The organism is Pseudomonas sp. HMSC076A11 (assembly GCF_001810205.1).
Classification (GTDB): Bacteria; Pseudomonadota; Gammaproteobacteria; order Pseudomonadales; family Pseudomonadaceae; genus Pseudomonas; species Pseudomonas aeruginosa.
Window position 1 is genome coordinate 321019 of record NZ_KV800314.1, and the last position, 43221, is coordinate 364239.

At 66.9% G+C, this 43221-nt stretch carries 43 protein-coding genes, 4 tRNA genes and 1 pseudogene; 21 read left to right on the plus strand and 27 right to left on the minus strand.

Translation table 11 applies throughout. From position 1 onward, the window contains the following. Window positions 1-155: 155 nt before the first annotated feature. The 3 genes from HMPREF2716_RS19855 to thpR all read right to left on the minus strand — a co-directional run bounded on the left by HMPREF2716_RS19855 (window position 156) and on the right by thpR (window position 2940). Window positions 156-1178, minus strand: a complete 1023-nt coding sequence (locus tag HMPREF2716_RS19855) for a lipase secretion chaperone (RefSeq protein ID WP_003160579.1) — start codon at window positions 1176-1178, stop codon at window positions 156-158. A 49-nt stretch (window positions 1179-1227) separates the two neighbouring features. After that, window positions 1228-2163, minus strand: a complete 936-nt coding sequence (gene lipA, locus HMPREF2716_RS19860; RefSeq protein ID WP_003090955.1) for a triacylglycerol lipase — start codon at window positions 2161-2163, stop codon at window positions 1228-1230. Between the two features lie 195 nt (window positions 2164-2358). Next, entirely contained in the window at window positions 2359-2940 is a 582-nt protein-coding gene (thpR, locus tag HMPREF2716_RS19865) for an RNA 2',3'-cyclic phosphodiesterase (RefSeq protein ID WP_225037444.1), read from the minus strand. A 143-nt stretch (window positions 2941-3083) separates the two neighbouring features. Here thpR and HMPREF2716_RS19870 point away from each other — a divergent pair, with 143 nt between their 5' ends. Then, on the plus strand, window positions 3084-3401 hold the full coding sequence (locus HMPREF2716_RS19870) for a hypothetical protein (protein ID WP_003104187.1): 318 nt from the start codon (window positions 3084-3086) through the stop codon (window positions 3399-3401). A 12-nt stretch (window positions 3402-3413) separates the two neighbouring features. Here HMPREF2716_RS19870 and greB read toward each other — a convergent pair whose 3' ends face one another. Genes greB through HMPREF2716_RS19885 form a run of 3 tightly spaced genes read right to left on the minus strand, consistent with a single transcriptional unit; the run spans window position 3414 to window position 7156 of the window. After that, the gene (gene greB, locus HMPREF2716_RS19875) at window positions 3414-3920 is read right to left on the minus strand and encodes a transcription elongation factor GreB (RefSeq protein ID WP_003090951.1); all 507 of its coding nucleotides are present in this window, start codon (window positions 3918-3920) and stop codon (window positions 3414-3416) included. 51 nt (window positions 3921-3971) lie between these two features. After that, a complete protein-coding gene (locus tag HMPREF2716_RS19880) occupies window positions 3972-6464 on the minus strand; it encodes an ABC transporter permease (protein WP_003122524.1) in 2493 nt (830 codons plus the stop codon). A gap of 8 nt (window positions 6465-6472) precedes the next feature. Beyond that, complete coding sequence (locus tag HMPREF2716_RS19885) at window positions 6473-7156, minus strand: ABC transporter ATP-binding protein (RefSeq protein ID WP_003119866.1); 684 nt, start codon at window positions 7154-7156, stop codon at window positions 6473-6475. Between the two features lie 10 nt (window positions 7157-7166). On the opposite strand from HMPREF2716_RS19885, the gene tesA reads away from it, so the two are divergent. From tesA to HMPREF2716_RS19900, 3 genes are all read left to right on the plus strand, one after another. After that, on the plus strand, window positions 7167-7772 hold the full coding sequence (tesA, locus tag HMPREF2716_RS19890; protein WP_003114753.1) for an esterase TesA: 606 nt from the start codon (window positions 7167-7169) through the stop codon (window positions 7770-7772). 55 nt (window positions 7773-7827) lie between these two features. Beyond that, a complete protein-coding gene (locus HMPREF2716_RS19895; protein WP_003090947.1) occupies window positions 7828-8106 on the plus strand; it encodes a hypothetical protein in 279 nt (92 codons plus the stop codon). Between the two features lie 77 nt (window positions 8107-8183). Next, the gene (locus HMPREF2716_RS19900; RefSeq protein WP_003090946.1) at window positions 8184-9155 is read left to right on the plus strand and encodes a L,D-transpeptidase family protein; all 972 of its coding nucleotides are present in this window, start codon (window positions 8184-8186) and stop codon (window positions 9153-9155) included. Between the two features lie 123 nt (window positions 9156-9278). On the opposite strand, the gene oprI is transcribed toward HMPREF2716_RS19900, so the two are convergent. After that, window positions 9279-9530, minus strand: coding sequence for an outer membrane lipoprotei OprI (gene oprI, locus HMPREF2716_RS19905; protein ID WP_003090944.1), 252 nt, complete (start codon window positions 9528-9530; stop codon window positions 9279-9281). 416 nt (window positions 9531-9946) lie between these two features. Further along, window positions 9947-10036: transfer RNA gene (locus tag HMPREF2716_RS19910), tRNA-Ser, on the minus strand. Window positions 10037-10191: 155 nt separating this feature from the next. Here HMPREF2716_RS19910 and earP point away from each other — a divergent pair. Then, window positions 10192-11322 carry an elongation factor P maturation arginine rhamnosyltransferase EarP gene (earP, locus tag HMPREF2716_RS19915; RefSeq protein ID WP_003143720.1) on the plus strand — a complete coding sequence of 377 codons (1131 nt, stop codon included), beginning with the start codon at window positions 10192-10194 and terminating at the stop codon, window positions 11320-11322. Between the two features lie 42 nt (window positions 11323-11364). After that, window positions 11365-11931: an elongation factor P gene (efp, locus tag HMPREF2716_RS19920; RefSeq protein WP_003090942.1), complete on the plus strand. Its 567-nt coding sequence runs from the start codon at window positions 11365-11367 to the stop codon at window positions 11929-11931. An 87-nt stretch (window positions 11932-12018) separates the two neighbouring features. Here the strand turns inward: efp and ohrR (HMPREF2716_RS19925) are convergent, their stop codons facing one another. The 3 genes from ohrR (HMPREF2716_RS19925) to HMPREF2716_RS19935 all read right to left on the minus strand — a co-directional run bounded on the left by ohrR (HMPREF2716_RS19925) (window position 12019) and on the right by HMPREF2716_RS19935 (window position 14089). Continuing rightward, on the minus strand, window positions 12019-12447 hold the full coding sequence (gene ohrR / locus HMPREF2716_RS19925; RefSeq protein WP_003104171.1) for an organic hydroperoxide resistance protein OhrR: 429 nt from the start codon (window positions 12445-12447) through the stop codon (window positions 12019-12021). Between the two features lie 144 nt (window positions 12448-12591). Beyond that, window positions 12592-13047, minus strand: a complete 456-nt coding sequence (ohrR, locus tag HMPREF2716_RS19930) for a hydroperoxide stress response transcriptional regulator OhrR (RefSeq protein ID WP_003090940.1) — start codon at window positions 13045-13047, stop codon at window positions 12592-12594. A gap of 85 nt (window positions 13048-13132) precedes the next feature. Next, window positions 13133-14089, minus strand: a complete 957-nt coding sequence (locus tag HMPREF2716_RS19935) for a LysR family transcriptional regulator (RefSeq protein ID WP_003104167.1) — start codon at window positions 14087-14089, stop codon at window positions 13133-13135. A gap of 100 nt (window positions 14090-14189) precedes the next feature. On the opposite strand from HMPREF2716_RS19935, the gene HMPREF2716_RS19940 reads away from it, so the two are divergent. Next, complete coding sequence (locus HMPREF2716_RS19940) at window positions 14190-14939, plus strand: sulfite exporter TauE/SafE family protein (protein ID WP_003114755.1); 750 nt, start codon at window positions 14190-14192, stop codon at window positions 14937-14939. Between the two features lies 1 nt (window position 14940). Here HMPREF2716_RS19940 and HMPREF2716_RS19945 read toward each other — a convergent pair whose 3' ends face one another. Continuing rightward, on the minus strand, window positions 14941-15795 hold the full coding sequence (locus tag HMPREF2716_RS19945) for a LysR substrate-binding domain-containing protein (RefSeq protein ID WP_003090936.1): 855 nt from the start codon (window positions 15793-15795) through the stop codon (window positions 14941-14943). Between the two features lie 96 nt (window positions 15796-15891). Between HMPREF2716_RS19945 and HMPREF2716_RS19950 the strand changes: the two genes are divergently transcribed. After that, the gene (locus HMPREF2716_RS19950; protein WP_003104163.1) at window positions 15892-16125 is read left to right on the plus strand and encodes a DUF1127 domain-containing protein; all 234 of its coding nucleotides are present in this window, start codon (window positions 15892-15894) and stop codon (window positions 16123-16125) included. Window positions 16126-16207: 82 nt separating this feature from the next. After that, a complete protein-coding gene (locus HMPREF2716_RS19955; RefSeq protein ID WP_003110986.1) occupies window positions 16208-17416 on the plus strand; it encodes a winged helix-turn-helix domain-containing protein in 1209 nt (402 codons plus the stop codon). A 40-nt stretch (window positions 17417-17456) separates the two neighbouring features. Here HMPREF2716_RS19955 and HMPREF2716_RS19960 read toward each other — a convergent pair whose 3' ends face one another. Continuing rightward, window positions 17457-18803: a class II 3-deoxy-7-phosphoheptulonate synthase gene (locus tag HMPREF2716_RS19960; protein WP_003117352.1), complete on the minus strand. Its 1347-nt coding sequence runs from the start codon at window positions 18801-18803 to the stop codon at window positions 17457-17459. Window positions 18804-18978: 175 nt separating this feature from the next. Between HMPREF2716_RS19960 and HMPREF2716_RS19965 the strand changes: the two genes are divergently transcribed. Further along, window positions 18979-19728 (plus strand): spermidine synthase, encoded by a 750-nt coding sequence (locus HMPREF2716_RS19965; protein ID WP_031753328.1) that lies wholly within the window; start codon window positions 18979-18981, stop codon window positions 19726-19728. Window positions 19729-19753: 25 nt separating this feature from the next. On the opposite strand, the pseudogene HMPREF2716_RS19970 reads toward HMPREF2716_RS19965, so the two are convergent. Next, window positions 19754-20544 (minus strand): annotated as a pseudogene (locus HMPREF2716_RS19970) (crotonase/enoyl-CoA hydratase family protein). Between the two features lie 310 nt (window positions 20545-20854). Here HMPREF2716_RS19970 and HMPREF2716_RS19975 point away from each other — a divergent pair. Next, on the plus strand, window positions 20855-22558 hold the full coding sequence (locus HMPREF2716_RS19975) for a DEAD/DEAH box helicase (protein ID WP_003119873.1): 1704 nt from the start codon (window positions 20855-20857) through the stop codon (window positions 22556-22558). 367 nt (window positions 22559-22925) lie between these two features. Here the strand turns inward: HMPREF2716_RS19975 and HMPREF2716_RS19980 are convergent, their stop codons facing one another. The 6 genes from HMPREF2716_RS19980 to HMPREF2716_RS20005 form a co-directional block, all read right to left on the minus strand. Next, window positions 22926-23696, minus strand: a complete 771-nt coding sequence (locus HMPREF2716_RS19980) for a DODA-type extradiol aromatic ring-opening family dioxygenase (protein ID WP_070621991.1) — start codon at window positions 23694-23696, stop codon at window positions 22926-22928. Window positions 23697-23786: 90 nt separating this feature from the next. Continuing rightward, a complete protein-coding gene (locus HMPREF2716_RS19985; protein ID WP_031801019.1) occupies window positions 23787-24758 on the minus strand; it encodes a LysR family transcriptional regulator in 972 nt (323 codons plus the stop codon). A gap of 36 nt (window positions 24759-24794) precedes the next feature. Further along, entirely contained in the window at window positions 24795-26234 is a 1440-nt protein-coding gene (locus HMPREF2716_RS19990; RefSeq protein ID WP_012613927.1) for an efflux transporter outer membrane subunit, read from the minus strand. Then, entirely contained in the window at window positions 26231-27295 is a 1065-nt protein-coding gene (locus HMPREF2716_RS19995; RefSeq protein ID WP_009876715.1) for an HlyD family secretion protein, read from the minus strand. Before HMPREF2716_RS19995 ends, HMPREF2716_RS19990 begins: the two co-directional genes overlap by 4 nt. A gap of 11 nt (window positions 27296-27306) precedes the next feature. Continuing rightward, window positions 27307-28899, minus strand: coding sequence for an MFS transporter (locus HMPREF2716_RS20000; protein ID WP_012613928.1), 1593 nt, complete (start codon window positions 28897-28899; stop codon window positions 27307-27309). A gap of 137 nt (window positions 28900-29036) precedes the next feature. Then, window positions 29037-29996 (minus strand): LysR family transcriptional regulator, encoded by a 960-nt coding sequence (locus HMPREF2716_RS20005; RefSeq protein ID WP_003143729.1) that lies wholly within the window; start codon window positions 29994-29996, stop codon window positions 29037-29039. Between the two features lie 129 nt (window positions 29997-30125). Here HMPREF2716_RS20005 and HMPREF2716_RS20010 point away from each other — a divergent pair, with 129 nt between their 5' ends. Both HMPREF2716_RS20010 and HMPREF2716_RS20015 read left to right on the plus strand, forming a co-directional pair. Next, the gene (locus HMPREF2716_RS20010) at window positions 30126-30572 is read left to right on the plus strand and encodes a universal stress protein (RefSeq protein ID WP_003106084.1); all 447 of its coding nucleotides are present in this window, start codon (window positions 30126-30128) and stop codon (window positions 30570-30572) included. A 55-nt stretch (window positions 30573-30627) separates the two neighbouring features. Then, window positions 30628-31284 carry a thiopurine S-methyltransferase gene (locus HMPREF2716_RS20015; protein WP_003106082.1) on the plus strand — a complete coding sequence of 219 codons (657 nt, stop codon included), beginning with the start codon at window positions 30628-30630 and terminating at the stop codon, window positions 31282-31284. Window positions 31285-31315: 31 nt separating this feature from the next. On the opposite strand, the gene HMPREF2716_RS20020 is transcribed toward HMPREF2716_RS20015, so the two are convergent. The 4 genes from HMPREF2716_RS20020 to HMPREF2716_RS20035 all read right to left on the minus strand — a co-directional run bounded on the left by HMPREF2716_RS20020 (window position 31316) and on the right by HMPREF2716_RS20035 (window position 35308). Next, complete coding sequence (locus tag HMPREF2716_RS20020; RefSeq protein ID WP_003162391.1) at window positions 31316-32443, minus strand: M14 family metallopeptidase; 1128 nt, start codon at window positions 32441-32443, stop codon at window positions 31316-31318. A gap of 140 nt (window positions 32444-32583) precedes the next feature. Continuing rightward, entirely contained in the window at window positions 32584-33459 is an 876-nt protein-coding gene (gene htpX, locus HMPREF2716_RS20025) for a protease HtpX (protein WP_003090915.1), read from the minus strand. A gap of 133 nt (window positions 33460-33592) precedes the next feature. Then, the gene (locus tag HMPREF2716_RS20030; protein ID WP_003115276.1) at window positions 33593-34045 is read right to left on the minus strand and encodes a hypothetical protein; all 453 of its coding nucleotides are present in this window, start codon (window positions 34043-34045) and stop codon (window positions 33593-33595) included. A 51-nt stretch (window positions 34046-34096) separates the two neighbouring features. Next, the gene (locus HMPREF2716_RS20035; RefSeq protein WP_003090913.1) at window positions 34097-35308 is read right to left on the minus strand and encodes a pyridoxal phosphate-dependent aminotransferase; all 1212 of its coding nucleotides are present in this window, start codon (window positions 35306-35308) and stop codon (window positions 34097-34099) included. Window positions 35309-35492: 184 nt separating this feature from the next. Between HMPREF2716_RS20035 and msrB the strand changes: the two genes are divergently transcribed. The 3 genes from msrB (at window position 35493) to ospR (ending at window position 36976) form a co-directional block, all read left to right on the plus strand. After that, complete coding sequence (gene msrB / locus HMPREF2716_RS20040; protein WP_003090911.1) at window positions 35493-35891, plus strand: peptide-methionine (R)-S-oxide reductase MsrB; 399 nt, start codon at window positions 35493-35495, stop codon at window positions 35889-35891. A gap of 111 nt (window positions 35892-36002) precedes the next feature. After that, the gene (locus tag HMPREF2716_RS20045) at window positions 36003-36488 is read left to right on the plus strand and encodes a glutathione peroxidase (RefSeq protein ID WP_003090910.1); all 486 of its coding nucleotides are present in this window, start codon (window positions 36003-36005) and stop codon (window positions 36486-36488) included. Continuing rightward, window positions 36485-36976: a hydroperoxide stress response transcriptional regulator OspR gene (gene ospR / locus HMPREF2716_RS20050; protein ID WP_003114767.1), complete on the plus strand. Its 492-nt coding sequence runs from the start codon at window positions 36485-36487 to the stop codon at window positions 36974-36976. Before HMPREF2716_RS20045 ends, ospR begins: the two co-directional genes overlap by 4 nt. Before the next feature lie 18 nt (window positions 36977-36994). Here ospR and sagS read toward each other — a convergent pair whose 3' ends face one another. After that, the gene (gene sagS / locus HMPREF2716_RS20055) at window positions 36995-39355 is read right to left on the minus strand and encodes a two-component system sensor histidine kinase/response regulator SagS (protein WP_003116565.1); all 2361 of its coding nucleotides are present in this window, start codon (window positions 39353-39355) and stop codon (window positions 36995-36997) included. Window positions 39356-39437: 82 nt separating this feature from the next. Here sagS and HMPREF2716_RS20060 point away from each other — a divergent pair, with 82 nt between their 5' ends. Both HMPREF2716_RS20060 and HMPREF2716_RS20065 read left to right on the plus strand, forming a co-directional pair. Then, window positions 39438-40328 (plus strand): ATP-binding protein, encoded by an 891-nt coding sequence (locus HMPREF2716_RS20060; RefSeq protein WP_003143737.1) that lies wholly within the window; start codon window positions 39438-39440, stop codon window positions 40326-40328. Next, on the plus strand, window positions 40325-40807 hold the full coding sequence (locus tag HMPREF2716_RS20065) for a GAF domain-containing protein (RefSeq protein ID WP_023517761.1): 483 nt from the start codon (window positions 40325-40327) through the stop codon (window positions 40805-40807). Before HMPREF2716_RS20060 ends, HMPREF2716_RS20065 begins: the two co-directional genes overlap by 4 nt. Window positions 40808-40816: 9 nt before the next feature. Here HMPREF2716_RS20065 and HMPREF2716_RS20070 read toward each other — a convergent pair whose 3' ends face one another. Both HMPREF2716_RS20070 and HMPREF2716_RS20075 read right to left on the minus strand, forming a co-directional pair. Continuing rightward, entirely contained in the window at window positions 40817-41479 is a 663-nt protein-coding gene (locus tag HMPREF2716_RS20070; RefSeq protein ID WP_003098798.1) for a glutathione S-transferase family protein, read from the minus strand. A 61-nt stretch (window positions 41480-41540) separates the two neighbouring features. Continuing rightward, window positions 41541-42314, minus strand: coding sequence for a hypothetical protein (locus tag HMPREF2716_RS20075; RefSeq protein ID WP_003090903.1), 774 nt, complete (start codon window positions 42312-42314; stop codon window positions 41541-41543). Window positions 42315-42531: 217 nt separating this feature from the next. On the opposite strand from HMPREF2716_RS20075, the gene HMPREF2716_RS20080 reads away from it, so the two are divergent. From HMPREF2716_RS20080 to HMPREF2716_RS20090, 3 genes are all read left to right on the plus strand, one after another. Continuing rightward, a tRNA-Glu gene (locus HMPREF2716_RS20080) sits at window positions 42532-42607 on the plus strand. Window positions 42608-42609: 2 nt separating this feature from the next. Then, a tRNA-Gly gene (locus tag HMPREF2716_RS20085) sits at window positions 42610-42685 on the plus strand. 84 nt (window positions 42686-42769) lie between these two features. Then, window positions 42770-42845, plus strand: a tRNA-Gly gene (locus HMPREF2716_RS20090). The last annotated feature ends 376 nt before the right edge of the window (window positions 42846-43221 follow it).

Below are 43221 nucleotides of genomic sequence, written 5' to 3' on the forward strand. Positions count from 1 at the left end.
ACGAAAAAGGGCGGACACCTTCGGGTGGCCGCCCTTTTTCGTTGCGGCGCGCAGCACAAGGTTTCCGCCTCGCCGGCCACGCCAGGGCTGCACCCCTGAGGGTAGCGTTATCCGCCGAAGCGCCCTTCGCCGCGTTCTTGGCGTTTCCGTGTCGGTCAGCGCTGCTCGGCCTGGCGCATCTGTTCCAGCGCGCCCAGGCGCAAGCGTTCCTGTTCGCTGAAGCGCTCCTCGGCCAGGCGTTCGACCGCCGCGCGGCGGTCGGCTTCGCTCAGCCCGGTATTGCCTTCGATCCGGCTCTTCTCGGCGAAATAGTCGTCCAGCCGGCCCTTCCAGGCCGAGCGTTGCCGATCGAGTTGCTCCAGGCGGGTGGTGGCTTCGGCGCCCACCAGTTGCTGACGCATCTGGCGGATGGCTTCCGGGCCGGCGCCAGCGGCCTGGAGGGCGGCGGTCTGCTGCTGCAGTTCGCTTTGCAGTTGCGGCAGCACGCTTTCCTGCTGGTCTTCCGGCAGGCTGGCGCGCAGGCGGTCGATGGCGGCGGCCTTTTCCTCGGCGCTGAGCTTGCCGTCCTGGCGGATCGCCAGGCGCTCCAGGGTGAACTGGTTGTAGGTTTCCTCGTCGGCGAAGAACGCCACGTGCGCTTCGTTGCTGAAGATCCGCGCGCGCAGGGCTTTCACCGCGGCTTCCCGCTGGCGCAGGGCGTCGAGGTCGGCCAGGCGCGGCAGGTCGCGTTCGAGCAGCACCAGTTCCTTCTTGTAGTCGATGTATTGCTGCATCAGCGCCAACGCCTGGCCGCGCGCCGGCTCCTGGAGTTCGGCGGCGATGTAGGCGCGCAGGCGGTCCAGGCTTTGCTGCAGGGGCTCTTCGCCGACGGCGCTGAGGAAGTAGTCGAACAGGTTGCGGATGTCGCGGGTGATCAGCAGGTTGCCGCTGGCGTCGACACTGAAACTGCCATCGACGCTGGTGCCCCTGAAGGAGGTTGGCAGCGGCGCGACCTTGGCCGGCATGACCTGGGGGGCCGGCACCGCTTCTCCCGCGGAGGCTGCTGGCGGGGCGTGGACTGCGCCCGCCTGCGCGCTGGCCGGGGGCGCCGTCTCGGGTGCGGGGGAAGGTTCCAGCCAGACGAACCAGGCCAGGCTGGCGGCGAACGCCAGTGGAATCAGCAGGAGGATTTTCTTCACGCGAGGGGGCTTCCGGGAAAGGGCCGGGGCCGAGGCCCCGGCCGGGGTCCTACAGGCTGGCGTTCTTCAGGCGGTTGGCGTGCTGGCGGTAGACGCTGACCGGGCTGGTCTCGAACAGGCTGGTGAGGCCGAAGACCTGGTTCACCTCGTCCAGGTGGTTCATCCGGTAGTTGTCGCGGATCACCATGCCCAGGTGCGAACTGCAGGTGCCGACCAGGCCGTCGTTGGCGGTGCCGTTCTTGAAGGTCAGCGACGAGGCGCCGAGGAAGGCGTCGCTCGGATCGAGGAAGTTGGTCAGCGGCGAGGAACCGCTCCAGGAGTAATAGCTCACGCCGTTGACCTTGTAGGCGCCTTCGCCGCAGGCCGAGGTGGGGATGCCCTGCGGGTACTTGGCGTTGAAGCGCGCGGCACCCTCGCTGTTCAGCGACTCCAGCGAGCCCAGTGAATTCTGCGTACCGGTGCTGCCGCTGGAAAGGAAGCTGATCAGCGCGCCGAGGCTGTTGACCAGCCCGGAGAGGACTGCCTCGCCGGCCGAACCCGGTGGGATCTGGCGCAGGAAGTCGGCGGTGTCCGAACCCTTGTGCGGGGCGCCGACGCTGGTGGCGGAAGCGATCAGGTCGGGACGTACGGCGGCGACGTAGCGGATGGTCGGCCCGCCGTGGCTGTGGCCGATCAGGTTGACCTTGGGCTGGCCGCTGAGGGCGACGATTTCCTCCACCTGTTGCAGCAACTGCTCGCCGCGGACTTCCGAGGTGTCCAACTGGCTGACTTCGGTGACGTAGACCTGGGCACCGTCACGGCGCAAGGCGCTGGGAATGCCGAACCAGTAGTCGACGCCGAGGATATTGTCGAAGCCGAGCATGCCGTGGGCCAGCACGATGGGGTATTTGGTCTGGGTGTAGGTGCTGGCCTGGATCAGAGGGCTGGCAGCGAGAGAGGCGAGGCCGATGGCCAGGCCGAGGGGGAGCAGAGACTTCTTCTTCATGTTGTTCTCATCTCAGGTTGATGGGGCCGAGGGGCGCGTCCTGCCAGCCATCGCCCGAATCCTTCCGGGAGAACCGCTTCGCTGTCCCTTGCGCAGGAACCGTGCCAGCTTCGGCTTTTTTCCTCCAGGCCAGGAAATCCGCGGCTTCCTGGCGGCCGGTCATAACCTGCGTGGCAGAGCGGAAGAGGCGGGTTGTTACGGCGCGAAACGCTCGTTTGAATCTTCCCCGCACAACGCCCAGCGACCGAGTGTGCGGTAGCGCACGCCCGCTGCGTCGTTTTGCGAGCAAAACAGGCTGAAATGGTCGACCTGCCATACGAAGGTTGGGGGTGGCGGGGCGTCCTCCAGCGGCGCGGCATCGCGAGCCAGGGTCAGATGGGCGCTGAATGAGCGGGTTTCCACGGGCAGCTCCAGTTCGGCAAGGCCGGAGCGCAGGGCGCGGCGCAGGCGCAGGAGGGCGCCGGGCGGTTGGCTGGGGGCCAGCAGCAGGATGCCGTTTCTCCAGCGCAGCAGGCGGTCGAGATACAGGTCGAAGGGCGCGGCCTCGATGGCCGCGGCCATGTCCAGCAGGGCCTCGAGCCGAGCGGACGGGACCTGCCCGAGGAAGGCCAGGGTCAGGTGCAGGTTCGCCGTCGCCACCTGGCGTCCGGGCAGTGGCCGGTCATCGCGCCACCGGCCGATCCGCTCGGCGAGGGGAGGTGGGCAGGGCAGGGCGAAGAACAGGCGAAGAGAGCGATCGGGCATGGGCGCCTCCGCGTGTTTCTTGACAGTCTCCATGCGGCTTTTCTAGGATGCGCGTGCGCCGATTTAAACAGCAACTTGCGGGGCGCCCGGCAGCAGCCGAAATACCGCTAAAGCGCTGGCTCGGTGTTGCCTCTCACCGCTGTCCAGCGGGACCGAAGAGGCGGAGACATGACGTCATGACCTGTCCCAGCACGCAATTGCGCCTGGCACCCATCACCACCGGCCTGGTCCGGCGGAACCCGAGGATTCTCCTCAGCGGCCCGCACCAGCCGACCCTCGTCCGTTACCTCGAAGGCTGGCCGAAGCGCTGGAACGGTTCGCGTACCTTCCTTATCCAGTTCGCCCAGGACGGCAAGGACCTGGCGCGCTTCCCCAGCGACGCGTTCGACTTCGCCGTGGTCCAGGCCCCCGAGGCGGAAGACCTGGACCTGGTGGTCCGGCAACTGATCCGGGTCGCCCGCCAGGGCCTGATCACCCGCCGCATCCTGCGCTGAGCGCGTGGCCTCTCAGGGCGCCGGCGGATACTCGATCTCAACGACGAACCAGAGCTTTTCCCCGGCCGGGGTGCGCACCAGCACCTCGGCGTCCAGCTCCTTGCCGACCAGTGCGCGGGCGAGCGGCGAGTCGATGCTGATCTGGTTGTTGCGCAGGTCCAGTTCGTCGGGGCCGACGATGCGATAGCGGGCCTGCTCGCCGTCTTCGTCTTCCAGGGTCACCCAGGCGCCGAAGTACACCCGGTTCGGATCCGCCGGCCGCTCGCCGACCACTTTTAGGTTCTCCAGGCGCTTGCGCAGGAAGCGCACGCGACTGTCGATCTCGCGCAGCATCTTCTTGCCGTAGATGTATTCGGCGTTTTCCGAGCGATCGCCGAGGGCGGCGGCTTCGCTGACCGCCTGGGTCACCTGGGGACGGCGCACGTGCCAGAGTTCATGCAGCTCTGCGCGTAACCGCGCGGCGCCCTCCGGAGTGATCAGCGGGGTGCCGGCGGTGCGCGGTGGACGATAGCGACTCATGGTTCGGGTGGTTCCACAAATGAACGGATGAAAGCCTGCCAGTGTATCCGATCAGCCCTCGCGCAGGACCCGCAGCGGGCTGCTGTTGAGGGCGCGACGGGTACCCAGCAGGCCGGCGCCGCCTACCAGCACGGCGCCTACCAGAGGCAGCGCGAGCAACCAGGGGTGCGCTTGCCACGGCAGGTCGAAGACCAGTCGGTAGAGCAGCAGGCTGACCGCCTCGCAGCCGAGCGCCGCGAGCAGGCCGCTGACTGCGCCGAGCAGGGCGAACTCGACCCGCCGGGTACGTTGCAGCAACTCGCGCTCGGCACCCAGCGCGCGCAGCAGGGCACCCTGGCGCACGCGCTCGTCGAGGGTCGCCTGGAGACCGGCGAAGAGCACCACGAAGCCCGCCGCGAGAACGAACACCAGCACGTACTCCACGGCCAGGGTGACCTGGTCGAGGATGCTCCGCAGCTGGCTCAGCAGGGCGTCTACCGGCAGCAGGGTGACGGTGGGGAAGGCGCGGGCCAGTTCGATCAGGTCGCGTTCCTGGCTGGCCGGCAGGTAGAAGCTGGTCAGGTAGGTCACCGGCAGGTCGGTCAGGGTGCCGGGCTGGAAGACCATGAAGAAGTTCGGCTGGAAATTGTCCCACTTCACCTTGCGCAGGCTCTGGACCTGGACCTCGCGATTCTGCCCGGCGACGCTGAAGGTGAGCCGGTCGCCGACCTGGATACGCAGGTTGGCGGCCAGCTTCTCTTCCACCGACACGCCCGGCAGGGCCCCCGGCTGCGGCGCGCTCCACCAGCGTCCGGCGGTGAGCTGGTTGCCGGAGGGCAGTCGCTCCGACCAGGTCAGGCCGAGGTCGCGCTGCAGGGCACGCTCGCTGCGCACGTCTTCGTCGAGCGCCTGGACCGGCTTGCCGTTCACCGCTACCAGGCGCCCGGGAACCATGGGGAACAGCGGCTCGGCGCCGGGGGAGAGCTTTTGCACGCGACGTTCGAAGGCGTCCTTTTCCGTCGGCAGGATGTTCAGGGCGAAATGGTTGGGGGCGTCCGGCGGCAACTGGGCCTGCCAGGTATCCAGTAGTTCGCCGCGAAGCAGGGCGATCAGGGCCATGGCCAGCAGGATCAGGCCGAAGGCCAGGCTCTGTCCGGCGGCGGCCAGCGGGTGCCGCAACAACTGGCCGAGTCCCAGCCGCCATGGCAGGCTGGCACGCGCCAGTGCCCGGCGCAGGCCGTTCAGGCCGAGCAGCAGGAGGGCGCCGAGCACCAGCGTGGCGACCAGGCCGCCGCCGAGCAGGGCGAGGGTCAGCTTCAGGTCGAGACTCAACCGCCACATGATCAGGCCCAGGGCGAGCAGGGCGCAGGCGTAGGCCATCCAGGTGCGCATCGGCACCGGCAGCAGGTCGCTGCGCAGGACCCGCAACGGCGGTACCCGGCCCAGGGCTGCCAGCGGCGGCAGGGCGAAGCCGGCCAGCGCTACCAGGCCGGTGGCGATCCCGGCGAAGGCGGGGAACAGGCCGCCGGCTGGTACGTCCGGCGGCAGCAGCGTGGCGAGCAGGCGGAACAGGCCGAGCTGCGCCAACCAGCCGAGCAGGGCGCCGATGGCGCTGGCGAGCAGGCCCAGCAGCAACAGTTGCAGCGCGTAGAGGAGCAGGGTTTCGCTGCGCGACAGACCGAGGCAGCGCAGCAGCGCGCTGGCGTCGTAGCGCCGTGCAGCGAAACGGGCGGCGGACAGCGCCACGGCGACGCCGGCGAGCAGCACCGCGGCCAGGCTGGCCAGGTTCAGGTAGCGCTCGGCGCGGCCGAGGGCATCGCCCACCTGGCGGTTGCCGTCGCGGGCATCCTGCAGGCGCTGGTTGGCGGCGAGGCTGCCCTTGACCTGCTGGCGATAGGCCTGGAGGGCTTCCGGCGGGCCTTCCCACAGATCGCGGTAGCGCACCCGGCTGCCCGGCTGGACCACCCCGGTGGCATCGAGGTCGGCCAGGCTCATCATGGCGCGGGGCGTCAGGCTGTAGAAGTCGCCGGCGCGGTCCGGCTCGTAGGTAAGGATGCGCGCGATGCGCAGCGGCTTGCGGCCGATCTCGATGCTGTCGCCGACCTTCAGGTCGAGGCTGACCAGCAGGCGCGATTCGACCCATACCTCGCCCGCCTGCGGACGACCGCCGGCCTGCTCGGCGGCGAACGGCGCGGCAGCGCTCTTGAGCTGGCCGCGCAGGGGGTAGCGGTCGCCGACCGCCTTGATGCTGCTGAGCTGGATGCCCTGGTCGGTGGCGATCACGCTGGAAAACTCGACGCTGTCGGCGTGGCGCAGGCCCAGACGGGTGCCGCGTTCGATCTGTTCGGCGCTTGCCGGCTGGGTACCGTTGAGCACCAGGTCGGCGCCGAGGAACTCGGCGGCGCGGGCGAGCATGGCGCCGTTCAGGCGGGCGCTGAAATAGCCGATGGCGGTGCTCGAGGCGACCGCGATCAGCAGGGCGAAGAACAGCACGCGCAGCTCGCCGCTGCGCGACTCGCGGAACAATTGGCGACCGGCGAGGCTCAGCAGGCGGGAGAGGGGCACCGGCTTCATCAGGGTTCGACCCGGTCGATCAGGCGTCCGCTTTCCAGACGGATCAGGCGCCGGCAGCGATGCGCCAGACGCTCGTCGTGGGTAACCAGGACCAGGGTGGTACCGCGTTCGCGGTTGAGTTCGAAGAGCAGATCGCTGATCCGCTCGCCGGTGGCGCTGTCGAGGTTGCCGGTGGGTTCGTCGGCGAACAGCACGTCCGGCTGCGCCGCGAAGGCACGGGCAATGGCGACCCGCTGCTGCTCGCCGCCGGAGAGCTGGCGCGGATAGTGGCCCAGGCGTTGGCCGAGGCCGACTCGCTCAAGCAGTTCTCTGGCGCGCTGGCGAGCGTCGGCGCGGCCTTCCAGTTCCAGGGGCAGCATCACGTTCTCCAGCGCATCGAGGCTGTCGAGCAACTGGAACGACTGGAACACGAAGCCTACATGGGCCGCGCGGACGCGCGCCCGCTGGTCCTCGTCGAGGTCGCCGAGGGCGTGCCCGGCTAGACGGACCTCGCCGCCGCTGGGCTGGTCGAGCCCGGCGAGCAGGCCGAGCAGGGTCGACTTGCCGGAGCCGGAGCTGCCGACGATCGCCAGGCTGTCGCCGCGGGCGAGGTCGAGGGAGAGGTCGTGAAGGATGGTCAACTTGCCTTCCGCGCTACCGACAACCTTGCTAAGGTTCTGCGCGTTGAGAATGCTGGCGCTCATGGAGGTTCCGATGCGTGCATTGCTGTTGAGCGGCTGCCTGGCCCTGGTCCTGCTGACCCAGCAGGCCGCGGCGCAGACGCTGTTGGTCGTGGGCGATAGTATCAGCGCCGCTTTGGGACTGGATACCAGCCAGGGCTGGGTCGCCCTGTTGCAGAAGCGCCTCGCCGACGAAGGTTACGACTACCGGGTGGTGAACGCCTCGATCAGCGGCGACACCTCCGCGGGCGGCCTGGCGCGCCTGCCGGCGCTGCTTGCCGAGGAGAAGCCGGCGCTGGTGGTGATCGAGCTGGGAGGCAACGACGGGCTGCGCGGAATGGCACCGGCGCAATTGCAACAGAATCTTGCCAGCATGGCGCAAAAGGCCCGGGCGGAAGGAGCGAAGGTGCTGCTGCTGGGTATCCAGTTGCCACCGAACTACGGCCCGCGCTACATCGAGGCCTTTTCCAGGGTCTACGGCGCGGTCGCGGCGCAGGAAAAGACCGCCCTGGTGCCGTTTTTCCTCGAAGGGGTCGGCGGGGTCCAGGGGATGATGCAGGCGGATGGCATCCATCCGGCGCTCGCCGCCCAGCCGAGGCTCCTGGAAAATGTCTGGCCGACGCTGAAACCGCTGCTTTGAGACTTCCCCGGGAAACCGCTTTCGGCTAAGGTTGCGCACCCCTCAGGAGCCCCCCATGCCGCGTCCCGCCTGGACCCTCTACGCCTATCAACTGATCGAGCCCGACGATCAGCTGGACCTGTTCGCCTGTCGCGAGGTCCGGGTGCATGTGGTGGCGCGTCAGCTGGAGCTGGATACCCCGGCGGACCGCACGCTTTGCGGCAAGCTGCTGCCGGCCCAGCCGCGCTGGCAGCCGCTGGAACGGGCGCGTCTGCGCGACCGGCTGCTGTGTCCCGATTGCCGGAAACAACTGGAGGCGGAAAAGCGCGGGGAGCGCCTGTCCTGGTTGGTCTGAGCCCTCCCGGTGAAACCTGGCGGGGTGTTACACTGTCTTTCCTACTCCTTCATCGCACTCGCCAAGGATTCTCCGGAATGTTGTCGCGCGTACCCGTTGTCTCACTGTCTTTCGCCGCGCTGCTTTCGGCCGGCTCCGCATCGGCCCTGGAACTGCAGCTCCCGCCTCCGGGCGAGGACGTCGTCGGCCAGGTCCAGGTGATCAAGGCCAAGTACGAGGACACTTTCGCCGACCTCGGCGAGCAGTACAACCTGGGCTACAGCGAAATGGTCGCCGCCAACCCCGGTGTCGATCCCTGGCTGCCGGGCGTCGGCACCGAGGTGATCATCCCTACCCGCTTCGTGCTGCCGCCTGGCCCGCGCGAAGGCGTGGTGATCAACCTGGCCGAATACCGCCTGTACTACTACCCGAAAGGGCAGAACGTGGTGCACACCTATCCGCTGGGCATCGGCCGCGAGGGCTGGGGTTCGCCGATCGCGAACACCCGCATCACCGCCAAGACCAAGGACCCGGCCTGGTATCCGCCGGCCTCGATCCGCGCCGAGCACGCCGCCGATGGCGATCCGCTGCCGACCGTGGTGCCGCCGGGCCCGGACAATCCGCTGGGGCCGTACAAGCTGACCCTGGGCGTGCCGGGCTACCTGATCCATGGTTCGAACAAGAAGTTCGGCATCGGCACCCGCACCAGCCATGGCTGCTTCCGCATGTACAACGCCGACGTGACCCACCTGTTCTCGATGATCAGCGTCGGCACCAGCGTGCGTATCATCAACGAGCCCTACAAGTTCGGCGTGAGCAACGGCAAGGTCTACCTGGAGGCGCATACGCCGCTGAACGACCATGGCGACCCGTCGGTGGTGGACAAGCACACCGCGGTGATCAACACCCTGCTCAAGCGCGACGACCTGGCCAAGCGTATCCAGTTGAACTGGGACGTGGTCCGCGAAGTGGTGGCCTCGGAGGATGGCGTGCCGGTGGAAATCGCCCAGGAATCGGCGCCGGCGATGACCGCGACGGTGGATAGCGATCCTACCCAGCTTACGCCCTGACGGAGAGCGTCGAGGCAGAGGCCCGCGTACCCGCAAGGGACGCGGGTTTTTTCATGCCCGGCGAAACGCAGGCATAAAAAAACCGGCCCCGAGGGACCGGTTTTCAACAGGTCGTGAGACCTATTACTTGCGGCTGGCTTTTTCCAGCATGCGCAGGGCACGCTCGTTAGCCTCGTCAGCGGTCTGCTGAGCTTTCTGAGCAGCGCCCAGAGCTTCGTCAGCCTTGCGATAGGCTTCGTCAGCGCGAGCCTGAGCACGAGCAGCTGCGTCTTCGGTAGCGGTCAGACGAGCTTCGGTTTCTTTGGAGTGGCTGCTGCAACCGGTGGCCAGAACAGCAGCCAGAGCCAGAGCAGAGAATTTCAGAACGTTGTTCATCGTGTTCCCCTTAAGGTGGACATTTCCATAACAGCAATCTCCCCAGCCGGGGAAATTAGCCGGCTACATACTACCCATTACTTGTAGTAAGTAAACTGACCAAGCGCAAGCCGAGCAACTTTTTTTTTAGTCCCCCCGACTTTAGCAGTAGTTGGAGTGTCGTTTGTTCAAAAAATATCCAGCGTGCGGCGCAAGTAAGCAATTTCCCGGACCTTGGGTAGAGTTGCTGCAAGAGGCGGGGGATGAGGGCTGCCGGGTTGTCGAGAATGTTCCGCCGGAGTGGCTGGCGCTTATCGACTTGGCGGGGAGTGGCAAGTAACAACTAAGTTGCCAGCATGTTGCCGGAAATGCCGTAAGTATTGGTGCGGAAATGAAAAAGGCCCGGCTAACTTGATTAGCCGGGCCTTCTTGCGATCTGGCGGTGAGGGAGGGATTCGAACCCTCGATACGGTTTCCCGTATACACACTTTCCAGGCGTGCTCCTTCAACCACTCGGACACCTCACCAGGTTCTCGACAGCGCCGTGTCTGTCGAGGCGCGCAATTTACTCGAACATTTCCCGCTTGGCAAATATTTTTTTAACTTTTTCATCGGCTTAGGTCGTCGGAGGAAAGTCCGCGGGGTGCCTTGGTAGACTGCCGGGCACGAAGAGGAGAGGCGGATGGCGAGCTGGGACATTTTCTGTAGCGTGGTCGACAACTATGGCGACATCGGCGTCACCTGGCGCCTGGCTCGCCAACTGGCCGCCGAGCACGGTCAGGCCGTGCGCCTGTGGGTGGACGAGCCGCAGGCCTTCGCCCGGATCTGTCCGCGGGCGGACCCGGCGGCGCACGTGCAGTGCCTGGATGGGGTCGAAGTGCGTGCCTGGGGCCGACCGTGGGCACCGGTGGCGGCCGCCGATGTGGTGATAGAGGCCTTCGCCTGCGAACTGCCGGAGGCGCACCGGCAGGCCATGCGCGAGCGCAAGCGGCCGTCCCTGTGGCTGAACCTGGAGTACCTGAGTGCCGAGGAATGGATCGGCAGTTGCCACGCATTGCCGTCGCTGCAGGCGTGCGGGCTTTCCAAGTACTTCTTCTTTCCCGGGTTCCGCGAGCCCAGTGGCGGCCTGTTGCGCGAGGCCGGCCTGCTGGAACGTCGGCGCCGTTTCCAGGCCTCCGTCTCGGCGCAGGATGAGTTTCTCGCCTCCCTCGGCGTGCGGCGGAAGGTTGGCGAGCGACTGATTTCGCTGTTTGCCTACGAAAACCCGGCGCTGCCTGGTTGGCTGGAACAACTGCGCGACGCCCGCCAGCCGAGCCTGCTGCTGGTGCCGGAGGGGCGGGTGCTGGCGGATGTCGCCGATTGGCTGCGGGTGGCTACCCTGGCCGTCGGGGACGTCCACGTGCGCGACGCGTTGCGGGTCCAGGTGCTGCCGTTCATGGCGCAGGACGACTACGATCGCCTGTTGTGGTGCTGCGACCTGAACGCGGTGCGCGGCGAGGATTCCTTCGTTCGCGCGCAGTGGGCGGGACGGCCGCTGCTCTGGCACATCTATAGACAGGAAGAGGAGGCGCACCTGGCGAAGCTCGAGGCATTCCTCGAACTCTATTGCGCCGGCCTGCCCGCCGACCTGGCGGAAAACCTGCGCACCTTCTGGCTGGCGTGGAACGCCGGCGGTGGACTTGCCGGGGCCTGGGAGGGGCTGGAGAGGCAACTGCCCGAGTGGCGTCGGGAAGCGCAGCGCTGGGCCGACGAACAGGGCATGCGTCCGGATCTTGCGGCAAGGCTGGTGCAATTTTACGCAGATTGGCTATGATACGCGGCCTGATTTTTTGTCTTTCATCCATCGGATATTCGTATGAAAACCGCTCAAGAGTTCCGCGCCGGCCAGGTTGCCAACATCAATGGCGCTCCCTGGGTCATCCAGAAGGCCGAGTTCAACAAGTCCGGCCGTAACGCTGCCGTCGTCAAGATGAAGCTGAAGAACCTGCTGACCGGCGCCGGTACCGAGACCGTGTTCAAGGCCGACGACAAGCTGGAGCCGATCATCCTCGATCGCAAGGAAGTGACCTACTCCTACTTCGCCGACCCGCTGTACGTCTTCATGGACAGCGAGTTCAACCAGTACGAGATCGAGAAAGACGATCTGGAAGGCGTGCTGACCTTCATCGAAGACGGCATGACCGACATCTGCGAAGCCGTGTTCTACAACGACAAGGTGATCTCGGTAGAGCTGCCGACCACCATCGTTCGCCAGATCGCCTACACCGAGCCGGCCGTCCGCGGCGACACCTCGGGCAAGGTGATGAAGACCGCGCGCCTGAACAACGGCGCCGAGCTGCAGGTTTCCGCGTTCTGCGAAATCGGCGACTCGATCGAGATCGATACCCGCACCGGCGAGTACAAGTCCCGCGTCAAGGCCTGATCCTTTCGTGCGACGAGAAAAAGCCCGGCATTCGCCGGGCTTTTTCGTTTCCGCTGTCCGCCGCCGCGGCGCGGAGAGTCGGAAGCTTCAGACCGACACGTTCAGGCGTACGTCGATATTGCCGCGGGTAGCGTTGGAGTAGGGGCAGACCTGGTGGGCGGCGGCTACCAGCGCTTCGGCGGCTTCGCGCTCCAGGCCCGGCAGGTTGATGTGCAGTTCGACCTCCAGGCCGAAGCCGCCGGGAATCTGGCCGATGCCGACCTTGCCGGTTATCGAGGCGTCGGCGGGAAGGGTCTGCTTGCGCTGGCCGGCAACGAACTTCAGGGCTCCGATGAAGCAGGCGGAGTAGCCGGCGGCGAACAGTTGTTCCGGGTTGGTGGCCGCGCCGCCCTGGCCGCCCAGTTCGCGCGGAGTGCTGAGTTTCACGTCGAGCACGCCGTCCGAGGATACCGCACGGCCGTCACGGCCTCCGGTGGCGGTTGCGGTTGCGGTGTAGAGAGCCTTGATGGTTTGCATGAGGGTCACCTGTCTGATTTGTACGTTAAGTTCTTGCGCGCTAAGTAAGTGCGTGAAGTGAAATTTATCGCCATGTTATTTTGTGCGCAAGATAAATCGTTGGAAGATTTGGCGATAAAAACCAGACAGGTAGGTATAAGCCCCTCAATCCGGTGCTTGCAGGTTGCCGCGCAGGGCCAGCAGCTCATCCTTTAGGGCGACCAGTTGTGGCAAGTCGAGGCCGGTACTCTCCAAGATGCAGGCGGGAATGCTCTCGGCCTGTCGCTGCAGGGCGCGGCCCTTGTCGGTCAGGCGCAGCAGGACTACCCGCTCGTCTTCGCTGCTGCGAGTGCGGGTAATCAGACCTTCGCCCTCCAGGCGCTTGAGCAGAGGCGTGAGCGATCCCGGGTCGGTAAGCATGCGTGCGCTGATTTCGCCCACGGTCAGGCCGTCGCGTTCCCACAGCACCAGCATGGCGATGTACTGCGGATAGGTGAGGCCGAGCGCTTGCAGCAGGGGCTTGTAGACCTTGGTCATCTGCAGCGAGGTGGAATACAGGGCGAAGCACAGCTGGTTGTCCAGCTTGAGCTGCTCGCAAGGGGTGGTGGGCAGTCGGGACATGGCTGTCTTCCAAGTAAGTAGGGCACTGTGCATGAATTTAGCGTAGTGGCTATTGGCTTTCCAGGTTTCCCGCCGGGTGGTGTCCTCAGCGCTCGCCGAGACGCTGCTGCAGGGCCTGGTCCCAGGGCGGCGGAAAGCCGAAGCGCTCGCGGAGGAAAGCCAGCAGCAGACGGGTTCGCGAACTGGCTTCGCGTTCCAGGCGCAGGGCATAGATGCAGGTGGGCTCGGCGGCGGGCAAGCCGTCGTCGCAGAACAGCGCCTGCAGTTCGCCGCGCAGCAGGTACTCGCTGCACAACCAGGTCGGCAGGTGGGCGATGCCGAGGCCGGCCAGCGCCGCGTCGACCATCGCTTCGGCGTTATTGGTGGCCAGCCGCGCCCGTTTCGGCCGCAGGTGCTGGAGCTTGCCGTCGTGCTGGAAGCGCCAGGCATAGGGTGGCGACAGGTTGTCCCAATCGATGCCGGCATGCTCCGGCAGTTCGCCTGGGGATGCGGGAACGCCGTGTTCGCGCAGGTATTCCGGGCTGGCGCAGACCACCCGCACCATCGGCGCCAGCGAGGTGGCCACCAGGCGGCTGTCGGGTAGCGGGCCGGCGCGCAACACCAGGTCGACCTCGCCGAGATGTTCGCCCTGCAGGTCGATGAAGCTGCCGATCAGGCGCAATTGCACGTCGAGGCCGGGGTTGGCCTTGAGGAAGTCGGCGACCGCCGGGGCCAGGTGGCGGCGGCCGAAGGGCACCGGCGCATCGATACGGATCAGGCCCTGCGGCGCGGTGCTCAGGGACACCGCTTCGGCACGGGCCAGGCGCAGTTCGGTGACGATCCGCCGGGCGCGGTCGGCGAAGGCCAGGCCGGCCGGAGTAGCGCGCACCGCATGGGTGGTGCGCACCAGCAGAGTGCTGCCGACGGCGCGTTCCAGGGCGTCCATCCGGCGCGCCACGGCGGACGGGGTGAGCGGGTGCTTGCGCGCAGCGGCGGAGAAGCTGCCGCCATCGAGGACATCGAGGTAGAGAACGAACTGTTCGCTGAGGGTATCGGGCAACATGCTCATGCCTTTGCGTAATTGGCATAGCCATTGTGCTTTCTTGTGCGTTTCCCATCCAGCCACGCTTGCCTAGCATGGAGGCGTCGAAAGAGGGGCTGACATGCTGGATGTATTTCTCGATTTCCTGCTGGGGATGGTGCTCGGTTGCCTGGGCGGTCTGTTCGGGATAGGCGGCGGCTTGCTGGCGATCCCGGCGCTGGGGGTGATCTTCGGTCTCGACCAGCAACTGGCGCAGGGTACCGCGCTGGTGATGGTGGTACCGAACGTGGTGCTGGCGTTGTGGCGCTACCACCAGCGCAACCGCATCGATCCGCGCCAGGCCGGAGTCCTTGCCCTGACCGGCCTGCTTTGCGCGTTCCTGGCGTCCAGCGTGGCCGCGCGGATCGATGCGGCGCGGATGCGCGAAGCGTTCGTGATCTTCCTCCTGGCGCTGGCCGGCTACATGTTCTGGCGCCTGTTCCGGCGCCCGCCGCAGGGCGGCGCGACGCCGCGCTACGGTTTGCCCTGGATGGGCGTGCTGGGCCTTGGCGCGGGCTCGCTCGGCGGGCTTTTCGGGGTCGGTGGCGGGGTGCTGGCGACACCGGTGCTGACTTCGGTGTTCGGCCTCGCCCAGGTCGTCGCCCAGGGCCTCGCGCTGGCCCTGGCCGCGCCGAGCACGGCGGTGGCGCTGGGGACCTATGCCATGCACGGCCATGTCGACTGGCGGATGGGGATCCCCCTGGCGCTGGGCGGCCTGCTGAGCATTTCCTGGGGCGTGAGGCTGGCCCACGCCTTGCCCGAGCGCAGCCTGCGCATGGCCTTCTGCGCCTTCCTCGCATTGTGCGCGGTGCTCCTGCTGGTGCGCGGTTGAGTCAGAGACGGAAGCCCTCGCCGATGTATTCGGCGAGCTTCTCGGTGACCGGTGACTGGCTGTGCGGGTTGCGCATCAGCATGATGCTGGCCGAGGGCAGGGCGGGCAGGCCCTCGCTCTCGTCGAGGATGCGCAGGTTGCCGGTGAGCAGGCTGCGCAGTTGCACGGTCACGGCGAGGCCGGCGCTGACCACCGCGAACAGCGCCGACAGGCTGGGGCTGCTGTAGGCGATGCGGTAGTCCAGTTCCGCCGCCTCCAGGGCGTTGCAGGCCCAGGCCCGGCAAAAGCAGGTGGTGTTGAACATGGCCAGCGGGATCGGCCGCTGGTCGTGGGGGCAGAAGCCCTCGGCGGCCATCCAGACGAAGGGCTCCTGGCGCAGCAACTGGCCGATCTCTGTGCCCGGCTCGCGGGTGACGATGGACAGGTCGAGGTCGTTGCGCGCCAGCAGGTTGAGCGAGGTGTCGCAATGCACCTCGACCTGCACCAGCGGATAGGCTTCGGCGAAGCGCGACAGGATCGCCGGGAGGAAGCGCATCACGTAGTCGTCCGGGGTGCCGATGCGCACCGAGCCGACCATGTGCGGGCGGCGCAGGGTGTTGAACACCTCGCCGTGCAGCTTGAGGATCCGCCGGGCATAGCCGAGCAGCACCTGGCCTTCGGCGGTGAGGCGGGTCTGCCTTCCGTCGCGCTCGAACAGCGAGCGCTGCAGGACGTCCTCTTCGAGCCGCTTCATCTGCATGCTGACCGCCGACTGGGTGCGATTCACCGCCTCCGCGGCGCGGGTGAAACCACCGTGCTCGGCGATGGCGACGAAGGTGCGGAGCAATTCCGTATCGATGCCGGGCTGGTAGCTCATTCATCAATCTCCAAGATGCATTGCATAAGAATGATTCGTTGGATTGATCCTATGCCTGGCGGGACACTGTGCCTATCCCGAACGGAGGGCAAGACGATGAAAGGTCAACAGGATTATTTCGGCAGTCACTTCCACGCTGCATCCCATCCCGCCTCGACCGCTGCGCCGTCGTTGTGGCGTCGCTGGCGGCGCTGGTTGCAGTTGGCCCGCGAGCGCCGGGAACTGCTGAGGATGAGCGACGAAGCGCTGAAGGACCTCGGCCTGAGTCGGGCGGATATCTTCCAGGAGGGCGAGCGGCATTTCTGGGACGACCCGCTGCGTCGGCATTGAGCGAACCGCAGCGGCGCGCCAGGCTGGCACGGCGGCGGAGGCGCGATAGACTCGCAGTCTCCTTCATCGACTGGGGCGCTCCATGAGTCTTTCGCTTTCCCTCGCCGAAGCCCGCCGCCTGGCCCTGGCCGCGCAGGGCTTCGACGGTCGGCGGACGCGCCGCAGCGTGCAGCGGCGGCATCTGCGCGAAATGCTCGCGCGCCTTGGCCTGTTGCAGATCGATTCGGTGAATGCGCTGGTGCGCTCGCACTACCTGCCGCTGTTTTCCCGTCTCGGTCCCTACTCCATGACGCTGCTCGACGAGGCGGCCTGGAGTGTCGGCCGTCACCGCCAGTTGTTCGAATACTGGGGGCACGAGGCCTCGCTGCTGCCGCTGGAACACTACCCGTTGATGCGCTGGCGGATGCGCCAGGCCGCCGACGGCCAGGGCATCTACCAGCAACTGGCACGTTTCGGCCGGGAACAGCAGCCACTGATCCGCCAGGTGTTGCAGGCGGTGCGCGAGCAAGGTGCGCTAGGTGCCGGCAGCCTGAGCACGCGGCAGGAGCGGGCCGGTCCCTGGTGGGACTGGAGCGCGGAAAAGCATGCGCTGGAATGGCTGTTCGCCGCCGGCGAGCTGACGGTGGCCGGACGGCGCGGCTTCGAGCGGCTCTATGACCTGCCGGAGCGAGTGTTTCCCGCGGAATTGCTGGCGCGTCCCGAGCTTTCGGAGGCACAGGCCCAGCGCGAGCTGTTGCGGATGGCGGCGAGCGCCCTGGGCGTGGCCACCGAAAAGGACCTGCGCGACTACTATCGGCTGAGCCCGGCGCAGAGCCGCGCGCGCCTCGCCGAACTGGTGGAGGCTGGCGAGCTGCTGCCGGTCCGGGTCGAGGGCTGGAGCCAGCCGGCCTACTGCCCCGGCGAACCGCAGGTGCCGCGGCGGCTAGGCGCCAGTGCCTTGCTCTCGCCCTTCGACTCGTTGGTCTGGGAGCGGGCGCGGGCCGAGCGCCTGTTCGATTTCCGCTATCGCCTGGAGATCTACACGCCGAAGGAAAAACGCGTGTACGGCTACTACGTGCTGCCATTCCTGTACAACGGCCGTCTGGTCGGCCGCGTCGACCTCCGCGCCGAGCGGGCGCGCGAGCGCCTGGCGGTGCATGCGTTGCATGCCGAGGCGAACGGCATGGACGATGCCGCCCTGCACGAGCTGGCCGAGCAACTGCGCAGCATGGCCGCCTGGCTGGGCCTGGCGACGGTGGCGATCGAGGGGCGCGGGGAGTTGGCGGTACGCTTGCGCGGGGTGCTGCTCTAGCGAGCGCTCCCGCCGGGCGGCGGGAGCGGCCGCGGCGCGCTCAGCGGCGCACCTGCTTCAGGGTTTCGGCGATCAGGAAGGCCAGCTCCAGCGACTGGTCGGCGTTCAGCCGCGGGTCGCAGTGGGTGTGGTAGCGGTCGCTGAGGCCGTCTTCGGTGATCGGTCGCGAACCGCCGATGCACTCGGTGACGTTCTGCCCGGTCATCTCGATGTGGATGCCGCCGGCGTAGCTGCCTTCGGCCTGGTGCACTTCGAAGAACTGGCGGACTTCGGCGAGCACGCGGGCGAAGTCGCGGGTCTTGTAGCCGCTGGAGGCCTTGATGGTATTGCCGTGCATCGGATCGGAACTCCACAGCACCTGGCGGCCCTCGCGCTGGATGGCCTGGATCAGGCGCGGCAGGTGGTCGCCGACCTTGTCGGCACCCATCCGCACGATCAGGTTGAGGCGGCCCGGATCGTTGTCCGGGTTGAGAATATCGATCAGGCGGATCAGCTCTTCGCTGTCCATGCTCGGCCCGACCTTGACCCCGATCGGATTGCCCACGCCGCGCAGCATCTCGACATGAGCGCCGTCGAGCTGGCGGGTGCGGTCGCCGATCCAGAGCATGTGCGCCGAGCAGTCGTACCACTCGCCGGTCAGGCTGTCGCGGCGGGTCAGGGCTTCCTCGTAGTTCAGCAGGAGCGCTTCGTGGGCGGTGAAGAAGCTGGTTTCGCGGAGCTGCGGCGCGCTGTCCAGGCCGCAGGCGCGCATGAAGGCGAGGGTCTCGTCGATGCGGTCGGCGAGTTGCTGGTAGCGCTCGGCCAGCGCCGAGTTGGCGATGAAATCGAGGTTCCAGCGGTGCACCTGGTGCAGGTCGGCGAAGCCGCCCTGGGCGAAGGCGCGCAACAGGTTGAGGCTGGCGGTGGACTGGTGGTAGGCCTGCAACAGGCGCTCCGGGTCCGGCACGCGGCTCTTCTCGTCGAAGCCGATGCCGTTGACGATGTCGCCGCGATAGGCGGGCAGGGTCACACCGTTCTGCGTTTCGTCGCCGGAGGAGCGCGGCTTGGCGAACTGGCCGGCCATGCGCCCGACCTTCACTACCGGGCAGCCGGCGGCGAAGGTCATTACCACCGCCATCTGCAACAGTACCTTGAAGGTATCGCGGATCTTCGCCGCGGAAAATTCGGCGAAGCTTTCCGCGCAATCCCCGCCCTGGAGCAAGAAGGCGCGTCCGGCGGTGACTTCGGCGAACTGCCGGCGCAGCTCGCGAGCCTCGCCGGCGAAGACCAGCGGCGGGTATCCGGCGAGGGTCTGCTCGACCCTGGCCAGGTGCGCGGCATCGGGGTACTCGGGTTGTTGCTGGATCGGCTTGGCCCTCCAGCTCTCGGGGCTCCAGGACTGGCTCATCTACGACTCTTGGCAATGCTCGGGAAAGCGGATTGCGGCATGGTAGAGCAGCTCGCCGCAGCGCCGCCAGCGATCGTTGCAATAGCGGAAATCCATCGTCGGGCCGGCTTTGCTATGCTGCGGTGCTTTTGCCGGAGCGCCTGGCGATAGCCGGCGAAGCGGCGGGGGGAGGTGAGTGGTGAGCGAAGAATGTCTGCTGGTCGAGGAGCGCGACGAATACGGGGTCATCCGGGTCATCGAGTCCGGCGACTATCGCTTCCTCGAGTTCGGCGACGGTGTCGAGCAGAGCTGCGTGTTCATGCCCGATCCGGCCTGGCTGGAATACGACTACACCCGCGCCATGCTGCTCGGCGGGCTCTGCCATTCGCAACCGCGTCGCGCGTTGTTCCTCGGTTTCGGTGCCGGCAGCCTGACCCAGGCCTGCCTGCGCCACCTGCCGCTGGAGGAGGCCGAGGCCATCGAGCTGCGCCCGGCGATTCCGCGCCTGGCCCGCGAGCATCTGGGGCTGCGCGACGACCCGCGCCTGCGATTGCGCATCGGCGACGCACTGGAGAGCCTGGGCGAATGCGCGGAGGCCGACCTGATCTTCCTCGACCTCTATACCGATACCGGCCCGTCGGCCGCGCACCTGGCCTGGAATTTCCTCGGTGCCTGCCAGGAGCGCCTCGCCGAGGATGGCTGGCTGGTGATCAACCAGTGGAGCGGCACCGATGGCAAGCCGCTGGGCGCGCCGCTGCTGCGCGGGCGCTATCACCATCATTACTGGGAGTGTCCGGTGGCCGAGGGCAACGTGGTGATGCTGGTGCCGGCGAACCTGGCCCTCGAACTCGACCAGGAAGCCCTGCGGACGCGTGCCGCGGCGCTGGAGCCGCAACTCGGCTATTCGTTGCAGGGCTATATCGACAGCCTGCGCCCGGCCCAGTAGCCAGGGCGCGCGGACAAGGGCCCGGCTAGCGTCCTTCGAAGCGTCCCGGGCGGCGTTCCTGGAGAGCGCGCAGGCCTTCCTTGGCGTCCTCGCTGTCGAGCAGGCGCCTGGCGGCTTCCGGCAACGCAGCGGCGGCGACCGCTTCGCCTTCCAGCAGGGCCTGGCGCGCCGAGCCGAGGGTGGCGCGCACGCCCAGCGGCGCCTGGGCCGCGACCCGTTCGGCGAGGGCGATGGCGTGGTCGAGGAGGTCCTCCGGGGCGGTGACTTCCTGCACCAGGCCGAGACGATAGGCTTCGTGGGCGTCGAATTCGTCGCCGGTGAGCAGCCAGCGCATGGCGTTGCCCCAGCCGGCGACCTGGTGCATGCGCAGTGTCGCGCCACCGAACGGGAGGATTCCGCGCTGCACTTCGAGCTGGGCGAAGCGCGCGTTGCTGGCGCAGAGGTTGATGTCGGCCGCCAGCATCAGTTCGATGCCGATGGTGTAGCAGTAGCCTTGCACGGCCACCACCAGCGGCTTGCTTGGACGCCGGCCGCCGAAGGGCCCCAGGGATCGACGGCGCCTTCGGGGAGTTTCCAGCCCTGGCGGAAGGTCTCGCCGACATTGGCCAGGTCCAGCCCGGCGGTGAAATGCTCGCCGTGGGCGAAGAGCAGGGCACAGCGCAACTGGTCGTCGGCCTCGTATTCGCCGAGCGCGGCGACCAGGTCGTCGAGCATCGGCAGGTCGAAGGCGTTGCGCTTGGCCACGCGGTCGAGGCCGAGCAGCAGCAGGTGGCCGCGCCGTTCGCGGCTGATGCGTCCTGGGAGGGTGTCGTTCATGCGGCGGTTTCCTGGCGGGGGGCGGGCAACGTCGGTATAGACGTCTGGAATCGGGATGTCCATTGTCAGTCTCTCCGATGACGCATGTCGGAAAAAACGCACACAAACGTCAAAATTCCGGTATGATGCGCGCCGGTCAAAACTGACCCCGTTCAGGACCTGCATTTTTCGGAGCGCTGTGCTCTGGCTGTGTATCCGCTCTGCGGATTTCCTTTACGTAATCTTCTAATTCAAAAGCAATCTCGCAAATCCCCGCCCCAGCTGCCTGGGTGGCCGTTTCGGCCGTACAGGGCATGAGCAGCCATGGGGCATGGGTCTTTGCGGATGTATACGAGGCAAACCCATGACTCAGGAAACCGTCGGCTTCGCCGCGCTCGGTATTCACCCCAATGTGCTCGCGGCAATCGTCGCCGTAGGCTACGAAGAGCCTTCGCCTATCCAGGCTCAATCGATTCCGCTGATCCTCGAAGGCCACGACATGATCGGCCAGGCGCAGACCGGTACCGGCAAGACCGCCGCGTTCGCCCTGCCGCTGCTGTCGCGCATCGACCCGAGCCGCCGCGAGCCGCAGATGCTGGTGCTGGTGCCGACCCGCGAGCTGGCCCTGCAGGTCGCCACCGCCTGCGAAACCTATTCCAAGCAATTGCCGGGCGTCGGCGTGGTCGCCGTCTACGGCGGCGCGCCCATGGGGCCGCAGCTGAAGGCCCTGCGCCAGGGCGCACAGATCCTCGTCGCTACCCCCGGCCGCCTGTGCGACCACCTGCGCCGCGACGAGAAGCTGCTGGCCACCGTCCAGCGCCTGGTGCTCGACGAAGCCGACGAGATGCTCAAGCTCGGCTTCATGGACGACCTGGAAGTGATCTTCGAGGCGCTTCCCGAATCGCGCCAGACCGTGCTCTTCTCGGCGACCCTGCCGGCGTCCATCCGTGGCATCGCCGAGCGCCACCTGAAGCAGCCCAAGCACGTCAAGATCGCCGCCAAGACCCAGACCGTGGCGCGCATCGAGCAGGTCCACCTGATGGTCCATGCCGACCAGAAGGCCGGTTCGATCCAGCGTCTGCTGGAAGTCGAGCAGTTCGACGCGCTGATCGCCTTCGTCCGCACCAAGCAGGCCACCCTCGACTACGCCGAATTGCTCGAGCGCCAGGGCTACCGCGCCGCCGCGCTCAACGGCGACATGCCGCAGGCCCAGCGCGAGCGGGTCATCGAGTCGCTGAAGGACGGTTCGCTGGACATCGTCATCGCCACCGACGTTGCCGCCCGGGGCCTGGACGTACCGCGCATCACCCACGTGCTGAACATCGACATGCCGTACGACCCCGAGTCCTACGTGCACCGCATCGGCCGTACCGGCCGTGCCGGCCGGGAAGGGCGCGCGCTGTTGCTGGTGACTCCGCGCGAGCGGCGCATGCTGCAGGTGATCGAGCGGGTCACCGGGCAGAAGGTCGGCGAAGTCCGCCTGCCGGATGCCGAGACCGTGCTGGAGGCCCGCCTGGCGCGCCTGGCCGCGAGCCTGACGCCCTTGCTCGACAGCGCCGTCGAGCAGCGCGGCGCGGTGCGCGACGAGCTGTGCCGTCGCCTCGGCTGCGATGCCGAGACCCTGGCCGCCGCATTGCTGGCACGCCTGACCGCCGGCAAGGCGCTGGACCTGGAGTCGGTGCGCCGCGAACAGCCGCTGACCCCATCGGCACCGCGCGAGCGTGCCGACCGTGGCGAACGCGGCGAGCGTCCGGAGCGCAGCGGCGAGCGTCGTCCGATGGCGCCGCCGAGCGAAGGCCGTGCCCGCTGCCGCACTGCCCTCGGCGCGCGCGACGGGGTTGCGGCGAAGAACCTGCTGGGCGCGATCCTCAACGAGGGCGGCCTGTCCCGCGAGGACATCGGTCGCATCCAGATTCGCGATACCTTCAGCCTGATCGAGCTGCCCGAGGCCAATCTCGAGCGCCTGCTGACCAAGCTCAAGGACACCCGCGTCGCCGGCAAGGCCCTGCGCCTGCGCCGCTATCGCGAGGACTGAGGTCCAGCGCGATGAACAAAAGCCCCGCTTCGGCGGGGCTTTTTCATGGGCTTGATGTTTGCTGGCCAGACTGTTTTTCGCGCCTGCCCCGGCTTCTCGTTTCGTCACCCCGGGCGAGTCCCTTTGGCAAGCGTCCTGAAGGAAACAAAGGACTCGCCCAGCCGCCAGGGCAGGCACCACGTCGTGCATGTCAGACCTACACATACCGAGGCCCTGATCCGCCGCCTATCCATGACATCGCGGATAACGCCTATGGCGTTATTCGCGCTACAGGACTATGTCGCTCGCGATTTCCTGGCTGCCAGCCGAGTCCACCCAGCTTGCGGCGGGAAGCCGATGCTCTCCGCCAGTCCCCCGAGAAACCCTGTCAATCGAAGCGATAGATATCCATCCCCAACGAGCCCAGGGTAAAGCCGCTGTGCTCGACGCGCATCCCGCCGCCGCCCGCGCCGCGGGCGAAGAACAGTGGCAGCAGGTGCTCGTCGCTGGGGTGGTTGCGCGCCGCCCAGGGCGCCTGCCGGCGGTAGTCGTGAAGCGCGGCCTCGTCGTCGGCCTGGAGCTTTTCCACCATCCAGTCACGGAACTCCCGCGCCCAGGGCGCGATGGCTTCCGGCCCGGCGCGCCAGTCCAGTTCGCCCAGGTTGTGGGTGATGCTGCCGGAACCGATCAGCAGCACGCCTTCCCCGCGCAGTTGGCGCAGGGCCTGGCCGACGCGGCTCTGCAGGGCCGGACCGAGGCGGCTCGGCAGGGACAGCTGGAGCACCGGGATGTCCGCCTGCGGGTACATCAGGCTCAGCGGCACCCAGGTGCCGTGGTCGAATGGTCGCTGTGGGTCGGCCTGGGCCGGCAGGTCGGCGGCCTGGAGCAGTTCGATCGTCCGCTGTGCCAGCGCCGGCTCGCCTTTGGCCGGGTAGCGCACGGCGTAGAGGGGCGGCGGAAAGCCGTAGAAGTCGTGCCAGATATCCGGCACCGCGGCGCCGGTTACCCGCAGGTCGTCGCTTTCCCAGTGCGCGGAAACCACCAGGATCGCCTTCGGCCGCGGCAGCTCTGTAGCCAGGCGGCGCAGTTGTACGCCGCTGGCGCCCGGTTCGAGGGCGAGCATCGGTGAGCCGTGGGAAATATAGAGAGTCGGTAGCATGATTCACCTCGTGACTCGGATGAGCCATGTTCCTCCCTCGATCAATCGAAAACCAGTATATGTTTTTGAGGATACCTATCGACCCAGGCGTTAGGTCGCGGTCTCGCGCGCTACGCCGGTTGGGCTTTCCGCCCCGTAGCGCCGATCGTCGAGGATCGCCCGGTCACGCTCGAACGCCAGGGGCAGGCGTTCCCTGAGGAAGTCCACCCAGGTGCGGATCTTGGCGTCCAGGTAGCGCCTCGAGGAGTACAGCACGAACACCTCGCGGACATGCAGTCGATGGCCCGGCAGTAGCCGCAACAGGCTGCCTTCCTGTAGCGCGCGGGCGGCGACGAAGCCGGGCAGCAGGCAGACGCCGAGCCCGGCCGCGGCGGCGGCGCAGGCGGCCTCGGGAAGGTTGACCTTGAGCGCCTCGTCGAGATCGAGCAGCGTTTCGCCGCGTTCGCCGACGAAGGCCCAGCCCTGCGGGCAGGACGGCGCGGCCACGTTCAGGCAGCGATGCCGCAGCAGGTCCTCCGGCGTGCGTGGCACGCCATGCCGTGCCAGGTATTCCGGCGCGGCACAGACCACGCTGAACACCTGGCCGAGATCGCGGGCGACCAGGGTCGAGTCCGGCAAGGTTCGGCCGAGGGTGATCAGCACGTCCAGGCCTTCCTCGAGCAGGGCCGGGGTGCCCTGGGCCAGCGTGAGGTCGACGGAGACGTCCGGATGGCCGTCCAGGTAGTCCACCAGTAGCGGCATCAGGTGCTCGAGGCCCAGTTCGGTCACCGCGTGGAGGCGCAGGCGACCGCTGGCGTGGGACTGGCTGTCTTCGACGTCCGCCGCGGCGGCGGCGACCGTGCGTAGGATCTGCTTGCAATGCTCGTAGTAGCGCAGACCGCTTTCCGTCACCACGACGCTGCGCGTATTGCGTTGCAGCAGGCGCGCCGAGAGCGCCTGTTCGAGCCCGGCGACCTGGCGCGAAACGGTCGCCGGAGAGGTCCCCAGCGCCTGGGCGGCCTGGGTGAAGCTGCCGTGCTCCACCACGCGGACGAAGGTCCGGATACCTTGCAGCAGGTCCATTTCCAACTCCTTCGCCGGTCCGCGCCCGGCGCCGTCTCAGCCCGACGCCGGGTCGGACGTTGGGCTCCAGCCGCCGCCCAGCGCCTTGTAGAGGTTGACCAGGGTCAGCGACACCGCTTCGTCGCTGGCGACCTGCTGTTCCTGGTTGTCCAGCAGTTGCCGCTGGCTGTCGAGCACGCTGAGGAAGTCCACCGCGCCGGCGCGGTATTGCTCGCGGGCGCTCTGCAGGGCGCGGCGGTTCTGCGCCACGGCTTCGCCGAGGCGCTCCTGGCGGCGCTGGTTGGCGGCGTAGTCGTGCATCGCGTCGTCGACTTCCTGCCAGGCACGCAGCACGGTGCGCTGGTAGTCGATGGCGGCTTCCTGCTGCTGTGCCTCACGTAGCTCCAGGCGTCCGCGCAGGCGTCCGCCTTCGAAGATCGGCAGGCTGAACGCCGGGCCGATGGCGAACTGGCGATGGTCCCAGTCGCCCAGGCTGGACAGTTGCAGGGATTCGAAACCGAAGTTGCCGTTGAGCGTGATGCGCGGATAGAAGTCCGCCTTGGCCACGCCGATGCTGGCGGTAGCCGCGTGCAGGCGCGCTTCGGCACGGCGGATGTCGGGGCGGCGCTGGGCCAGTTCGGACGGCAGGCCGACCGGCACGCTGCCCGGCGGACGCGGAATCGCCCGCGCCGGGCCGAGTTCGGCGAGCAGGCTGCCGGGGCTGGCGCCGACCAGGTAGCCGAGGGCGTTGACCAGGTGCGCCTGGTTCTTTTCCACCTCGGGCAGGCGTGCCTCCATGCTGGCCACCTGGGCCAGCGCCTGGGCTACCTCGAGGTCGGTAGCGACGCCGTTGGCCAGGCGCGTGCGGGTGAGTTCCAGGCTGCGCCGTGCAGTCTCGAGGTTGTCGCGGATGATCGCCGCACGGTTCTGTTCGCCACGCAACTGGATATAGTCGCGCGCGGCTTCCGCCAGCACCGAGACCTGCACGTCGCGCAGTTCGTTCTCGCTGGCTTCCACCGTCGCGTCGGCGGCTTCCAGCTCGCGTCGCACGCGGCCCCAGAAGTCCAGCTCCCAGGAGGCGTCGAAGCCGGCCAGGGCGTGGTTGTAGTTGCCTTTGCCGGCCTTGCCGGAGGGATCGAACAGGCCGGCGCTGGTGGTCCGCTGGCGCTGGTAGGTGCCGCTGGCGTCCACCGAGGGCAGGGCGTCACCGCCGAGGCTGCGACGGATCGCGCGGCTCTGCTGCAGGCGCGCCGCGGCGCTGCGCAGGTCGAGGTTGGCACGCTGGACCCGTTGCAGCAGGGCGTTCAATTGCGCGTCGTCGAACAGCGTCCACCATTGGGCTGCGAGCGGCGCGGCGGCGAGGTGGCTGGGGTTGCCGGCAGCGGCCTGGAGCGACCATTCGCCGGGCGCAGGGCGGTCCGGGCGGGTGAAGTTGGGGCCGAGGCTGCAGGCGCCGAGCGCCAGGCTGGCAATAAGCAGGAGCGGAGTGCCTTTCATTGCTGGGCAACCTCGGCGGAGCGGGTGCCGGTCGCGGTGTCGATCCGTGCTTCCACCGACATGCCCACACGCAACTTGCCCGCCATGGCCTGGCGCGGCTCGAGAACGATCTTCACCGGGATCCGCTGGACCACCTTGGTGAAGTTGCCGGTGGCGTTGTCCGGGGCGATCGGCGCGAAGCTCAGGCCGGTGGCCGGTGCGATGCTGTCGACATGGCCGCGCAGAACCTTGCCGGGGAAGGTGTCGACGCGGATTTCCACGGCCTGTCCGGGAGAGACGTGGGTCAGTTGGGTTTCCTGGAAATTGCCGACCACGTAGGCCTGCTGCAGGGGCACCACTGCCAGCAGCGCGCTGCCCGGCGTGACATAGGCGCCGACGCGCAGTTGGCGGCGACCGACCTGGCCGTCGAAGGGGGCGCGGAGTTCGCAGTAGGAGAGGTCCAGGCGGGCCTGGTCGCGTCGCGCCTGCATGCGTTGCAGGTCGCCACGGGCCTGGCCGACGCGGGCTTCGAGGACGCTCACCTGCTTGCGCGTGGCATCCACCGCGGCCTGGCCCTCGGCCAGCCGGGCGCTGGCGGTATCGATCCGCGATTGCGCCTGCTGGGCGTTCTGCAGGCTGCCGGCGCCCTTGCTGGCGAGGGTCTGGTAGCGGCTTTGCTCGTGACGGGCGAAGACCAGCTCGGCCTGCTCGGCGCGGACCTTGGCCCGCGCCTGTTCGATCAGCGCCTGCTGGCGTTGCAGGTTGGCCTCGGCATTGGCCAGGTTGGCCTCGGCACCGAGCACGTCGGCTTCGGCGGCGGCCAGGGCGGTGCGGAAGTCGCGGTCGTCGAGGCGGGCGAGCAACTGGCCGGCCTTGACCGGCTGGTTGTCCTCAACCAGAACGTCCTGGACGAAGCCGGCGACTTTCGGCGCGACCAGGGTGAAATCGGCGTGCACATAGGCGTCGTCGGTGCTCTGCACGACCCGTGGGGCGAGCAGGTGGAACAGCAGGTAGACCAGTAGGGTCAGGACCAGCAGGGCGGCGAGCAGCAGGCTGCCCTTGCGCGAAGTGATGAACGACATACAGCGACCTTTCAGTGTGTGGGAGCGACCGGGCGGGGCGGGTAGGCCCGTTGCGGCAGGATCGGAATCAGGATCAGCAGGGCGCAGGCCAGGCCGGCCATCGCCAGCAGCACGTCGGCGTTGCCCAGCACCTGGGCCTGTTGGCGGGCCTGTTCGGCCAGGTGCTGCCAGTGCGCGCCGGAGTCGGCGCCCGGTTGCAGGCCGGCGATCTGTTGCAGGCGCAGTTCGACGGCCTGGGACGCATTGCCCAGGTGATCCACCAGGCGGTTGGAGTGGTAGTGCTCGCGGGCGGTGCCGAGGGCGCCGATCACCGCGGTGGCGACTACCCCGGAGAAGCCGCGGACGGTGTTGAACCAGGCCGAGGCGAAGGGTCCCTCGATGGGCGCGATGACGCTGGTGGAGAGCATCAGCAGCGGAATCACCGCCATCGGCTGGCCGACCACCAGTAACAGCATCGGCAGGTAGAAGTCCTCGCGCACCCAGTCCGCCGTCAGTTGGCTGAAGCTCAGGCAGGCACCGGCGCACAGGCACAGGCCGCAGGCCAGCACCCAGCGGCAGTCGACCCGCGGGATGTTGCAGAGGGCCGCCACCAGCGGCAGCGCGACGAGCTGCGGAAGGGCCACCAGCAACACCATGGGTACGCTCTGCAGGGGGCGGTAGCCGCGGATCTCGGCGAGGAATTCGGTCGGCACGCCCATGCTCGCGCCGAGCACCACCAGCACGCCGGCCAGGGTGATCAGGGCGAAGGTCAGGTTGCGGCGCTTCAGCAACTGCAGGCGGAAGAACGGCAGCGGGTGGCTCCATTCGTTGACCAGGAACAGCCCCAGCAGGAGGCTGCCGCTGCCCAGCAGCAGGCAGATCAGCGGCGACTCGAACCAGTCCAGGCGTTCGCCTTGCAGCAGACCGATCACCAGGGCGCAGATCGCCGGGAAGCCGGTGAGCAGGCCGATGCCGTCGAACTGGCGGAAGCGTTCCAGGCGCACCGGGTCCTGGGGGATGCCATGGGACACCGCGGCCATCGCCACCAGGCACAGTGGAATGACCTGCCAGAACACCCACTGCCAGCCGACGTATTCGAACCAGAACGCCGCCAGTGGCAGGCCCAGGTTGGGCCCGAAGGTCGCGGTGAGGGCATAGGCGCCCAGGCCATAGAGCTTTATCCCGGGTGGCAGGAAGCGTAGCGCCACGGTCATCAGCATCGGCGGCAGGCAGCCGGCCATCAGCCCTTGCAGGGTGCGCAGGACCAGCAGGCTCTCGAGGTTCGGCGCGAACGGACAGAGCAGGGCCAGCAGGGCGAAGCCGCCGATGGCGAAGAGCGTGAAGCGGCGCAGGGAAAAGGTCACCGAACACCAGGGCGCGAATGCCATGGCGGCGACCTGGGTGGCTTCGTAGAGCACGGTCAGCCAGGTGCCTTCGTCATGGCCAATGGCGAGTGCGCCGCGCACATCGGTCATGGCGATCTCGGTGACATGACCATTGAGACCGGCGGTGAGCGAGGCGAGCAGCACGCCGAGCAGGCCGACCACGATGCGCGCGCCGAAAGGCTGGGCGGCGGGGGCTGCGGTTGGCGTCGGCTGGCCGAGCGGGGTGGCGAGCGAAGTCATCGCGACCTCGCTACGGCGAGGGTGGGGAAACAAGGCATGGGCGGAAACTCTTCTGATTTCCGCCGCAGTCTAGGAGCGTCCCGGTAGTGTGAAAATTGAAATGATCGAAATGAATCAGTGCATTTTGTGCATCTGTTTCAGTTGGAGCCAAGCAGCGGATGGGGATCGCTCTGCACTTCCTCGCAAATCCGCTTGATCGTTTGCCGGAACCAGCGGTGCGCGGGATCGTTGTCGAAGCGTGGATGCCAGGCCTGGACCACCATCACGGTCTTCAACGGCACCGGGATGTCGAACTGGCGCAGGCCCAGGCCCAGTCGGTTGGCCCGCCACAGGGAATGCTCGGCGATCGGCAGCAGCAGGTCGGAGCCGGGCAGGGCGAAGATCGCCGAGTGGAAGGTCGGGCTGATCAGCTTGACGTCGCGCTTCAGGCCGAGTTCTCCCAGGGCCTGGTCCAGCGGTCCATGGTTGAGGCCACGACGCGAGACGGCGATATGCGGAAAAGCGACGAAGCGCTGCGGAGTGATCTCGCCGTCGAAGATCGGGTGCCCCTGGCGGGCCAGGCCGACGAAGCGGGTGGTGAGCAACTGCTGGGTCTTGACCTCGGGTTCCATCCAGGACGAGGCGCCGATGTAGAGGTCGATGCGGTTTTGCCGCAGTGCCTCGTCGTCGATGTCCGACTCCTGCACGAAGCGCAGGGTGCAGCGCGGCGCCTCCTCGGCGAAGATCTCCAGCAGGCGTATCGACAGACCGCCGACCAGGGTGTTGTTGGAACGCAGGGTGAAGCAGCGCTCCAGCTTGTCCAGTTGGATGGTCTCGCGAGTGTTGAACAGGTCGCGGGCCTGGTCCACCAGTTGCCGGACCTGCTCCTGCAGTTCCAGGGCACGGGGCGTGGGCACCAGCTTGCGGCCGGCGCGGACCATGATCGGGTCGCCTACCGCCTCGCGGATCCGTGACAGGGTACGGCTCATCGCCGGTGGGCTGAGGTGCATGCGGCGCGCGGCTCCGACCACGCTGCCCTCTTCGAGAAGAACGTTGAGGGCGACCAGGAGATTCAGATCGGGAAGATGCATGGAGTGGAAGTATAAGCACGCTGGCATGCGCAGGGTGCAGTCTTTCGTTCTCCCAGGCGTGCGTTCGCTGCATTGCTGGATTGCGTTCGCGGTGCCTTTACGCGCACCGGTGGCTGCCGAAGAATGCCGGTGCACGCTCTATCCGAGGATTTGCCGATGTTCCATACGCTCCTGGTCGCCATCGACGGCGGCCCGCAGACCCGTCGCATTGCCGAGCTGGCGCGGCAGGCCGCCGCGCCGGGCGCGCGGGTCCACCTGCTGTGCGCGGTGGACGCCGGCTATGCGTTGCCGGGCCGGCCGACGCTGCTCGACTATCCCCCCGCCGCGCACGAGTGCGAAGAGGCCCGGCAGGTGCTCGACGAGGCTTGTGCGCTGCTAGCCGGGTGCGAGCTGGAGGTACGGGCCGAGCTGCGTGCCGGCGACCCGGTGCAGGTGATCCTGGGCGAGGCGCGGCGCCTGGGCTGCGAGCTGATCGTCATCGGCCATCGGCACCTGGGACGGCTGGAGCGCCTGCTCGATCCTTCGGTCGGCGACCGGGTGATCCGCGAGGCGCCGTGTCCGGTGCTGGTGGAAGTGCGCGAGGGAGATGCGCAGGGGAGTTGACCTGCCGGCCGATTGTCGCCACCTTGCGGTTTTTCCCACGAATGCGGAGGACAGGATGCAGGCGGATTTTTGGCACGCCCGCTGGGCGAACAACCAGATCGGCTTCCACCTGGACGAGATCAATCCCTACCTGATGCGCCACCTGTCGCGGCTGCGACTGCAAGCGGGCGAACAGATCCTGGTGCCGTTGTGCGGCAAGACCCTGGACCTGGCCTGGCTGGCCGCCCAGGGACTGGAGGTGCTGGGGGTGGAGCTTTCGGAAAAGGCCGTGAGCGACTTCTTCGAGGAGCACGACCTGCGCCCCGAGATCGATCAACTGGATGGTTTCCGCCGCTACCGGGTCGCCGGCATCACCCTGCTGCAGGGTGATTTCTTCGCCTTGCAGGCAGAGCACCTGGCGCAGTGCAGGGCGTTCTACGACCGCGCCGCGCTGATCGCCCTGCCGCCGGAGATGCGCGAGCGCTATGCCGGGCATCTCCAGGCGGTCCTGCCGACGCGCAGCCTCGGCTTGCTGGTCACCATCGACTACCCGCAGGCGGAGATGGCCGGTCCGCCGTTCGCCGTGCCCGACGAGGAGGTGCGTGGCTACTACGCTGGCGGTTGGCGGATCGAGGAACTGGAGCGCGGCGACGTGCTCGGCGTCAACTGGAAATTCCTCGAGCGCGGGGTGTCCTGGCTGGACGAGGCCGTCTACCTGCTGGAGAGAGGCTGAAACGGGGCGCCGCGCGGCGCCCCGTCCATTTTCAGCGGAGTTCGTCGACCAGCACCGCAAGGGTGCTCAGGACGTCCTGGCCGAGCCGCTTGGAGCGGGCGCCGGACCAGCCGGTCCCGGGCTCCGGGTTGTCGTCGTGGTCCTTGAACGGCATCTCGATGGTGAACGCCAGGCAGTCGTAGGTCTGCCCGACGAAGTTGCAGGCCAGCGCCAGGTTGGCCTGGCCCGGCGCACTGCGTGGGTAGCCATGGCGGATCTGGAATTCGCCGCGCGCCATCAGTTCCTCGCGGAAGCGTTGCTCGAGTCGTTCCAGGCGGGGCGTATAGCCCGGGTTGCCCTCGCAGCCGGCGGCGAATACGTGGGGGATTTCCTCGTCGCCGTGGATGTCGAGGAACAGGTCGACGCCATGGCGCTTCATCTCCTGCTGGACGAACCAGACTTCCGGGCTGCGCTCGGCGCTCGGCTCCAGCCAGGCCCGGTTGAGATCCTGGCCGGCGGCGTTGGTGCGCAGGTTGCCGTGGAACGCGCCGTCCGGGTTCATGTTCGGCACCAGGTACAGGTCGGCCTTTTCCAGCAGGCGCTGCATTTCCGTGTCGTCCGGCCGCTGCAGGCGCTCGATCAGGCCTTCCATGAACCATTCGGCCATGTGCTCGCCGGGATGCTGCTGGGCGATGACCCACAGCTTCAGGTGGCTGTCGGGATGGCGCCTGACCCGCAGCAATTCGATGTCGCGGCCTTGTACGCTGGTGCCGACGGCGAGCCGTTCGACGCCCTCGATGCCGAGCGCACGTTCGACCAGGCGGGTATGCCGTTCGCGGCTGTAGGGCTCGAAGTAGGCGAAGCGGACTTCGCTTTCCTCCGGTTCCAGCTGGAAATGCAGGCCGTCGGCGTCGTATTGCGTCGGTACGCGGAACCAGCGTTCGCCATCGTACGAGGCGACTGCCTGGTAGCCGCTCCAGGCATGGCTGTAGGCCGACTGGCCGGCGTTGACCAGGGTGAAGCGGTGCTCGGTGGCGGCAGCCATGCCCTCGACCTTGAAGTGGAACCACTGGAAATGCTGGCTGGCCAGGTCGGGACGGATCGCCAGGCGGATCCGGCGGGGATCGCTGGCATCGATGACCTGGATGTTGCCGCTGTCGAAATCGGCGCGGATCTGCATGGGAACCTCATCGGGCGAAATCACGGACCCGCATGTTCCGGGGCTGGCTCGCGGCTGTCAAAGCGACCATGGATAGGTGGCTTTCCCGGGCATAAAAAAAGGGCGACCGATGGTCGCCCTGTCCCAAGTGTGAAAGCGGATCAGCGTGCGCTGGCGCGCAGCGCTTCGATACGATCTTCCAGCGGCGGGTGGCTCATCAGCAGGCCGGCCAGGCCGTGCTTGAGGCCGCCATTGATGCCGAAGGCGTTCAGGGTGTCGGGCATCTGCACCGGCACGCCCTGTTCCGAACGCAGGCGTTGCAGCGCGGCGATCATCGCGCCGGTGCCGGCCAGGTGGGCGCCGGCGGCGTCGGCGCGGAACTCGCGGCGGCGCGAGAACCACATGACGATGATGCTGGCGAGGATGCCGAGCACCAGTTCGGCGAAGATGGTCGCGACGAAGTAGCCGATGCCCGGGCCGTCCTCGTTCTTCAGGATGGCCTTGTCGACGAAGTTGCCGAAGATCCGCGCGAAGAACATCACGAAGGTGTTCACCACGCCCTGGATCAATGCCAGGGTGACCATGTCGCCGTTGGCGACGTGACCGATCTCGTGGGCGAGGACGGCTTTCACCTCATCGGGCGAGAAACGTTCGAGCAGGCCCTGGCTGACCGCGACCAGCGCGTCGTTCTTGTTCCAGCCGGTGGCGAAGGCGTTGGCCTCGTAGGCGGGGAAGATGCCGACCTCCGGCATCTTGATGCCGGCTTCGCGGGACAGCTCTTCGACGGTTTGCAGCAGCCACTGTTCGTGACGGGTGCGCGGCTGGCTGATGACTTCGGTACCGGTGCTCATCTTCGCCATCCACTTGGAGATGAACAGCGAGACCAGCGAACCGGCGAAACCGAACACGGCGCAGAAGACCAGCAGGCTGCCGTAATTCTGGCCGGTGAAGCGGTCCACCCCGAGCAGTTTCAGGGTGATGCTGGCAATCACCAGGACTGCCAGGTTGGTGGCCAGGAACAACAGGATGCGCATCATGGTGTAAAGCTTCTCCTCACGGCTGAAGGCACGGAGCGCGGTTCGCAGGCCGCCGGGGCGGGCGAACGGGCTCCTGATAATCATGCGGGGTTATATAAGGGGCGGTCCATGGCGATTCAATCGAGGGACTATTTCAAACTGTGTCGCCTTGCGCGCCCAGGTTGCCCTCGAACAGCAGGCGGGTCAGCCCGGCCAGGCGTTCGCCGTCGCCCTGCGCCAGCGCCTGGCGCAACTGGTTGGCCAGGCTGGCCTGTTCGCGGCGCACGCTGGCCGGCGCCTCGGCCAGCGCCGCCGCGGCCCGGGGGACGATACGGGTAAGTCTTAGGAAGGCCTTTTCGCTGAGCACCGCCTGGTCGAGAGCCTCGTAATGAATGGTGTTGGCGAAGCGCAGGTAGCCTTCCTCGGCGAGCCAGAGCAACGCGCCCAGACAACTTTGGTGACGTTTGCTCGGCAGGCCGAACTCGTCCGGCGCCTCGCGGCCGATCAGGTCTTCGACGTAGAGCGCGGTCTTGCGCGGAAACGCCTGGTAGAGAAGCAGGAGGCCGCCAGCGGCGTCCTTGTGGAAGTCGTCGATCTGCAGGTCCATGGATGGGTCGCCGGGCAGGGCGGCGCCAGCGGCGCCGCGGGAGCGGGGGGGTTACTGCTGGTAGCCCTTGAGGAAGCTGCCGATGCGCAGGATCGCCTGCTCCAGGTCGTCGACGCGGGGCAGGGTGACCACCCGGAAGTGGTCGGGCCACGGCCAGTTGAAGGCGGTGCCCTGGACGATCAGCAGTTTTTCCGAGAGCAGCAGGTCGAGGACGAACTTTTCGTCGTTGTGGATCGGGCAGACCTTCGGATCGATCCGCGGGAAGGCGTACAGCGCGCCCATCGGCTTCACGCAGCTGACGCCGGGGATGTCGTTGAGCAGTTCCCAGGCGCGGTTGCGCTGCTCCAGCAGGCGCCCCGGCGGCAGGACCAGATCGTTGATGCTCTGGTAGCCGCCCAGGGCGGTCTGGATCGCGTGCTGCGCCGGGACGTTGGCGCACAGGCGCATGTTGGCGAGGATGTCGAGACCTTCGATATAGCTCTGTGCCCGCTGCTTGGGCCCGGAGATCGCCACCCAGCCGGAGCGGAAGCCGGCCACCCGGTAGGATTTGGACAGGCCGTTGAAGGTCAGGCAGAGCACGTCCGGCGCCAGCGAGGCGGTGGAGACGTGGACGGCGCCGTCGTAGAGGATCTTGTCGTAGATCTCGTCGGAGAACAGCACCAGGTTGTGCTGGCGGGCCAGTTCGACCATGCCTTCCAGCACTTCCCTGGAATACACCGCGCCGGTGGGGTTGTTCGGGTTGATGATCACCATCGCCCTGGTATTCGGCGTGATCTTCGCCTTGATGTCTTCCAGGTCCGGCCACCAGTTGGCCTGCTCGTCGCACAGGTAGTGCACCGGCTTGCCGCCGGCGAGGCTGACGGCGGCGGTCCACAGCGGGTAGTCGGGAGCGGGGATCAGCACCTCGTCGCCGTTGTTCAGCAGCGCCTGCATGGACATCACGATCAGTTCCGACACGCCGTTGCCGAGGTAGATGTCCTCGATGCCGACGCCTTCCACCTGCTTCTGCTGGTAATACTGCATCACTGCCTTGCGCGCGCTGAACAGGCCCTTGGAGTCGCTGTAGCCCTGGGCGGTCGGCAGGTTGCGGATGACGTCCTGGAGAATTTCCTCGGGAGCTTCGAAACCGAACGGCGCCGGGTTGCCGATATTCAGCTTGAGGATGCGGTGACCCTCTTCCTCTAGGCGTTTGGCGTGCTTGAGCACCGGCCCGCGAATGTCATAGCAGACGTTGGCGAGCTTGTTCGATTTGCTGACCTGCATGATGTGTCGAGTCCCGAAGTGAGCGAACACCGTGGAACAGGCTGCGAAAAGCCCGCTGGATCGCGGCTTGGCAGGCTGTAACGCGGATGACAGACTGGCGTCTATAAGGAGCACGCATGATACGTGCGGCCCGTCCCCCGGAAAAGGGAGCGCCGGGCATTTTTCAGATCGCGAGGTAGAGCCGATGAGCAAGATCGACAAACCCCTGGACTCCTGGCGCGAGGAGTTGACCGAAGAGCAGTTCCACATCTGTCGCCTGGGCGGTACCGAACGCGCCTTCAGTGGCGAATACCACGCCACCAAGACCCCCGGGATCTATCATTGCACCTGCTGCGGCACGGCGTTGTTCGACTCCGACGCCAAGTACGACTCCGGCAGCGGTTGGCCGAGCTATTTCCAGCCGGTGGACGCCGAGGCGGTCCGCGAACTGGACGACTTCAGCCACGGCATGCATCGCATCGAAGTCCGCTGCGGTCGCTGCGATGCCCACCTGGGGCACGTCTTCCCGGATGGCCCCCGGCCCACCGGGTTGCGTTACTGCATCAACTCGGCCTCGCTGAAGCTGGTGCCGCGGGAGAGCTAGAGAGCGACGACCCGTCTTTGGTTCGGGTCGTTTTTCATTCAATCAATTTGTGTGCAATTGAATTGCGAGCTACTTTGTTTCGAGACCCACCCTCAACAAGGAAGACAAGCCATGAGCGATTCGCTGCTGAGCATTCCCTGCACCACCATCAAGGGCGAACAGAAGACCCTGGCCGACTTCGGCGGCAAGGCGCTGCTGGTGGTGAACACCGCCAGCAAGTGCGGCTTCACCCCGCAGTACCAGGGGCTGGAGGCCTTATGGGAAAAATACCGTGAGCGCGGACTGGTGGTGCTCGGGTTCCCCTGCAACCAGTTCGGCAAGCAGGAACCGGGCGACGAGGGCGAGATTTCGCAGTTCTGCGAACTGAACTACGGGGTGAGCTTCCCGCTGTTCAGGAAGATCGAGGTCAACGGCGCCGGCGCCCACCCGTTGTTCGTCAGCCTGAAGAAGCGCGCGCCGGGCCTGCTCGGCAGCCAGGGCATCAAGTGGAACTTCACCAAGTTCCTGATCGGCCGCGATGGCCAGGTGGTGAAGCGCTATGCGCCGACCACCAAGCCGGAGGAGCTGAGCTCGGCGATCGAGGCGCTGCTTGAATGAGCACCCGGGGAAAAGTCGCCAGGCCGGATGGCGTCGAAGAATCGCTGCTGCTCGACAACCAGCTGTGTTTCAAGCTGTACGCCGCCTCGCGCGCGGTGATCCGCGGCTATCGGCCGCTGCTCGAACAGATCGGCCTGACCTACCCGCAGTACCTGGTCATGCTGGTGCTCTGGGAGTGGCATGCGAGCCCGCCGGAGCAGCCGACGGTGAAGGCCCTGGGCGACCGCCTGCTGCTCGACTCCGGAACCCTGACGCCCTTGCTCAAGCGTCTCGAACAGCTCGGCCTGGTGGATCGCCGTCGCGCCAGTCACGATGAGCGGGAAGTGCACCTGACGCTGACGGTGCCGGGGATCACCTTGCGCGAACGGGTCATTCCGCTGCGCCAGCAGCTGATCTGCAGCACCGGTTTCGACCTCAACGAGATGTTCGACCTGCACCAGCGCCTGGGCGGATTGCTGTCGCGCTTCCGTCTGGTGGTAGGAGGCTAGCCGTCGTCGCGAGACCGGCTAGTCGCTCGCGGTGAGCGGGCACCAACGGTCGAGGATGGCTTTCAGTTCATCGCGGTGGAAAGGCTTGGCCAGGTAGTCGTCCATGCCGGCGGCACGACAACGTTCGCGCTCGTCCGGCAGGGCGTTGGCGGTCAGCGCGATGATCGGCAGGCCGCCCCAGCGTCCGCTGTCGCGGATCTGCCGGGTCGCTTCGTAGCCGTCCATCACCGGCATGTTGCAGTCCATCAGGACCAGGTCGATGGGATGCTCCTCCAGCATCTTCAGGGCATTCAGCCCGTGTTCGGCGATCCATACCTGGCAGCCGAGCTTGTGCAGCAGGCCCTTGGCGACCAACTGGTTGACCGGGTTGTCCTCCACCAGCAGGACCCGGGTGTTGCGCTGTTCTCCCGTGGTGTCCGAGGCGCTCGACGGGGCTATGGCAGTGTGTTCGAGCACGTGTTTCAGGGCCTGGTACAACTGGTTGCGACTCAGCGGCCTGGCCAGTTGGCGCAGCGGCGACAGGCGGCGGGCCAGCTCCGGTTCGAGGAAACTGCCGTAGGCGGTGACCAGCAGGATCGGCGTACCGATGCTCGGACGCAGTCCCATCAGGCAGTCCGGGCAATCCGATATCAGTACGTCGAGCGAGTGGCCGAGCAGGCTGTCGTCGGTCTCCAGACGCTTGTACTCCAGGCCCCAGCGCGGCAGCCAGGTTTGCAGCAGCTGCGCCAGCCCGCTGTTGGCCGAGCATTGCGCGATCACCCGGCCGCGCAGCGGCAGCGCCTGCAGCGGAGGGCTGACCGGCGCCAGCGGCAGGCCGACGCTGAACAGGCTGCCCAGGCCGACCGTCGACTCCACCGTCAGCTCGCCCTGCATGGCCTCGCACAGCTTGCGCGTGAGGGCCAGGCCGAGGCCTGTGCCGCCGTATTGGCGGGTGATACCCGCGTCGGCCTGGGTGAACGGTTGGAAGATGCGATCCAGCGCCTCCTGGGCGATACCGATGCCGGTGTCGCGCACACTGATGCGCACACCCTCGGCGGTGGCTTCCACGCGAACGTCGACCCGCCCCAGGCGGGTGAACTTCAGCGCGTTGGACAGCAGGTTGCTGACGACCTGGCGAATCCGCGTCGGGTCGCCGGAAACCTGGGCGGGCAGGGCGGGGTCGACCAGGCAGGTCAGCTCCACGCCGGCCGCGGCGTTCTGCGAGAGGAGGCTGGCGGTGTCTTCCACCAGGACGCCCAGGTCGAACGGGATCTGTTCCAGGACCAGTTGCCCGGCCTCGAACTTGGAGAGGTCGAGCACGTCGTTGAGCAATTCCACCAGCACCTTGCCGGAGTCGTGGGCGATCGACAGCTGCTGGCGCTGTTCCGGGGTGAGCGGGCCGTCGAGGCTCAGCGAGAGCATGCCGAGCAGGCCGTTCAGCGGCGTGCGGATCTCGTGGCTCATGTTGGCCAGGAAGCTGGCGCGGGCCTGGGCCATATCGAGAGCGGTCTGGCGGGCTTCTTCGAGTTCCTGGTTGGATAGCGTCAGGCGCGCGTTGGCGGCCTTCAGCTCGGCGGTACGGGCGGCGACGATGCTTTCCAGCTCCTCCAGGTACTGGGTCAGGCGGTTCTCCGCCTCCCGGCGCTGTTCGATCTCTACCGAGATGCGCCCGAGCTGGCGGTTGATGACTTCCACCAGCACGCCGATCTCGTCGCGTTCGTGGCCCTTGGGGCAGGGCAGGCGCATGCGTGCCGGCGAGCGTGGATCGTGTCCGCTGAGGGCCTGGATCAGGCTGACCAGGGGCTTGGTCAGCAGGGTATAGAAGAGCACCAGCAGGATCAGCGACAGCAGCAGGCTGCGCACGAAGCCGGAGAGCAGGGTGATGCCGGCGCGACGGAGGAAGTCGTTGCCGAACACGAAGGTGTCGATTTCCAGGTGCAGTACGCCGAGGGCCTCGCCCGGCGCATGGTCGACATGCAACGGGTCCTCGTAGACCCGCTTGTGGCCGAAGAGGAAGTCGCTGAGCGGCCGCAGGCGGCTTTCGGCGGGTTCGCGCGAGGCGCTGGCCAGCGGCAGGCCGGAGGTGTCGATGATTTCCGCGCGGACCACGGCGGGCGAGCGCAGCAGGCCGAGGACCAGCTCCTGGGCCAGCTCCGCATCGATGTTGTAGGCGATTCGCGCGGCGGGGTTGTGGCTGACGTCCAGCAGCGCGCGCACTTCGCGATTGATGGATGCGTCCTGGCTGGCATAATCGACGCCAACCTGAATCAGGCTGAGCAGGGTTCCCAGGATAAAGGCCACCAGCACGGTGAGGCTGGCCTGTTTGAACGACAGGCGATGGGTCAGCGCTATATCCATGGGGGCGGGGATCAGCCTTGGCGAGGTTCTGCCGCCTAGCATAGCCCATCCCGACCGTCTGTCGGGGTTCCTGGGCGCAACCGATGATCGATCCGTGACGTCAGTCCGATCCGAGGAGAACAGAGTGGATTCCCGATTGAGCGATTTTCTTGCCCGCGCCGAAAGCGTGCTCGCGCGCCTGGAGCCGCTGCTGCCGGCCGTACGCGAAGCCGTCGACTGGGAGCGCAGCCTGGCGGCGCGCTGGCACCGCGACGGCCGTAGCGGCTACCTGCAGCCGCTGGAGGTCAGCCTCGACCTGCGCCTGGCCGACCTGCTGGGCGTAGAGCGGCAGCGCGAGCAACTGGAACGCAACACCCGCCAGTTCGTCGCCGGCCAGCCGGCCAACCACGCCTTGCTCTGGGGGGCCCGCGGGACCGGCAAGTCCTCCCTGGTTCGTGCGCTGCTGGCCGAGCTGGCCGGCGCCGGGCTGCGCCTGATCGAGATCGAGCGCGACCACCTGGCCGACCTGCCGCGCGTGGTCGAGCAACTGCAAGGCCTGCCACAGCGCTTCGTGCTGTTCTGCGACGACCTCTCGTTCGATGCCGGGGAAGGCGACTACCGGGTACTCAAGAGCGTGCTCGACGGCTCGCTGGAACAGGCGCCGGAGAATGTGCTGCTCTACGCCACCTCCAACCGCCGGCACCTGGTTTCGGAGAAGCAGAGCGACAACGAGAACTGGAAGATGGTGGACGGCGAGCTGCATCCCAACGAAGCGGTGGAGGACAAGATCGCCTTGTCCGACCGTTTCGGCCTGTGGCTGTCGTTCTATCCCTTCACCCAGGAGCATTTCCTCAGCGTGGTTCGCCACTGGGTGGACGTGCTCGCGGAGAAGGCCGGGCTGGCCTGGAGCTGGAGCGAGGAACTGGAGAAGGAAGCGATCCGCTGGGCGCTTGGCCGCGGCAACCGCAACGGCCGTTGCGCCTATCAGTTCTCCCGCTACTGGGTGGGCAAGCAACTGCTGGAGCGCCAGGCATGATCGATCTGCAGCAATCTGGCGCCGGGCTGGCCGGCTACGCCCTGCTGGCGGCGCAGGCCGAGGCGCTGTTCGCCGACGAGCGCGATTTCATCGCCAACGCCGCGCAGTTCTCCGCCTTTCTCTTCCATGAGCTGGGCGACCTGAACTGGGCCGGCTTCTATCTGAACCGCACCGAGGAACTGGTCCTGGGACCGTTCCAGGGCAAGGTCGCCTGCGTCCGCATCCCCTTCTCCAAGGGCGTCTGCGGCGCCGCGGCGCGTACCCGGCTGACCCAGCGGGTCGACGACGTCCACGCGTTTCCCGGCCACATCGCCTGCGACAGCGCTTCCAGCAGCGAACTGGTGGTGCCTCTGCTCAAGGACGGCCGCCTGGTCGCTGTGCTCGATCTGGACAGCCCGAGCGTGGGACGCTTCAGCGCCGAGGACCAGGCCGGGATCGAAGGCCTGGTGGAGATATTCCTGCGCCTGACGGACTGCTGAGCGACGCGTTCAGGCTTTCGCTGCGAGCTTGTCGAGGGTCCGTCGTTCCCCCGGCAGCAGCGCTTGCATCGCCGGGCGTTCGAGCATCCGCGCGAAATGCGCGGCGAGGGCCGGCCAGCGTTGCTCGTCCAGGTTTTCGCCGGCGTGACGCAGGTTGACCAACTGGCTGGCGATCGCCAGGTCGGCGAGGGTCAGTCGCTCGCCGACGAAGAAGGCCCGGCCGTCGAGATGGTTTTCCAGGTAATCGAAGTGCGCTGGCAGCTTTTCCTCCAGCGCGCGACGCACGTCGTTTTCCTCGCAGGCCTGGCCCATCGCCGGCTTGAGTATCCGGTTGCGGAAGATCGTCAGCGTGGCCAGGGGAGCGATCTCGTAGTCGGCGTATTTTTCCAGCCAGCGCACCGCTGCGCGGCCGGCGGGGGCGTCGCCCTGGAGATTCGGCGGTTCGGGATAGCGTTCTTCCAGGTACTGGCAGATCACGCTGGAGTCGGCGAGGGCCAGGTCGCCGTCGCGCAACGCCGGGATGCGGCCCAGCGGACTGATCTCGCGATACCAGGCCGGCTGGCCGAACGGGGCGATCGCTTCCAACTGGTAGTCGAGGCCCTTTTCGGCCAGGAGCAGGCGGACCTTGCGGACGAACGGAGACAGCGGGGCTCCGTAGAGTGTCAGGCTCATAACGATTTCCTCGGTCGATATGAGCCTGGGTTATAGCACGGCTGCCGTAGGCAGGCCGGAATCAGTCGTAGACGTTCTTCTTCTTCCACAGGTCGTCTGCATCGAGGGCCTTCAATCCCTCGTTGAGTTCGCTGGGCTCCTCGCTCGCCGGCTGGCTGTTGTTCAGCACCATCGCGTTGGCGCGGGCCAGCTGCGCTTCCATCTGCTGCAGCTCCGCCTGGTAGCGCGCCAGCTCGGGCTGCTTGCGCAGGTACTGGGCGCCGCGTTCGAAGGCCAGGCGCGCCTGGCGCGGTTCGTTCTGCTGCAGGGCCTGCTGGCCGAGATTGCCGAAGAACTCGATATGCAGGCGCACCAGGAGGTGGCGAATCTCCTTGACCCAGATCTGCGCCTCGCTGCGCGGCAGGTGGCCGTCCTGGGTGAAACGGGTGAGCTGGGCATGCAGGGCTTCGAAGAGGAAGCGGACTTCCTTGGCCTTGTCCTCGGTCAGGATCGCCTGGGGCGGATTGCGCACCGGGATCGACTCGCCCTTGGCGACCAGCGCGCGCAACTCTTCTATACGAGCCTTGAGCCCGGCATCGGCTTTCTTCTCCAGCGCCAGTTGCTGCTCGCTGAGGCTGAGCTCGATCTGGCTCATCAACAGCTTCAGAGACGGGCTGACGAACTGGCCGGGAAGGCTCTCGGAAATCTGCGCGCAGCGCCGGACCCGGTCGTTGAGTTCGGCTTTCAGGCGCGCTTTCTCCAGCTTGCTGTTTTCCACCACGTGGTTGATATAGCCAATGGCGATTAGGAGGGCGATCCCGCCGATGATGAGGGCGGTAATGAGGAGTGGCGACACCTTGGGACTCCGCTGTAAGAATTTTCTCAGTCTAATGTCTTGGTGCTACCACTGATAGCAGCAGCTCATTATTTGCACAGAAGTCTTTGATTTAAAAAAATTTTCTCAGAAGGGTTGACGCCTCCCCGGACGCTCCATAAAATGCGCGCCACTTCCAGCGTGAAGCCAAACGCGAAACACTGGAAGCCGGAAAGATCTGTTGTAAGTTCCGGGCCGCGTCCCCTTCGTCTAGTGGCCTAGGACACCGCCCTTTCACGGCGGTAACAGGGGTTCGAGTCCCCTAGGGGACGCCATTGCGGGAATAGCTCAGTTGGTAGAGCACGACCTTGCCAAGGTCGGGGTCGCGAGTTCGAGTCTCGTTTCCCGCTCCAAATTCTACAACCTGGCTTCGGCGGGGTTGGTGAAAGTTAGGCGTCAAAGGTTCGGTTTCGGCCGAACGGGCAACAAGTTGTAACGCGGGAATAGCTCAGTTGGTAGAGCACGACCTTGCCAAGGTCGGGGTCGCGAGTTCGAGTCTCGTTTCCCGCTCCAAACATGATCCAGGTTTCGGCCTGGGTCGAAGAGAAAAGGGCCTTCGGGCCCTTTTTTCGTTTCTGCGATCCGCACCGCCCTGGTGCTTTTCCCGATTCCCCCCATGTTCCCCTCGGCAGGCCGCTGTCCCGCCGCATCTGCTCGCTCGATCGTCGAGACGAAAAAGGCCACTCGTGGAGTGGCCTTCTCTGGTGGAGCGACGGCGGCGATCAGGGCAGCGCTTTGAGCACCGTCAGCAGGCTGGTGAGGTTGTCGGCCACGCCCAGCTGGCCGATCTTCTCGGTGGCGCCGCCGGCGGCGCTGGTATCCAGACTGTAGATCTGCATCACGCCCATGTTGGAAGCGGCCAGGGCCAGGGCGTTCTGCTGTTGCTGGG

Bases quoted from the DNA above. Each gene is read 5' to 3' on its own strand.
- ohrR (WP_003104171.1), bottom strand. From the start codon at position 12,447: ATGCAAACCATCAAGGCTCTCTACACCGCAACCGCAACCGCCACCGGA.
- HMPREF2716_RS20005 (WP_003143729.1), bottom strand. From the start codon at position 29,996: ATGCCAGCGTGCTTATACTTCCACTCCATGCATCTTCCCGATCTGAAT.
- greB (WP_003090951.1), bottom strand. From the start codon at position 3,920: ATGAGTCGCTATCGTCCACCGCGCACCGCCGGCACCCCGCTGATCACT.
- HMPREF2716_RS19945 (WP_003090936.1), bottom strand. From the start codon at position 15,795: ATGAGCTACCAGCCCGGCATCGATACGGAATTGCTCCGCACCTTCGTC.
- HMPREF2716_RS19985 (WP_031801019.1), bottom strand. From the start codon at position 24,758: ATGGACCTGCTGCAAGGTATCCGGACCTTCGTCCGCGTGGTGGAGCAC.
- msrB (WP_003090911.1), top strand. From the start codon at position 35,493: ATGAGCAAGATCGACAAACCCCTGGACTCCTGGCGCGAGGAGTTGACC.
- HMPREF2716_RS20045 (WP_003090910.1), top strand. From the start codon at position 36,003: ATGAGCGATTCGCTGCTGAGCATTCCCTGCACCACCATCAAGGGCGAA.
- HMPREF2716_RS19980 (WP_070621991.1), bottom strand. From the start codon at position 23,696: ATGCTACCGACTCTCTATATTTCCCACGGCTCACCGATGCTCGCCCTC.
- HMPREF2716_RS20000 (WP_012613928.1), bottom strand. From the start codon at position 28,899: ATGACTTCGCTCGCCACCCCGCTCGGCCAGCCGACGCCAACCGCAGCC.
- HMPREF2716_RS19935 (WP_003104167.1), bottom strand. From the start codon at position 14,089: ATGTTGCCCGATACCCTCAGCGAACAGTTCGTTCTCTACCTCGATGTC.
- oprI (WP_003090944.1), bottom strand. From the start codon at position 9,530: ATGAACAACGTTCTGAAATTCTCTGCTCTGGCTCTGGCTGCTGTTCTG.
- HMPREF2716_RS19995 (WP_009876715.1), bottom strand. From the start codon at position 27,295: ATGTCGTTCATCACTTCGCGCAAGGGCAGCCTGCTGCTCGCCGCCCTG.
- HMPREF2716_RS20020 (WP_003162391.1), bottom strand. From the start codon at position 32,443: ATGCAGATCCGCGCCGATTTCGACAGCGGCAACATCCAGGTCATCGAT.
- HMPREF2716_RS19955 (WP_003110986.1), top strand. From the start codon at position 16,208: ATGAGTCTTTCGCTTTCCCTCGCCGAAGCCCGCCGCCTGGCCCTGGCC.
- HMPREF2716_RS20015 (WP_003106082.1), top strand. From the start codon at position 30,628: ATGCAGGCGGATTTTTGGCACGCCCGCTGGGCGAACAACCAGATCGGC.
- earP (WP_003143720.1), top strand. From the start codon at position 10,192: ATGGCGAGCTGGGACATTTTCTGTAGCGTGGTCGACAACTATGGCGAC.
- HMPREF2716_RS20070 (WP_003098798.1), bottom strand. From the start codon at position 41,479: ATGAGCCTGACACTCTACGGAGCCCCGCTGTCTCCGTTCGTCCGCAAG.
- HMPREF2716_RS20065 (WP_023517761.1), top strand. From the start codon at position 40,325: ATGATCGATCTGCAGCAATCTGGCGCCGGGCTGGCCGGCTACGCCCTG.
- efp (WP_003090942.1), top strand. From the start codon at position 11,365: ATGAAAACCGCTCAAGAGTTCCGCGCCGGCCAGGTTGCCAACATCAAT.
- HMPREF2716_RS20035 (WP_003090913.1), bottom strand. From the start codon at position 35,308: ATGCAGGTCAGCAAATCGAACAAGCTCGCCAACGTCTGCTATGACATT.
- HMPREF2716_RS20010 (WP_003106084.1), top strand. From the start codon at position 30,126: ATGTTCCATACGCTCCTGGTCGCCATCGACGGCGGCCCGCAGACCCGT.
- tesA (WP_003114753.1), top strand. From the start codon at position 7,167: ATGCGTGCATTGCTGTTGAGCGGCTGCCTGGCCCTGGTCCTGCTGACC.
- HMPREF2716_RS19960 (WP_003117352.1), bottom strand. From the start codon at position 18,803: ATGAGCCAGTCCTGGAGCCCCGAGAGCTGGAGGGCCAAGCCGATCCAG.
- HMPREF2716_RS19895 (WP_003090947.1), top strand. From the start codon at position 7,828: ATGCCGCGTCCCGCCTGGACCCTCTACGCCTATCAACTGATCGAGCCC.
- HMPREF2716_RS19940 (WP_003114755.1), top strand. From the start codon at position 14,190: ATGCTGGATGTATTTCTCGATTTCCTGCTGGGGATGGTGCTCGGTTGC.
- lipA (WP_003090955.1), bottom strand. From the start codon at position 2,163: ATGAAGAAGAAGTCTCTGCTCCCCCTCGGCCTGGCCATCGGCCTCGCC.
- sagS (WP_003116565.1), bottom strand. From the start codon at position 39,355: ATGCTAGGCGGCAGAACCTCGCCAAGGCTGATCCCCGCCCCCATGGAT.
- HMPREF2716_RS19900 (WP_003090946.1), top strand. From the start codon at position 8,184: ATGTTGTCGCGCGTACCCGTTGTCTCACTGTCTTTCGCCGCGCTGCTT.
- HMPREF2716_RS20030 (WP_003115276.1), bottom strand. From the start codon at position 34,045: ATGGACCTGCAGATCGACGACTTCCACAAGGACGCCGCTGGCGGCCTC.
- HMPREF2716_RS19870 (WP_003104187.1), top strand. From the start codon at position 3,084: ATGACCTGTCCCAGCACGCAATTGCGCCTGGCACCCATCACCACCGGC.
- HMPREF2716_RS19990 (WP_012613927.1), bottom strand. From the start codon at position 26,234: ATGAAAGGCACTCCGCTCCTGCTTATTGCCAGCCTGGCGCTCGGCGCC.
- HMPREF2716_RS19885 (WP_003119866.1), bottom strand. From the start codon at position 7,156: ATGAGCGCCAGCATTCTCAACGCGCAGAACCTTAGCAAGGTTGTCGGT.
- htpX (WP_003090915.1), bottom strand. From the start codon at position 33,459: ATGATGCGCATCCTGTTGTTCCTGGCCACCAACCTGGCAGTCCTGGTG.
- ospR (WP_003114767.1), top strand. From the start codon at position 36,485: ATGAGCACCCGGGGAAAAGTCGCCAGGCCGGATGGCGTCGAAGAATCG.
- ohrR (WP_003090940.1), bottom strand. From the start codon at position 13,047: ATGTCCCGACTGCCCACCACCCCTTGCGAGCAGCTCAAGCTGGACAAC.
- thpR (WP_225037444.1), bottom strand. From the start codon at position 2,940: ATGGAGACTGTCAAGAAACACGCGGAGGCGCCCATGCCCGATCGCTCT.
- HMPREF2716_RS19950 (WP_003104163.1), top strand. From the start codon at position 15,892: ATGAAAGGTCAACAGGATTATTTCGGCAGTCACTTCCACGCTGCATCC.
- HMPREF2716_RS19975 (WP_003119873.1), top strand. From the start codon at position 20,855: ATGGGTCTTTGCGGATGTATACGAGGCAAACCCATGACTCAGGAAACC.